The sequence below is a fragment of the Nocardia carnea NBRC 14403 genome (assembly GCF_000308515.1).
Lineage (GTDB): Bacteria > Actinomycetota > Actinomycetes > Mycobacteriales > Mycobacteriaceae > Nocardia > Nocardia carnea.
Genome location: NZ_BAFV01000068.1, coordinates 1 through 44,987 on the forward strand (window position 1 = coordinate 1; position 44,987 = coordinate 44,987).

Below are 44,987 nucleotides of genomic sequence, written 5' to 3' on the forward strand. Positions count from 1 at the left end.
CCGAGCCCGGCGCAATACGCGACGATCAGCGCGACCCCGCGCGCGGCGGTGGTGCCCTCGGTACCCGCGGCCACCGCCATCACCCCGGACAAGGTCGGCCCCAGGCACGGCGTCCAGCCGAGCGCGAACACCCCACCGAGCAGCGGGGCACCGGCGATCCCGGTGAACCGCCGCGGTGCCATCCGGGTATCGCGTTGCAGCGCCGGGATCAGCCCGATAAAGGCCAGGCCCATCACGATGGTGACCACACCACCCAGCCGCTGCAGCAGCTCACGGTTCACATTCAGCGTTTGGATGAGCCCGAAAACGGTCGCCGTGGCCAGGACGAACACCACGGTGAAACCGGCGACGAACAGCCCGGCCGCACCGGCGACCCGCATCCGGCCGGTATCCGGTACCGGCCCGGTGTCCTTTTTCGCCGCGGTTTCGGTCAGTACGGCCGTCGAACCCGAACCGGCGGCAGCCGCTGCGCGGTCACGACGCGCTTGTTCGACCGTCACCGGCGGCGCCTGGGCGCCCACCAGACCGGCCAGATACGACAGATACCCCGGCACCAACGGCACTACGCACGGCGAGGCGAACGACACCAGGCCGGCCAATAGGCAGGCGCCGAGGGCCAACAGCAACGGCCCCGTGGCCGCTGTCTGCTGAAATGACTCCCCCACTCCTGCCAGCACAATCAACTCGAACTACGCTCCGGTTCCGTTTCGGGATTGTTCGCCCGCCGGTCGCCGGCCCGGCCGGCCGGCGCGGTCGAACCACGCGCACCCGACGGGCGCGAATTCGCCACCTTCCGGTCGCTACCGGTGGTTTCGGCCGGCTGTAGCTCCCAGGAACCCAGCGACGATTTCACCAGTACCTCGGCACGGACGCCGCGCGGCGGGCGGGTCGCCCCGTACCGGCGTACGCCTCGAGACCGCAAACTCCTCATGATGCTCCCTCCGCGGCGATGCGCTGCACCACCGGCATAAGATCCTCGGCAAGTAGGGCGCGCAAGAACACCGCCGCTACCCGGTGGTCCCGATCCAGCACCACCGTGGTGGGAACAACGCTGGTCGGGATGCCACCGAGCGCCAGCAATGTGCGCATCGGCGGGTCGTAGATCGACGGATAACCGATCTGGTTATCGATAACGAAATCGCGAGCCTTGTCCCGATGGTGGTCGCGGACATTGATCCCGAGGAAAGCAACCCCGAGATCCTTGGTCTGCTCGTAGACCTGTTCGAGCGCGGGTGCCTCGGCACGGCACGGGCCGCACCATTGCCCCCAAATATTGATCACGACGACCTGTCCGGGGAAATCATCCACCGAAATCTTCTCGTCCTCGTCGGACATCAGGTCCGGCCCGGAAAGGTCGCCGATGGTGCCGCGGGCAGCCGGCGGATCGTAGAAGATCTCGGTCTGCCCACCGGGTGAAACGAATTCGAACGTGCCGCCGCCCGTGGCGACCGCGTCGGTTCCGGTCGAACAGGCCGGGACCATCGCGAGACACACCAGCGCGGCGAGGGCCGGCAGCAGCCGGCCCCGGAGCGCCGAAGCGATCTTGCTCATACGCCCGGCCCGCTCATGCGCCGTGCACCGTCGGATCCGAGCCACCGGCGGGCTCGGAGTAGACGATATCGACCAGGGTGTCACCCCGGTAGACCAGCGATGTCAGCGACGCCAGACCGCACTGCCGACTGCGTGGATCGTGCCACAGCCGCTGCCCCTGCAGGAACCGGCGCAGCGTCCACACCGGGAGCTGATGCGATACCAGCACTACTTCGCGGCCGGTCGACTCCACCCGTGCCTTGTTCACCGCGGCGAGCATCCGGTGCGCGATCTGCAGATACGGTTCGCCCCAGGACGGGGTGAACGGATCGCGCAGCTTCCACCAGTGCCGGGGTTTACGCAGGGCGCCGTCGCCCACCGAAACCCGCAAACCCTCGAAGGTGTTGCCGGCTTCGATGAGGTTCTCGTCGGTACGCACAGTGAGCCCGTGCCGGCCCGCGATCGGTTCCGCGGTCTCCTGCGCGCGCTGCAGCGGGGACGCGATGACCAGGGCGATATCGTGATCTGCCAGGGATCGCGCCACCGCGCCGGCCTGGGCACGCCCGGCCACCGACAGCCCGAATCCCGGCAGCCGCCCGTACAGGATGCCCCGCGGATTGTGCACTTCGCCGTGGCGCAGCACATGCACGATGGTTTCCACCGATTCGGCGTCGTCGGCGCCGGAAGTGGGTGGTTCGGCGGCGATCCCGCTGCCGGTCGCGGTAGCGGGGGTCGCGGAGTCGATACGGTCGGGCGAATCCGCCGCTTCGACGGGGCCGGCGGAGACGCGCTCGGAATCGGATCGGCTCACGCTGACGTTCCTTGTCCATCGTGCATGAGCGAGGGCCCTGCGTGGTTACGCTGCGCTACCGCCTCCGGGCCTGACTCGCTCATGCGGTCAGGTGTGGCAGCGGCGGCCGCTGCCGCGGCGGCGGGCAGCGCGGCGGCTATCCGATCGAAAGCATCGTCGTCGAGGGCCGCGGAGACGAACCAGGCCTCGAAGTTGCTGGGTGGGGCATACACCCCGCCGTCCAGCAATCCGTGGAAGAAGGCCGGATACCGCCAAGTCTGGCTCGCCTTGGCGGCGGCATAGTCGAGGACCGGAGTTTCGGCGAAGAACACGCTCACCATATTGCCTGCGAACTGCACCTGGTGCGTGACCCCCGCGCCGGTGAGGGCCTCGGTGAGCAGAATGCCGAGCCGTTCGCTGTTGCGGTCCAGGGCCGCATACACCTGCTCGTCGGCGGCGCGCAGCGTGGCCAGGCCGGCGGCCACCGCCACCGGATTCCCGGACAGGGTGCCGGCCTGGTACACCGGGCCGAGCGGGGCGAGCCGGTCCATCACCTCGGCCCGGCCACCGAACGCCGCGGCGGGTAGCCCACCGCTCATCACCTTCCCGTAGGTGTAGAGATCGGCGGCCACGGATTCGATCCCGTACCAGCCCGCACTGCTCACGCGGAAGCCGGTCATCACCTCGTCCATGATGAGCAGCGCGCCGTTGTCGGCGGTGAGCCGGCGCAGTCCGGCATTGAAATCGGGCAGCGGCGCCACCGCGCCCATATTCCCGGCGGCGGCCTCGGTGATCACGGCGGCGATCTCACCGGGATACTGCTCGAAGGCCGTGCGCACGGCGTCCAGATCGTTGTAGGGCAGCACGATGGTATCCGCGGCTTGGGCGCCGGTGACGCCGGGCGAAGTCGGCAGCCCGAACGTCGCGACCCCGGATCCCGCGTCCGCGAGCAGCGCGTCGACATGACCGTGATAGCACCCGGCGAACTTGATGATCTTCGACCGGCCGGTGTAGCCGCGGGCCAGGCGCACCGCGCTCATGGTCGCCTCGGTCCCGGAGTTCACCAGGCGCAGCTTCTGCACCGGGGCGACCCGTTCCACGATGAGTTCGGCGAGTTCCACCTCGCCGGCCGTGGGCGCTCCGAACGACAACCCGTCGCCGGCGACCGTGCGCACCGCCTCGACCACCGCGGGATGCGCATGCCCGAGGATCATCGGCCCCCAGGAGCACACCAGGTCGACATACTCGTTATCGTCCGCGTCGACCAGTAGGCAACCGCGGGCCGACGAGATGAACCTCGGCGTACCGCCCACCGAGCCGAAGGCCCGCACCGGGGAATTCACACCACCGGGGACAACCGCTTCGGCTCGCTGGAAAAGCTGACTGGAGGCCGGCACCGCCGTACCGGCCACGCGCAGAGAACTCACGGCCTCCAGTTTGGCAGCCCACCCCCGCGGCGTCGACGACAGGGTGCACCATAGGTGACCCACACCGCCGCCCCGACACTTGCCACACCAAATACACCGGGGGTTCGCCCGGAGTGCGTACTGTTCTGTTCCGTCGTAACAACTCCGTGAATCACCGGCCGGGGAGGTCGTTTTGCGAATTGCCATCAGAGGGTCGGCGCTGGCCGCGGTCTCGGTCGCCTGTGGTGTCCTGGCAACCGGATTCGGCGCGGGAACGGCCGCGGCGGCCGAACCGGTTGTGGATCCCGACAACGCGCGCGCCGGCCTACGGCTCGATCAGGCCGAAACCGCGGCACTGGCCGGTGGTCCGGTCCCGGCGCTGGTCGATCAGATCGTGCCTGCCTCTCGGATCGGCGCCGGTCTGCACAGCGGAACCCGCCTGTACCGCGACGAAGACGGCGGCGTGCACGCCTCGCTCCGGCAGGTGATGCTGGAATCGGTCGACAACGGCGGTTCGGTGCTCGTGTTCCTCCACGCCCCGGGCGCCCCGCACGGCCGCGTTTTCGATATCTACCAGCAGTGGGACTGACCCGATCTACCAGCCGCTGGGACCGACCCGGTCCGCGCGAGCCCGCACGGGGCGCAGGATCCGGGCGGCGGCGTCGATGACGGCCAGTCCGGCGCCGGTCACCAGCACCCCCGCGAGGAAAAGCCACGGCGCGACGTAACGGGTCGCGGTGTAAGCCGGATAGTCGGCCGTGGCGGGGAGGTCGGTGGTCTGCAGGCCCTGCGCCCAGCACAGAACGGCCAACCCGATCGCGAGAACCGCTACCGCGAGATCGACGGCCGGTACGATATGCGAACGGTTCACGGGTCTCCTCATCCAGTGCGACTTCTCGGTCCCGGACGACTCCCCCCGCTACCGGAGAGCGCCGATCGGCAGGCCACGGACATTGCGCGATATCGCCCGGCCGTAACAACCGATGCTGCCCGTGCGCGGTTCGATAATCAATCGTCGCGAGCTGTGTCGGCCGTCGAACCGCTTCCGGAGCGGGCGATCGCCTCGGTCAGCGCGATACGCAGGGCCCGGTGGTCCTTCGCCCAGGTGCGAACCAATTCGCCATCCGTGCGCCGCAGGCCCACGGCGGTGCGCCGACGCGGCACACCGGTCAATTCCCCCAGTGCCCGGCCACCCTCCCAGGGGTCATCCGAATCGGGCGGAAGTACCTCGGCGATGGACCGGATGGGGGTCGTCTCCGCACCATTGCGCAGGAAACCGTCGGTTACTTCCACACTCACGTGCGTACGGGCCGCATAGATCTGCAGAACCGCGAACGCGGTGATCAGCGCGGCGCAGAACAGTAATGCGAACCAGTGGGGAGTGACACCTGCGGCGAGTTCGGCGGCCAGCAGGAGCGCACAGATCAACGGGCCGTAGGCCACCGCACGCCACCGGGCGCCCGGTTCGGTGAAGAGCACCTCTCCGGTATCGGCGGCGGTGCCGGATCGTTCAGACATACCGGCGCGAACCGAGAACCGGGAACACGCGAATCAGCCGACGATGCTGGGAATCAGCAACACCGCGACGGTGAGAACACCGAACAGGATCAGAAGAGTCAGGACGAGCATATCCCGCCGAATACTCTGCGGCTGCTGGATCACCACTCGCATCGTTGCCTCCGATCCCCGGAAAACCGACCCCGGGATTCCGTCCTACTGGACGGGTACCCGCGACCACCGGTTCGCATGTCGTCTGTGACAGCCCTCACCATACATGCCGGAATACCGGGAACAAACTCGACGTTCGTTATGTGGATGCGCCGCCTACCCGAAGACGGTATCGAACCGCTGGTCAGGAAGCCGGTCGGGAGATTTCACAACTTTCCGGGCGCCCCCGGACCGGGCGGCATGAACCACTTCACGGACTCCGGACGCTGACACAGATAGATCGCTCCGCCCGCCAGCACGGCCTGCAGGATGGACACTGCCCCGGACAGCACCTGACCGGCGCTCTCCACCACGCCGATGGAGAACAGGGCGGCAACGCCCATGATCACCAGCCAGATCCCGACGAACGTCAGCAGCGTCCGCGCCCACATCTTGCCCTTGCCGAGCTGATGGACGACCACGACGCCCAGTGCGGCGATCAGCGCCCCGAACACCACGCCGAGCACGGCCCCCATCGTGACGAACAGATCGATCGTCGCCGGCGCGAACTGCTGATCCGCCGCCTGCATCCGCTCCTGGAACTCGGCGGTGAACCGCTCGCGGTTCAGCAATGTATCGGCCAGCGAAACGAAAAGCTGGACCAGCCCCAAACCTATGACGCCCCACCACAATTGCCGCGCGGTGACAATATCCGCGGGCGGATTCACAGCCGTCACAGCCACCGCGCCGCCTCGGTCGCCCAATAGGTGAGCACGATATCGGCGCCGGCGCGGCGAATACCGGTGAGCGATTCCAGTATCGCGGCGCGCCGATCGATCCAGCCGCGTTCGGCGGCCGCCGTGATCATCGAATACTCGCCGGAGATCTGATATGCCGCGACAGGCACGGGCGAACGATCCGCCACATCCCGCAGAATATCCAGATAGGCCATGGCCGGTTTCACCATGACGATATCCGCGCCCTGTTCCAGATCCAGTTCCAGCTCGTGGATGGATTCGCGCCGGTTCGCGGCATCCTGCTGGTAGGTGCGCCGGTCGCCCTGCAACGAGGAGGCCACCGCTTCCCGAAACGGGCCGTAGAACGCCGAAGCATACTTCGCCGCATACGCCAGAATCGCGGTATCGGTGCGCCCGGACTCGTCCAGTGCCTCCCGGATGGCACCGACCTGTCCGTCCATCATCCCGCTCGTCCCGAGCAGATCGGCCCCGGCCTCGGCCTGCGCGAGCGCCATCTCCACATAGCGCAGCAGGGTGGCGTCGTTGTCGACCGCACCCGCCGGGTCGAGCACACCGCAATGCCCGTGATCGGTGAATTCGTCCAGGCAGGTATCAGCCATCACTACGGTCGCATCGCCCACCTCGGCGGCCAGCGCCCGCAATCCGCGGTTGAGAATGCCCGCCGGCGCGGATGCCTGACTGCCTTCCGGATCCTTGTCCTCGGGCTTGGGTACCCCGAACAACATCAACCCGCCGACGCCGGCTTCCACCGCTTCCATCGCGGCCTTGCGCAGCGAATCCAGCGAATGCTGGAAAACACCCGGCATCGAACCGATTTCCCGCGGTTCGGACAACCCGTCCGCGACGAACATCGGCAATACGAGATGCCGCGGCTCCAGACTTGTCTCGGCCACCAGCCGCCGCAGCGCGGGGGTGCGCCGCAGCCGCCGCGGACGCTCGATTCCGCTCATGAGCAGAGTCTATTTGCGCGCCTTCGGCGCGCGGGTTTCGGCCCCCTGGGCCCTTGCTGTCAGCACTCGACACTCGCGGCTGCGCCGCATCGCACCGAGCACTGACAGCAGGGACGGGCCGAAACCTCTCAGGGCCTCGCTGAACTCGGCGCCGCCCTTGGTGACGTCAGGTTCGGGCCGAAAGCTTTCAGGGCCTCGCTGAGCTCAGCACCACGGTCGTGAACCTTCGCTGAGGATCGGCCCGAAGGAGGTGTTCTGTACCGCACGCCATCGCAGAATCGGTCGGCTGGGCCGGCAGGCCCGGCCGGTCGACCTCGGCGGGGTAGAACCGGGCCCCGCGGAGCATTCCGGGAACGGAACCGCGCGCGCCCAGCGGATCACCTGCTGCGGCGGCTCTTCTTGCGCGGGGGCGGCAACAGCCCCTCGGCACGGAGGCGGGCGGCGTGTTCGGCGAGGGCTTCCACCAGCGGGCCCACCTGGGCGACCTCGGGCTGCACGTCGACACGCAGCCCGAATTCGACCGCGGTCTCCGCAGTTTTCGGGCCGATGCAGGCCACGATCGTGCGAGCGTGCGGTTTACCGGCGATACCCACCAGGTTCCGGACCGTGGAGCTCGAGGTGAACAGGACCGCGTCGAAACCGCCGGTCTTGATCATCTCGCGGGTCTCCGCGGGCGGCGGGGAGGCGCGCACCGTGCGGTAGGCCGTCACATCGTCGATCTCCCAGCCGCGTTCACGCAGACCCTCCGCGAGGGTTTCGGTCGCGATATCGGCGCGCGGCAACAGCACGCGATTCACCGGATCGAACACATCGTCGTAGGGCGGGAAATCGGCGAGCAGGCCGAGCGAGGACTGCTCACCGCTGGGCAGCATTTCCGGGTTGATACCGAAGGAACGCACCTTGTCGGCGGTGGCCTCGCCCACGCAGGCGATCTTCACACCGGAGAACGCCCGGGCGTCCAGGCCGAATTCGGCGAACTTCTCCCAGACCGCGCGCACCGCATTGGTGGAGGTGAACACGACCCACTGGTACCGGCCGTCCACCAGGCCCTTGACCGCGCGTTCCATCTGCGCGGGGCTGCGCGGCGGTTCCACCGCGATGGTGGGTACTTCCTTCGGGATGGCGCCGTGGGTGACCAGCCGTTCGCTCATCTCCCCGGCCTGATCCTTGGTACGCGGCACCAGGACCGTCCAGCCGTAGAGCGCCCGCGATTCCCACCACGACATCTTCGACCGCTGCGCCACCGCCTTGCCGATGGTGACGACCAGCGGACCGACCAGTTCGGAGGCGGTGCTGTTCAGCGTGGCCAGGGTGGCCTCGATGGTGCGCTGCTGACGGGTGGTGCCGCGTACCGTCACCGCGACCGGGGTCTGCGGTGCCATACCGTGCTCCACCAGCGCGCTCGCGGTCTCGGCGAGATGGCCGGAGGTCGCGTGCAGCACCAGCGGGCCGGGGGCCGCGGCCAGCGCCGGCCAGTCCACCTCACCGCGCACATCGGCCTCGGTATGCCCGGAGCCGAGCGCGATACCCGCATAACTGGGCACCGCCGAACCGGACGGCAGACCGGGTAGCACCTCGAAAACGATATGCGACCTGGTGACCGTGGTGACCTCGGCGATCACCGCGTCGGTGGTCAGCGGATCACCGGAGACCACGCGCACCACATCGTGGCCGGCCTTCGCCTCGGCGATCAAGGTCTTGGCGACCTCGGCGGGGTCGCCGAGGGCGGGCCGTACGTCCACGGGGCGCTGCCCCTCGGCGTCGGCTTCCACCTCGGTGCCGATCAGGGCGAGTACTCCGGCGTCCACATCGGGATCGGTGAACGCAAGGGTGGCCCGGCACAGCACTTCGCGGGATCGGGTGGTCAGCAATGCCGGGTCCCCCGGGCCCGACCCTACGAACAGGATCCGCCCCGGATGCTTCTTGCTGGCTCGACTCATCGGTTGTTCTCCATTGGACTGGGTTCGGTGAAGTCCGTGGCGGTGCTCGTTCCCGCTGCGGCGGTGCCGCCTGGTGGCGCTGCGGCAGTGCCGCCTGGTGACGCTGCGGCGGTGCTCGTTCCCACCGGGGTGGTGTTGTTCCCGGTCGACGCGGCGGGTGATTCCGCGGTGCCGGGTTCGGCGGCGAGTAGCTCGCGTGCGCCCAGCTCCAGCAGTTCGCGGGCCAGTGCGCGGCCGAGTTCCGCGGCCTGCGCCGGTGCTCCCACCGTCGAGGCCCTTATCACATCGGAACCGTCGACCGCGGCGGCGCAGCCGCGCAGTGACAGTTCCTCGACGATGCGTCCGTCGTCATCCAACGATTCGACGAGTTCGGCAATCGCTCCGACGGGCGCTGTACAGCCCGCCTCGAGTTCGGCGAGCAGGGCACGTTCGGCGGTCACGACGGTCCTGCTGCCGTGATCGTCGAGCGCGGCCAGCAGCTCGATCAGTTCGGTATCCGCGGCCCGGCATTCGACGGCCAGCGCACCCTGCGCGGGCGCGGGCAGCATCTGCACGGGTTCCAGCGCTTCGGTGACGGCGTCGAGCCGGCCGATCCGGGCGAGTCCGGCGCGGGCCACGACCACCGCGTCCAGTTCGCCTCCGGTGACCTTGCCCAGCCGGGTGTCCAGGTTGCCGCGCAACGGCTGGATGTCCAGGCCCAGGCCCAGGGCGCGCAGTTGCGCGATCCGGCGCGGCGCCGAGGTTCCGACCACCGCACCCGGCGGAAGTTCACCGAGCACCATGCCGTCCCGGGCGACCAGCGCGTCGCGCGGGTCCTGGCGGGGCGGTACCGCGGCGAGTACGAAACGCTCATCGGCGGCGGTGGGCAGGTCCTTGTACGAATGGACCGCGATATCGATATTTCCGGCGGCCAGTTCGGCGCGCAGTGCGCTGGTGAAAACCCCGACGCCGATCTCTTCGACCGGCCCGGTGGACAGATCACCCGGCGTTTCGATCAGCACCAGTTCGGCCGGCTGCCCGGCGGCGACGAGTGCATCGCGCACATCACCGGCCTGGGTGCGGGCGAGCAGGCTGGCGCGGGTACCGATCCGCCATGCCGGCCGGCCACCGGCGCCGGGGCCCGCGGCCGGGGCGCCTTCGCCGTGCAGGACTGTCATGTCGACCGCTCCTGTTCGTCGTCGTGGCTGCCGGGGGTGAAATCGTCGGCCAGGGCGACGTCGCCGTCCAGGCTCATCCAGCCGGCGCCGTTGTGTTCGGGACGGCTGATCTCCATGGGCGCCGCCACGGCCTGTGCCGCACCGGGTTTCAGTTCGAACAGCTCGCGCAGTGCCTCGGCATAGCTGTCGCCACCCGGTGTGGTGGCCAACTGCTTGACCCGCACCGTCGGCGCGTGCAGCAGTTTGTCCACCACCCGGCGCACCGTGCGGGCCACTTCGTCGCGGTCCGGATCGGCGAGCCCGGGCAGGCGGGAATCCAGTCGCAGCAGTTCGGCCTCCACCACTTCCGCGGCCCGCTGCCGCAGCGCGGCGACGGTCGGAGTGACCTCGGCCATCCGCTGGCCGGCCAGGTATTTGGCGAGTTCGTCGGCGACGATGGTCCGGGCGGCGGCCGTATCGTCGGCCGCGGCACCCGCGGCCGGGTCGCGCTGGAGGGTTTCGATATCGATCACCGTGACACCGGGCAGCCCGGCCACAGCGTGATCGACATCGCGGGGTAGCCCGAGATCGCAGAAGACCAGCGGCCGGCCGGTACGGCGTTCGGCGTGCGAGAGCGCGTTGTGCGCATCGGCCAGGGTCACCACCGAACCCACCGCACCCGTGCAGGTGATCACCACATCGGCGGCCACCAGCGCCTCGGCCAGCCGGGACAGTTCGTAGGCGCGGGCCGTCACACCGTGTGATTCGGCGGTCGCGGCGAGGCGCTCGGCTCGTTCGATGGTGCGGTTGACCACCAGGATCTCGTCGATTCCGGCGCGGGACAGATGCGCCACCGACAGCCCGCCCATCGCGCCGGCGCCGACCACCGCCGCCGTCCGGCCGGCCAGCGGCCCGAGCACGGTGGACGCACGGTCCAGCGCCACCGACACCACCGAGGCACCGGCGCGGTCGATCCCGGTTTCCGAATGCACCCGCTTACCGACCCGCAGCGCCTGCTGCGACAGTTCGTGCAGGGTGCGCCCGATGGCCTGCTGGGCGTCGGCGGTGGTGTAGGCGCTGCGGATCTGGCTGAGCACCTGCTGTTCGCCGACCACCATGGAATCCAGTCCGCTGGCCACCGCGAACAGATGTTCGGCGGCGGCCTCGCTGTAGCGGACGTAGGCGTGGCGGGTGAGTTCGGGCATCGGCAACCCGGAATGGGCCGTCAGCAATTCACCGACGTCGGCGAGACCACCGTGGAACGCATCGACGACGGCGTAGATCTCCACCCGGTTACAGGTCGACACGATCATCGCTTCGGAGATATGGCTCGAAGCCAGCATGCGATCGATCAGTTTCGGTCGATCGGCATCGGTGATGGCCACCTTCTCCAGCATCGCAACAGGTGCGCTGCGATGGGAGATCCCGACGAGAAGAACGCTCATGGTGTGACCACCGATCCCTTGCTGGTTGGCTCCGTTGCCGTATGCGAGGTCGTCTGGGCGGCCTGCGCCGCGCAATGGGACAGTCCGGCGGGGCCCGGCGTCGGGTGCGTGGGCACCCGGCGGGCGATCCGGCCGGAACCGGTCAGTGGACGGGCGGCCGGTACGGCACTGTTCGGTACAACGCCGGCGGCACCGGTTTCATTCGCCGGACCGGTGGCGGTCTCCGCCACATTTGCGGTGGTCGAGCCCTCGGACGGCTCGTCGGGGTCGGCGTTGCGAACCCGCTCGAACGAGAGCATCTGCATTTCCACGGCGAGATCCACCCGCCGCAATTCGACCCCTGCCGGTGCGGTCAGCTGGCACAACGCGAAGCTCAGGATCGACTGCATTCCGGCCGCCACGAGTTCGTCGCATACCTGCTGGGCACTGTCGTCGGGCACCGCGATCACCGCGATGGTCGGGCGCAGCATCGCGATCTCGTCGGCCAGGTCGGCGGCGTCGCGTACCCGCAGCCCCTCGACCTCCAGGCCGATCACCTCGGGATCGTTGTCGAAAATGCCCACGACGGAAAACCCGCGGCGCCGGAAACCGCGATAACCGACCAGCGCACGGCCCAGATTGCCGGCACCGACCAGCACCACCCGATGGCCACCGGACAGGCCCAGAACATCTTCGATCCGGGCCCGCAACCTGGCCACGTCGTAGCCCACACCACGCACCCCGTTCGGCCCCAGGAACGACAGATCCTTACGGAGTTTCGCCGAATTGACACCCGCCGCGACAGCCAGCTCTTCACTGGATACGATGGCGACACCGTCATCGGTCAACAGGGCGAGCACCCGGAGGTAGGTCGCGAGCCGGGCCACCGTAGCCTGGGGGATGTCCTTCTGCGGTGTTCGAGTGGTGACGTTGGGAGCATCGCCGGAGACGCCGCGCGTCTCATGGTGCTCACTCACGTCCTCGGCTCCTCGTCCGGACCGTAAGACGGCCCGGGATGCTCGGCGACCTCGGCCATGATGGATGTGCCTGGGGTCGAATATCGGGTTGATTCACCTGCTACCGGCGGCCGGATACTCGCCCCGGCCTGCGGTTCGCGTGCCACCACCGTAACTGCTTGTGAACCCATGCACAAAGTCGGTGAAATTCGCCTCATTTTGTGTCGAGGCCGAGCCTTGTACGATCTGCGCCCACAATTCGCGGAAGGTCAACGACCGAGGTCGCTGCGTAAACGTGTCTCGTCCACATCGAAATAGCTGTGTTCCCGGCCGTCGAGCAGCACGACCGGGAGCCGGTCACCGTATTCCGCGCGCAGCGCCGGATCGGTACCGGCAGCGACATCCACATCGACGACACCGGGGCTGAGACCGAATTCCGCGCATATCGTCTGCAGCTGCTCCAGCGCCCGGTCGCACAACGCGCAACCGGCGCGGGTCAACAGTGTCACCTCATGAGTCCTCGGGTTGGTCATAACCGCCATTCAACCCGCCCGGCGGCACCGTTCGCGCCACTGCGGTGCGTCCGGGAGAGCGCGTCCGGTTAGTGTGGACGTGATTCGCGCGAACAGGCGGAGGTACTGGTGCCGGAACGATCGAAGGTGGGGAAAACCGGGTTCATCGCGGGCCGGTTCGGGGAACTTCCGGTGCGCTGGAATCTGGGGCCGCTCGGACAGGGCCTCTCCGAGCAGCTCGCGCGTATCTCGCGCAGCCCGTTCGGGCCCAGCGAGGAAGAGGTCCGCGCCAACGTCGCCGGTGAGGCCAGTGCCGACGCCGCGCTGGCGCTCCAGGACGCCGAACGCGCCGGCGCCGGCGATACCGGTATCCCCGAGGTACCGCGCGATCTCACCGCCGCCGCATTCTTCGACGTCGACAACACGATGGTGCAGGGCGCCTCGATCGTGCATTTCGCTCGCGGTCTGGCGGCGCGCAAATATTTCCGCAGCGCCGATCTGGCGGATATCGCGTGGAAGCAGGTGAAGTTCCGGGTCACCGGCAAAGAGAACAGCACCGATATGGCCACCGGCAAAGAGAAAGCACTGGAATTCATCGCCGGCCGCTCCACCGCCGAACTCGCGGCGCTGGGCGAAGAAATCTACGACGAGATCATCGCCGACAAGATCTGGCCCGGCACCCGCGCCCTGGCCCAGATGCATCTGGACGCCGGCCAGCAGGTCTGGCTGGTCACCGCGACCCCGGTCGAACTCGCCCAGGTGATCGCCAAACGACTCGGCTTGACCGGCGCCCTCGGCACAGTCGCCGAAAGTGTCGACGGGAAATTCACCGGCCGCCTGGTCGGCGATATCCTGCACGGTCTCGGTAAGGCGCATGCCGTGCGCGCGCTCGCCATCCGCGAAGGCCTCAATCTCAAACGTTGTACGGCCTATTCGGACAGCCACAACGATGTGCCGATGCTCTCGCTCACCGGCACCGCGGTCGCCATCAACCCCGATTCCGATCTCCGTGAGGTCGCCAAGGCCCGCGGCTGGGAGATCCGTGATTTCCGTACGGGACGCAAAGCCGCAAAGATCGGCGTCCCCACAGCTCTCGCCCTGGGCGCCGCCGGCGGTGCCGTTGCCGCCGCCGTAACCCGCCGGCGCCGGTAGTCAGCCCAGGAAGGTGTTGCGGCGTTTGATCAGCAGTTTGTAGAGGGTCTGCTGGATGGTTTCGCGGACCTGGTCGGTGACCTCGAACATGAGCATCGGGTCGTCGGCGTCCTCGGTTTCGTATTCGGTGGTGCTGATGGGGGTGCCGAATTCGATGTACCACTTGGAGGGCAGCGGGACGGCGCCCAACGGGCCGAGATGCGGGAAGGTCGGGGTCACCGGGAAGTACGGCAGCCCCAGCAGCCGGGCGAGCGGTTTGATATCGGCGAGTTTCGGATAGATCTCCTCCGACCCGACGATGGAGCACGGGATGATCGGCATCCCGGTGCGCACCGCGGCCGCTACGAAACCGCCGCGGCCGAAGCGCTGGAGCTTGTAGCGGTCGGCGTACTGCTTACCGACACCTTTGAACCCTTCCGGGAAGACCCCGGTGATCTCGCCGGACCGCAGCAGCCGTTCGGCATCCGGACGGCAGGCCAGGGTGTGCCCCGCTTTGCGGGCGAGCGAGCCCACCATCGGCATCTCGAAGACCAGATCGGCCGCCAGCAGGCGCAGGGCCCGCTGTTTGGGGTGGTGGTCGTGCACCGCGAGCTGCAGCATGAGCCCGTCGAGCGGGACGGTACCGGCGTGGTTGGCCACGATCAGGGCGCCGCCGGCCTCCGGAATGTTCTCCATACCGTTCACCTGGACCCGGAACCAGTTCTCGGCGAGCGGGCGCATGGCGGGTAGGAGCACCGATTCGAGCAGATGCTCGTCGAAGCCGAACTCGTCGACCTGGTAATCGCCGGTGAGCCGGCGACGGGCGAACTCGGCGGTACGCCCGATCTGTTTGCCGACGGCGTCGCGCAGCAGATCTCCGAACGACCGCGGCGGCGGCGGGGTGGGCGGGGTCAGCCGGTCGGTCAGCGACGTCACCGAGCGGTCGGCGGAATCGGCCCACTCCCGCGCGGGCGGCCGTGGCCGCGGCACGGTGGAAAGATCTTGTAAGTGAATAACTTTGGCGACGTCGTTCATGTATGTGCTCCCGTACCGGCCCTCAGCAGGCCGAGCAGTTTGTTTTCTGCGGCGTCGATCCACATCGGATCGACTACGGGCCGCAACGCTGCGCCCCCGGTGAAGTCGTCGAACGCCTGTACCGTCGTCCAGCGCGGCTCGAACCCGAGTTCGGCGCGCATACGCGTCGTGTCCAGACCACAACCGAAAAGGAAATAATCGAGCTGCTCGGAACTGAAATCACGCATCACCGGACCCATCAGAGTCCGGCCGACGGTGCGGAACACCGACCACGGTACCGGCATCGCGACCCGGCCCGCACGGCGTACCGCCTGAGAAAGTGCCAAGGCTCCGTCACCGGCGATATTGAAGGTACCGCCCGGCCCCGCCGCGGTGGCGTGGACCAGTGCCGCTACAGCGTCTTCCTCGTGCAGGAACTGCATCCGCGCATCGCGGCCGAGCACGGTCGGCGTGATCGGCGAACGCAGCAGTTGCGCGGCCCGCCGGCCCAGCCCGGGGCCGATGATCGGCGCGAGGCGCAAGGTGGTGGCGGTGATATCCGGACGGCGCCGGGCCAGGCCGCGGGCGAAACCCTCGACCTCGATCATGTCCCGGGCGAACCAGCCGCCCGGTGGTGTGCGCGCGCTCATTTCTTCGGTGAATTTCGCGGGGTCCTTCGCACTCCCGCCGTATACCCCGGAACTCGAGCGCAACACCACCCGGCGCACAGTCGGTGATTTCTGGCAGACCGCGAACAACTGCATCGCGCCGAGCACGTTCATATCTTTCATCGCCGCCCGGCCGCCGCCACCCGACGGCGGTTGCGACAAAATCGCGGTATGTACCACGGTATCGACCCGATAACGTTCGATAACCTTACGAATCAACGGGTTCCGAATATCGGCGCGGACGAATTCGGCGCGGCCCATCCGGCGGCGCAGCGGCGGGCCGGGAGTGAGTACATCGACCGCGACAACGCGTTCGATATCGGGGTCGGCGGCGAGCCGACAGACGACATTTCCGCCGAAATAACGGCTGGCGCCGGTCACCAGCACCACCCTGGGCCTGTAGTTGCCGTTCACATCAGCGTCCACCTGCACCGGACCGTCCCACCTCGAGCATCGGATCCCCCGCTCAATGTTGCACGTACCAGACTAGCGGCCGTGACCGCGAACCCCGCCGCCCTTAACGAGGATCTAACCCCAACTTCAGCCCACCGAAACGCAATGAAAAACCCGCCACCGAATGGTAGCGGGTTTTTCCGGATACGAGGCGCGCTCGCGCTTACTTGCCGAGTTTGCGCCGCTGCACGCGGGTACGACGAAGCAGCTTGCGATGCTTCTTCTTCGACATGCGCTTGCGGCGCTTCTTGATCACAGAACCCATAGGGTGTCCTCGCGTTCTCTCCTCGGCGCGTCACGCGCTCGCTTACGTCAACTATCCGGCCGTACGCCCGGTTGCTCGCGGCTGAACTCTCAGCCCTGGAGGCGGCGGCCGGCCACGACCGCCCGAAGGCAGGCCGACAGCAGCCACCGATCCAACACAGCGAGGGTTGATGTTACCGGCCCACCGGACGGGGCCGGTAACCGCCTTCACCCGGCATCGAAGTAGGACGTCTCCAGATATTCGTGCACCGCCTTCGCATGCACCCGGAACGATCTACCGACACGTACCGCCGGTAACTCGCCCGAGTGCACCAGCCGGTACACCGTCATCTTCGATACTCGCATCAGATCTGCCACCTCGGCGACGGTGAGAAATTGCGTCCCACCACCGAGTATTGATTGTCCTGGCGACGAACCACCGCCGCCACCAGCGGACATCTTGTTAGAAGACATCATCGCACCACTGACCTCCGGCACGTCCGCGCCGCCGGCTTCCCCACCGGCGGAACAGACACGCACGTGCTCCTTGAAGCTTAGCGGGACCAGTGGGATTACTGCGACGGGAGTGAGAAAACAGGTTCATACGCTGGGGGTCAACCGGTCATTCGGAGGACCCTCCCTGTTCCGATGAGCGCCGCTTTGCCGCATGCAGGGCCTCCAGGAAGGCCGACCGCAGCCCCGACCGCTCCAGTTCGCGCAGGGCCGCCGCGGTCGTTCCCGCCGGCGAGGTGACCGCCGCCCGCAGATCCACGGCGCTCTGCCCCGACTCCGCCAGCATGGCCGCCGAACCGAGCATTGTCTGGGTGACCAGCTGGGTGGCGATATCCCGGGTGAGCCCCAGCCCGACGCCCGCCTCGACCATCGCCTCCACGACGAGGAAGAAGTAGGCCGGCCCCGAACCCGAGACCGCAGTCACCGCGTCCATCTGCGATTCGGGCACCACACAGACCTGCCCCACGGTGCTCAGCAGTTCGGTCACCAGTTCCAGCTGCTCGCGTTTGGCATACCGTCCGGCGGCGAGCACGCTCATCCCCTCACCGACCAGCATCGGGGTGTTCGGCATCACCCGGACCACGGGGAAGCCTGCCGGTAGTTTGTTCTCCAGCCGGACCGTCGGCACCCCCGCCGCCAGCGACACCAGGATCTGATCCCGTTCACCACCGAGATCGGCCTTTCCGAGTTCGGTGAGCACCGCGTCCACATCGATCGGTTTCACCGCGACAACCAGCAGATCGGCACCGACGGCCGCGTCGGCGACCGCGTCGGTCACCCGCACCCCGAATCGTCCCGCCAGCAGTTCCGCCCGGTCGGCATGGGTTTCGACGACCACCAGGTCTTTGACGGCTCGCCCGGCCTCCAGCAAGCCGGCAATCAAGGCCTCACCGATCCGGCCACCGCCGATCACCGCAATACGTGTCATGAGGACAGTGTCCAATGCCGCGCCTCCGCAAGCACGAACGGGCCCCGAACCGCGAGCGTCGTCCCGCGTAGAGCCGGGATGCCCTGCAGGCGGTGAGGTGTGCGCCGGAAGCCCGGTTACCGCTTCGGAGAGGGCAGCAGCGCCAGCTGGCGGCTCTGCGCCACCAACTGGCCGGTGGAGTCGACGACTATCTGATCGGAGTCGAACATGCCCCCGCTCACCTCATGGGTGGTCGCGATGATCCGCAACCACCCCGGCGCCGGGCGCCGCCGCAGATAGGTTGTCATCTGCACGGTCGGTGACCAGCCGAAATAGCCCAAATTGGTGGGGACCGGCGGACACATATCGGCGGCCATCATCGCGATATAGGACGCAGTCTCCGGATCGGCCTGATCCTGCGGCCGCGGGCGCAACCACATCCGCAACCGGGGTTCGCCCTGCTCGTTGTCGATAAACCGCGCCCAGTCACGGTCGAGGAACGCATCCATACCGCGGGCGACGTGCACGATCCGGCCCATCGAGGAACCCGGTTCGTAACCGATTGCGTTCGCGGCCGGTTCGACCGGCAGATCGGTATGGGTGGGGGTGTACAGGGGAGCCCGCTCCGGGCCGTCGAGATGACCGAACGTGAACGCCGTACGCACCAGCGGTCGCCCCCGCTGGTTCAGCGTCACATCCACCAGGCAGATCTGCCGGCCCACCTTACGGATGGACACCTCGTAGAGAACCTCCCCGGGCTCGGGCGCACCCAGGAAATCGGTACTGCCCGACAGCGGCGCCATGGCCGCCCGATCCGGTTCCACGGTCCGCAACCAGCGGGTCGCCGCCGCGGCCGAACCCGCGACCATCGTGCCGCCGTGTACCTTCGGCCCGATCGTCCAGATCTCGTCGACGACGCCGCGATAGCGGCCGGCGCCCGGTTCGTCGGCGGCGAGTTCGGTCAGAGCACAGACCCGGCTGAACGGCGCCTCCGCTTGCACCAGGTCGATATCGGTGCCGGGCTCCGTTTCCGTCGTCATCAATACTCCTGTGTTTATTTGCGGCGCCTGCGGCGCCGCGGGGTTGAGGCCCCTAGGCGTCGTGCTTCCGCCCTCGACACTCGCGGCTGCGCCGCATCGCATCGAGGGCGGAAGCACGACGCGGCCTCAACCCTTCGAGGGCCTCGCTGGACTCGGCGCCGCGGTGGTGCCGTTCCCGAGGGAACAGCCTACGGGTGATTCCAAGGGACCTATGAGAGGTGTAGGCCTTCCTGCCCGTTGGACCGCCCGTTGTATGACATGTCTCACGGTGACCGAACTCCGCGGGAGGCCGCCGGGTTTTCGGAGCGCGGATCAACACAGCTGTTCGCGAGCGAAGTCCAGGGTGCGGGTCAGCATGGCCGCGCGGGCCGCAGTCGTGCGCGCTTCCTGGGTGTTGATCTCGGCAACCACGTGCCCGGTGAAACCGTTGCCGACCAGCGCGGCGCACACCTCCGCACAGGGCTGCGTCCCCTCGCCGGGGATCAGATGTTCGTCGTGGGCGGCCCCGCGGCCGTCGGCCAGGTGCAGGTGGACCAGGCCTTCACCCATACGTTCGACCAGGACCAGTGGGTCGGTACCCGCGGTCGCGGTATGCGAGAGATCCAGGGTGTAGTGCTGGAACCCGATCTCGGTGGGGTCGTAGCCGGGGCTGAACGCGGTCAGCGCCAGGCCGGGACCGCCGCGGCGTTCGAGGCGCCGGATGTCGCCGGACCGGCGGCCGAACAATTTATCGGCCCGCATCGGGAACATATTCTCCACGGCGACGGCCACCGAGCTCTGCCGCTCCAGATCGGCCACCTGTTCGGCGAAACCCTCGGCATAGCGGCGCTGCCACCGGAACGGTGGATGCACGACCACGGTATCGGCGCCGAGAACTTCGGCGGTGCGCACGCTTCGAGCGAGTTTGGCCACCGGGTCGGCACCCCACACCCGCTGCGAGATGAGCAGGCACGGCGCGTGCACTGCGAGGACGGGCACCGAGTATTTACGTGAGTACCCACGCACGATATCGATACTCTGGCTGGCCGGTTCGGCCCACACCATCAGTTCGATGCCGTCGTAACCCAATTCGGCCGCATAACGGAAGGCGGCCTCGGTGTTCTGCGGATAGACCGAGGCGGTCGACAGACCGACCTTGATCCCCCCGTCCCGCGGCCGGGCCGCGGGAGTGTTGCCTGCCATCGTCGCCCTCGCTCAGCCGGTACTGAGTAGAAATGCCAACGGCCCCAATGTCACGAACACACCGACGACCACGGCGATCACGGTACTGAAGATATCGTCGGTGCGGCGCAGGATCCGCACCAGGGCCACGAGACCGAGGATCACCACGACCGCCAGCGCGAGCGCCATCAGTGGCTGCATCTCCCACAGCATTTCGAAACCCTTGAACATCAGCATCCCGGCCAGCGCCGCGCCGACGCTCTGGGCACCCAGCATGATCCATTGCTTCCGGGGATCCACCGCTTCCGCGCTGTCCCGTTCCCGGCCGCCGGAGGCCAATCGCGAGCGGGCGGCAGCGAGTTTGCCGCTCGCCCCACCGAATTTCGTGCTCGCCGCACCCGGTTTGCCGGAACGGGAGAGCCGGTTGCGCCCCTTGCGGGGCCCATCGTCGATCTCGTCCTCGGGGACAGCGTAGAAATCGGAATCCGGCTCGAAATCGCCGGTGTCGGTGCCGTGCTCACGCGGCATGGGGCCCGGTGCCGGCGGCATGGGCCCGTGCACATCCGTGGCATACATATCGGTATTGCGGAAACCGTCGTCGGCCGGGAAATCCGGGGGCGGCGGGCCGGGCTCGGGGAAATTCGGCGCCGGGGGGCCGGGGTGATCGTTGCGTTTCCCGCGGCGCCGGCCCCGGTCCGTCTTCTCGAGCGGCGGGGCGCCGAGAACCGGTGGGCCCGACGGCGCCCCCTGGTTCGGTTCGGCCAGTGACCACACCGCGGTCGCCTGATCCGCGTTCGCCGGCTCGCCGGATTGCCCCGGCGCAGGTTCCGGCCAGGGGGCGGGATCGGGCAGGGGGCGCGCACCACGGCGGCGGCGTTCGAGCTTGGGCCGCGGATCGTCGCCGGGTGCGGGCGCCGGCCATGCCTCGGTAGCGGGTGCGGGTGCGGGCCATGCCTCGGTGGCGGGTGCCGGCGGCCCCAGCCGCGGGGGTCCGCTCTCCGGCGCCTGCCAGGACGGTCCCCTATCGGGATGCCCGAACTCCGGCGGCGCGGCCGGTGCGGGCGCGGGGAAGGGACCGAAACCACCGGTGGCCGGGGGAAGACCGTATCCCGCGGGGCTCTCCGCCGCAGGGGGCGGCGAATCCTCCACCACCGACGCGGCCTCGGCGGCTTCCGCCGCCCGTCTGCGCGCCGCCCGGCCGCCACTGGGCAGCGGCGGGCCGGTCTCCCAGGGTTGATCCGGATCGGTGCCCGGGTACGCGTCGGCCGGAGGCTCGTCGTCGTCCGGTTCGGGCCGCCGGCGCCGGCCGCCGCGCGACGGTGCGGCCTCGCCGGCCGGGTACGGGCTCGGCTCACCCAGGCGTGCGGGCGGGGCGTCGTCCGGGGGCGGGGCCAGCGGGTTGTACACCGTGATCGGCCCGGACATCGGCGACTGGCTCGGCTCTCCGCCCGAAACCTGTTCACCCGCATAGCCGTGCGGCGCGTATCCGTTGCCGGCAGGCGGGTAATCCGCGGGCGAACCGGCCGGGTCCTCGTCCTCGTCGGCGGCCGCGTGCGCGGTACCGCCGTCGACGACCGGAAGATCGCCGGTCAGCTCGGAGACCGAGACACCGCGGCCTCCGCGCCGTCTGCGTCCGCCGCCGCCGGAGCTCGGCTGCTGGCCGTTACGGGCCAGGAGTTCGGCGACCGACAGCTGATTGGAGTTCCTGCTCATGAAGGCACCGTTTCGACCGGGCCCGCCGACGTACTGCCACCGGGCGCCCAACCGTTGCCGGCCGCCGCGTTCGGAGCGTTCGTTGTCAGTGGTCCACCATCCATATCGGTATCCAGTTTGCGCAGGATCAGCCCTTCGCGCAGCGCCCACGGACAAATTTCCAGCGTATCGAGGGAAAGTGCGCGCATGGCGGCCTCGGCGACAAGGGCCCCGGCGACCAATTGCTGCGAACGATCGGCGCTGACCCCTTCCAACTCGGCGCGATCGGCCGCGGTCATCCGGGAGATGAACGCGATCAGTTGCCGCAGTCCCGAACTGGTGAGCGTCCGCCGTACCCGCGGCCCCGCACCGGAGGGGGCGGCACCGGTGAGCCGGGCCAGCGACCGGAAGGTTTTGGAAGTGCCCACTGCCAGATCGGGTTTACCGGGCACCAGCAGCTGTTTGGCGGGATCGACCAGTTCGGCGGCGAGCCAGTCCCGCAGGATGCCGATCCGCCGTTTACTCGGCGGGTCCTCGGGCAGCCATTTGCGGGTCAACCGGCCGGCCCCCAGCTGCAGCGACAGCGCCACATCGGCTTCCTCGTCGACACCGCTGCTCACCTCGAGCGAACCGCCACCGATATCGAGATTGAGGATCCGGCCCGCGCTCCAGCCGTACCAGCGGCGAACGGCGAGGAACGTCAGCCGTGCCTCGTCCACCCCGGCCAGCACCCGCAGATCCACGCCGGTCTCCGAACGGATCCGCTCGAGTACCTCGTCGGAATTGGTCGCCTCGCGTACCGCCGAGGTGGCGAACGCCATCAGTTCCGCACAGCCGGAGGTGATCGCCAGATTGGCCAGATCGGCCACCGTATCGACGAGTCGCTGCGCCCCCTCGGCGGTGATCCGCCCGGCGTCGTCCATGCTCTCCGAGAGCCGCAGCGACTCCTTCGTCGAGCTCATCGGCATGGGATGACCACCCCTGTGTGCGTCCACCACCAGTAGGTGAACGGTGTTGCTGCCGACATCGAGGACACCTAGACGCACACGAACACGGTACTTGGTCCACCTGAACAGCAATCGACCTGGTCGTGGTGTTAGCGTTAGGGGTTGTGACGTCTGGCGCAGCCACGAACGACTCGGTGCCCACCCCCACTGGGCACACCTCGGCCGATCTTCCGATGCCGAAGATGCGGCCGAGCCGGGAAGTGCCACTCGACTTCCCGCGAGAGTGGCTGGAGTTCGTGGATCCGGCCGACGACCAACATCTGATCGCCGCCGATCTGACGTGGCTGCTCTCCCATTGGACCTGTGTTTTCGGCACCCCCGCCTGCCAGGGGATCATCGCCGAACAACCCGACGCCGGCTGCTGTACACACGGCGCGTTCCTCTCCGACGACGACGATCGCAAACGGCTGCGCAAAGCGGTGAAGATGCTGACCGCCGACGATTGGCAGCTGATGGAGAAGGCTCGCAACGACAAGGGCAAGATCAGCCGCAAGTCCTATCTGGAAACCGACGAACTCGACGGCGAACCCGCCGAGCGGACTCGGCGCCACAACGATGCCTGCATCTTCCACAACGGGCCGGATTTCCCGGGCGGTGCCGGGTGCGCCCTGCACATCATGGCCGTACGCCGGGGCCTGGAACCGCATACCGTCAAACCCGACGTCTGCTGGCAGCTCCCCATCCGCCGGACCCAGGAGTGGGTGACCCGGCCGGACGGTGTGGAGATCCTGCGGACGGTACTCACCGAATACGATCGGCGCGGCTGGGGTCCCGGGGGGATCGATCTCGACTGGTATTGCTCCGGCTCCCCCGATGCGCATATCGGCGAGCGGCCGGTCTGGCAGGCCTACCGCGCCGAACTCATCGAATTGCTGGGCGAGCCCGCCTACCGGGAGCTCGAGCGGCAGCTGCGCCGGCGCGAGGGCACCCCGATCATCGCGGAACACCCCGCGACCACCGAGGCCCGCCGCCAGGCCCGGGCGCGTCACAACGGTTTACCGCCGGCGCCCGATAAAATCCGGGGACTCTAGCTGCGATAACCCCCACCCACCGGAGGCCGCGCCATGAAAGTCGGGCGATTCGCTGCACTCCACATCACGTCCGTTCGGCCCGCTGGAAAGTTCCCGCCCCACCCCGGCGGACGCCGTCCACATACCGCCGCGGTTGCCGTCAGGACACCTCTATCGGCTCGCCGTAGCCCAGGAAACCGCCCATCGGTACCGCAGGAACGTGCGGTGGCGCGACCAGCGTGGCCCCCCGCGACGCTACGTCCGGCCGACCGCGGGGCACACACCGTGCGGGCTGCCGCCGCAACCCGCGCCCTGTTCACTGTCGTCCTCATCGGGGCCGGTATGACCGCGGCTGCGGCCGGGGCATACGCGCAACCGGCCACGGACCCGCATCAGTTCTCCGACCACACCGCCGAATTCATTCCGCTCGGCGCCCCCGACGCGCTGGCCGCCCGCGATACGGGCAAACAGCTGGTACTCAGCCCGCACGGAACCCGGCGCAGTATCGTCTGCCGCGGCAACGGCACCACCGTGCCCCTCTACGACTGCAGCCAGGAGGACGGCCTGGGCTGGGCACCGTTGCACCGGAACGACACACCCGTGGGCGAGGTCTGGATCTACTTCCCCTGAAGGTTACCGGCGGCCGGCGGCGGGCCCGCTCGCTCAGGCTGTGTCCCTCGGCCTGAGGACGCCCCGCCTGGCGAGGCCGCCTTCGGGTCCTGTCGGCTCAGGCATTGTCCGCGGGCCGAGGAGATACTTCGTGACGAGGGGCCCCTGCCGCTGTCGGCTCCGACGCACTCGGGTTATGCCCCTCGGTCCGAGCGAGAGCCTTCCGTGGTGACGCGCCGCCGGCCACATGGAAGTGACTCGCTCAAGCCTCGAGCTTGTACCCCAGGCCGCGCACGGTCACCAGGTGCTCGGGGCGGGCCGGGTCGGCTTCGATCTTCGACCGCAGTCGTTTGACGTGCACATCGAGGGTTTTCGTATCGCCGACATAGTCCGCGCCCCACACCCGGTCGATCAGCTGGCCGCGGGTGAGGACCCGGCCGGAGTTGCGGAGCAGGTATTCGAGCAGGTCGAATTCCTTCAGCGGCAGGGTTACCGGGTTGCCGTTCACCAGCACCGTGTGCCGGTCCACATCCATCCGCACCGGACCGGCTTCCAGTACACCGTTCTCGCTACCGGCATCCAGTTCGTCACCGGCACCGCGGCGCAGCACCGCCCGGATGCGGGCGATCAGTTCGCGCGCCGAATACGGTTTGGTGACGTAGTCGTCGGCACCGAGTTCCAGTCCGACCACCTTGTCGATCTCGCTGTCGCGCGCGGTGACCATGATCACCGGGACCCCGCTGCGGGTGCGCAGCTGTTTGCAGACATCGGTACCACTCATCCCGGGCAGCATCAGATCCAGCAGGACGATATCGGCGCCGGAACGGTCGAACTCGGCGAGCGCCGAGGGGCCGTCACCGACGACCGTGACCTCGAAACCTTCCTTGCGCAGCAAGAAGGCGAGCGGATCGGCCAGCGATTCCTCATCCTCGACGATCAACACACTCGTCATCTGCGTGCCTCCACACCATTCGATCGGCCCGGGCCGGACGGCCGCGGGCTGGGTTCTCTCTTCGTCAACACGGGCAGACCGGCGGCGCCGTTACCGTCGGTCTCCTGGTGCGCGGGTATGCGCAGGGTGAATGTCGAGCCGGTGCCGAGCTTGCTCCACAGCGTGATCTCACCGTTGTGGTTGGCAGCCACATGTTTCACGATAGCCAGGCCCAGACCGGTTCCTCCGGTCGCGCGCGAGCGCGCTTTATCGGACCGGAAGAACCGTTCGAAAACGCGTTCCTGGTCGTCCTTGGCGATCCCGATCCCCCGGTCGGTGACGGCCATCGCGACATAGTTTCCGCGGACCGAACGGCTGACCGAAACATGTGAGCCGCGCGGTGAGTAGGCGATGGCGTTCTCCACCAGGTTCGACAGGGCGGTGATGAGCAGCGTTTCGTCGCCGCGGACCTCGAGCCCGCTGGGCCGATCGGTACTGACCGTTATCCCGGCGGCTTCGGCGGCCGTGCGCGAACGGTCCACGGCCTGGCTGACCACCGTATCGACATCCACGACCTCGAGTTCGGGCAGTTTCTCCGCCCCCTGCAGGCGCGACAACGCGATCAGCTCGGTAACCATCTTCCCGAGCCGGTTGGATTCGCCCAGGACACGTTCCCCGAAATGCCGGACCGCCTCGGGATCGTCGGCCGATTCCAGCAGTGCTTCGGCCAGCAGGCTCATCGCGCCGACGGGGGTTTTCAGCTCGTGGCTCACATTGGCGACGAAATCGCGGCGGGTGGCTTCCATCCGGGCCTGTTCGGAATCGTCGTCGGCGAACAGAACGGTGAAGCTGGTTTCTTCCGGGGACAGCGGCCGGGCCAGACCGCGCACCGCGATCCGGCCCCGGCCCGGTGTGGGTTTCTCCGCGGTGAGATCGAATTCCGCCGATTCGGCGGTGGACAGTACCTTCTCCACCGCTTCCCACGCGCGTTCGTCGAGCAACCGGTTGCGCACCAGGCCGAGCTCCTCGGCACGCGGGTTGACGAGCACGACATCGCGGTACTCGTCCACGACCGCGATACCGCTTTCCGAGGCGAGCACGATCAGGTCGAGAACTTGGGACATGGTGAGCCCGGAGTCGGCCTGGCGGCGCTGCGCCGTCCGGGCGTTCACATACGGGATCACCAATCCACCGACGGCCAGTCCGACGACAGCCGCCAGGACTGCCAGTAGTACGGCCTGGGGAACGCTCACACCAAGAATCGTACGGTCGACGACGCGTAAACAAACCCGGGGTCGGTGAAGTTTCACGCAGGTCACGGGCGATTACGGCGGTGTTCGCCGGGCGTTTACGCATTGTTGGGCATGGACCTGGTTTGGAATCGCTCCGGGCGTGTTCCACCTCCCGACAACAACGAACCCCGTTGCGTCTGGGACGCAACGGGGTTCGCATCGTTCAGAGCCGGCGGGTGTTCACCAACCGGGGTTTCCGCGCACCGGCACGTTCACGAAACTCGGCCGGTTCGGGTCGAGCTGCACATGCTGCGGTTTGAACCCGGTGTCGAGGAGCATCGGCAGCGGCGGCACCCCCTTCGGCGGATTACCGGCATAGACATCCACCCGCAGCCGATGCCCCGGTTCCAGCCGCGCCTCGATCGCGGGTACCGCGATATCCAGTGTGGTGACCTCGCCCGGCACGGTGAGCCGCCGGTTTTCGATCGTGACGAACGGCCGCGGATCGGTGTAGTCGCCGTTGGCCGACCGGCTGCTGCGGGATTCATCGATCTCCCGCAGGGAAGCCATCAGCTGCCCCGACGACAACACCCGCGACTGCCCGTCCGGCGCCACATCGTTGACCGTCACCGACCAGTAGCCGTCGGCCGCGTCGTGCACGGTCTCCAGATGCACCGCGATCGGTCCGGAAATATCCACGGCTTCGGTAACCGGGGCACTGGTGAAGGTCAGCCCGTTCGATTCCTGGATCCGCGAATCCGCACCACAGGCATTGATGATCGCGATAACGCCCGCGGTGGCCTGGCCGGCGTCGTTGGAGCACAAACCGGTGAGGCCCGGCGCGACGGTCAGCCGCGCGGCACTGTCGGCGACGGTGGTGAGCGATCCGTCGTGCGCACTGTGGCCGCCGGTCCCGCTGGGTGCCGCGGACAGATACATTCGGCGGTGTTCGGCCTGCTGATCGGCCGGGGCGCTCTCGCCGAAACCGTCCCGGGTGACCCAGCCTCCGCCCTGCTGCCGCAGGGTCACCGGCCCATAGCGATCGATCCCGTTGTCGATACCTTTCAACCACCTGTCGAACCAGGCGCGCTGCAGCACGTCCAACCGCGGCGGCAATCCGGGTTTACCCGATTCGCTACCCGAATTGATGTGGTACGTATCGCCCATGAGCAGCTGTTTCTGCCCGGGCGCGAGCGACATCTGGTTGTAGATCTGCGATTCGGAGTAGGTGAACAGATCGTGCCAGCCACCGGTGACGAAGGTCGGCACCTCGATTTTCGACGGGTCCCCCAGCCAGGCCTGCCGGTCGGGGCTGTCGCCGCGGATCATCTCCTGCAACCGCGGATCCAGATCCTCTACCCGCGGGGTGGTGTAGGCGTTGAGGAAAACGTCCAGGTAGGTGAACGGCGAAGACAGCCGATCGTGCAACCACCGCGGATCGAAGGTGCCGTTGACCATGGACTCCACATTCGGCATCCATTTGGTCGCGTTGATCAGCGTCATCCAGAGTGGGATGAAGTTGAAGCCGAACCCGCCGCCGGGCATGAGTACATCCTGGGCGAGATCACTACCCGGCACCACGGGGAACAGCGCCTTCAACGCGGGCGGATGCTTCTCGGCGGCCTGCAGCTGATTGATCCCCGAATACGACATACCGGTCATCCCGACCTGACCGTCGGACCAGGCCTGCCGGGAGGCCCAATCGATCACCTCGACGGTATCGGCCTGTTCCCGCTGCCGCAGCATGTCCCATACGCCCTGGGAGAACCCCGTCCCCCGGACATCCACCACGACCTGCACATAGCCGCTCTTCACCAGCTGCCGGTCCACGGCGAAGTTCCGCATCGCGCCGCCACCGAGCGCCTTGGTGAGATCGGTGAGCCCGGACAGCGGGGTCCCGGTCATATCGATATCGCGGGCCAGTTGACTCACCGCATCCGACAGGCCCGGCACGGACCCCATGTGATCGACGAGGTTGGAGGCCAGCTTGGTGTAGGGCGTCATATTCACCAGCACGGGTGTGCGGGTGTCGATCGGCCGCGATGCGGTATCGGCAGGCCGGTACACATTCGCCTTCAGCACCGTGCCGTCACTCATCGTGATCGGTACATCCCAGGTGATGTGGATATTCGGGTACTGCTGCGGCCCGTCGTGGGTGGCCGCCCACTGCGCCCCCGCCGCTCCCCCATCCGGTCCCGTCACCACCGGCGCTGCCGCGGCGCCGCCGCCCAGCAGCGGCACCAGCAGCGCGACGGCGGCCATTGCCACAGTGGCGCGTAACACGAACTTCATAGGTCGTGATCCATCTCTCGAGCTGGTCGAATGATCGAGAGCATACACAGCGTTACCGGCGGGTAACGAGGGTTTCTGGGACAGATTCCGCCCGAAATCGATTTCACCCGAAACAATTCCGTATCCAACCACAAAGAGATTCGCACCCCACCGGGAAAATTCACAAACACCCCGGACCACGGGTGGGCACACCACCACAGCCCCGAAACCAGAAACGCCGCAACCCATCACAGGCTGCGGCGCTTTTCACGATTTCTCAGCGACCACCCTGGCTCGCCACCGCGGCGGCCCCGGCGGCAGCGGCCTCCGGATCCAGGTACTCCCGCGGCCGCACCGGCCGCATATCCTCGTCGAGTTCATAGCGCAACGGAATCCCGGTCGGGATATTCAGCCCCGCGATATCGTCGTCGGAAATCCGGTCCAGATGCTTCACCAGCGCACGCAGTGAATTACCGTGCGCGGCCACCAGCACCGTCTTGCCGGTCTTCAGTTCCTGCGAGATCGTCGATTCCCAGTACGGAACCATCCGGTTGACCACATCGAGCAGGCATTCCGTGCGCGGAACCTCGATATCGGCGTACCGCGGGTCACCGGACTGGCTGTATTCGTCGTCGAGGTCGATCAGCGGCGGCGGGGTGTCGTAACTACGCCGCCACAGCATGAACTGGTCCTCGCCGTATTCGTCACGGATCTGGGCCTTGTTCTTACCCTGCAGCGCGCCGTAGTGCCGCTCGTTGAGCCGCCAGTCCCGGACCACCGGAATCCAGTGCCGATCGGCGGCATCGAGCGCGAAATTCGCGGTCGAGATCGCCCGGCGCAGCAGCGAGGTGTAGGCGATATCGGGCAGGATGCCGTGTTCGGCGAGCAGTTCACCGGCGCGTTTACCCTCGGCGATGCCCTTATCGGTGAGGTGCACGTCCACCCAGCCGGTGAACAGGTTCAGGGCATTCCATTCGCTCTCGCCGTGGCGCAGCAAAACGAGGGTGTAGGTCATATGGGTAATCCTGCCATGTTGCGTATAGGGCAGCGGCGCGGGCCGGGGGCGGTGAACTGCGACACGACGCTCAATTGTCAGTATGTAGGCGACACAATAATGTCAGTGATTCTGCTCTCGTGGCTATCTGATTCGTGATCGAATGTCGCCTGGTAGTCGGCGATAGGTGCTTGTGCTGCTTTGGCGCAGCCTTGCGGATTGGGTGGGTTGGGCCGGTGGTCGAGGAACACGTGCGTGCGCTTCGCCAAGCGGCGATGGATCGGCTGGTCCAGCTCGATGAGCATGGGCAGTTGACCAGTGAGCTGGTGGGGTTGACGGCGCAGGCGCTGGGGGTTGCCGAGCGTACGGTGTGGCGGTGGCTGCGGGCGCGCCGGTCGCAGGCTGTTCCTGTGCGGCGTGAGCGGTTCAGTATCGACGAGCGGTTGCGGGTGCGGTTGGCGTATTGGCGGGGAAACGCCGCGGCGTTGCATCGTGAGCTGGTCGAGGCCGAGAAGGCTGGTGGTTCGGCCGCGCCGGATCTGCGGACGGTGCAGCGCGCGATTAAACGTGATTTGACGGCTGGGGAGCTGGCGGGTCTTCGGGCCGGTGAGCGGGCTCGGCGGCGTTTCGATGTGTTCTTGACTCGGCCGGCGTCGTTCCGGAACGACGCGTGGGAGGCCGATCATGTCGAGGCGTCGGTGCAAGTGGAGGTGGATGGCCGGTTGGTGAAGCCGTGGGTGACGTGGTTCGTCGACGCGGCGCATGACGTGATCTTGGGTACAGCGGTGACGCCGCAGGCGCCGAGCCGGGAGCCGATCCTGGCGGCGTTGCGGGCGGCGGTGCTGCGGTCCGCGCCGTATGGTCCGGCGGGCGGGTTGCCCGGGGCGGTACGCATCGATCAGGGCAAGGATTTCTTGTCGCGGACGGTGTGTGAGGCGTTGGGGGCGTTCGCGGTGCGAGTGGATGACTTGGCGCCGTATACCCCGTTCGGGAAGGGGTCGGTGGAGATGGTGAACGGGGCGGTGAAGAAGATGCTGTTCGCGGGGATGCCGCGCTATACCCACCGCCAGACCCAGGTCAACGGTGTCCCGGTGGATCCTGACCAGCCCGCGTTGACGTTCGAGGCGTTCACCGCCGAGCTGCTGGGCTGGGTGGAGTGGTGGAACGGTGAGCACACGATCCGGGAGCTGGGAGACCGGACTCCGTTGCAGTCGTGGCTGGATGATCCGACACCGGTTCATGACGTGGATGCGGCGAAGTTGTGGATGTTCACCCTCGAAGACGACCGCCGCCAGCGCAAGATCACCACGAAAGGGATCGGGTTCGGACGGGGCCGCCGCTATGTGGCGGACTGGATGGTGGGCCGGGTCGGCACGGCGGTGCGGTTGCGGTATATGCCGCATCACACCCATGAGGTGGAAGTGTTCGACGCGAAATCCGGTGTGCACCTGGGGACCGCGGTGCTGGCTGATCAGGCGCCGCCGGAGACGGTGGCCGCGGTACGCCGGACTCGTAACCGCAAGGCCCGGCAGTTGCGTGCGGACCTGGCCGCGGCGGAGAAGGCCCGCCGTGCCCGGTATGCCGCGACCACGACCCCGCAGCCGGCGAAAAGGTTGGACACGGTGACGGTGGCCGAGGCCGAACGCGAACTCGCCGATGAGCGGGACCAGGATCTGGCGCGCTGGTCGCGCCCGGACCTGATCCCGCTCTCACCGCCGGCGCCGGGCTGGGTGCTGCCGGTCGATCTGGACCGCGACAACGACGAGGGAAGGACCCGCACCCGGTGAGTGCACGCAACCCCGGCCTGGACGTCGGTGATGAACAGGCCGATCATTTCCTCGGTCTTCCGCGAGCGAATATCGTGGCCACCGACTCGCTGCTACTCACCCAGGACAATCTCGCCGATGTGATCGCGGCGAAGGCGATGATGTGTGTGCACGGGGATGCGGGGCTGGGCAAGACACTGTCGGTGAATGCGTCGCTGCGGCGGCTGGCGCCGGGGATGGTGTGCCGGGTGCAGTTCCGTGCGCGGCCGACGCCACGCGATATCCGGCATGTGTTGTTCGACGCGCTGGCCATCAGTGGTTGTCCGCCGGGCAAGCCGATCGAGTTCGACCACGTCCTCAAAGACGTGCTGTCCGAACGGTTCCGGGTGCTGGTGTGTGATGAGGCGCAGTGGCTGTCGCGGGAGTGTTTCGAGTATTGGCGGCATTTGTGGGATGACCGGCGCACCGATATCGCGATCGTGTTCGTCGGCGGCGGGGACTGTTATCAGGTGCTGCGGCGTGAACCGATGCTGTCGTCGAGGGTGTATGTGGGGCAGGAGTTCCGGCGGATGACCCGAGAGCAGGTGGTGCGGGTGATTCCGGCGTATCACCCGATCTGGGAGAACGCGGATCCGGAGGTGATCGAGTTCGCCGACGCACACGCCGGACATGGCAATTTCCGGTCGTGGGCCAAGATCACCGCGCATGCGGACCGGGCGTTGGGACGGCTGGAGCGTGACACCGTCGACCATGATGTGCTCGGTTGGGTGTTCACCAAGCTCAGCGGACGCACCGGATGACCGGCGCCTCGGATGCGGACGCGGGTGTGCCGGTCGACGATTGGGACGACCCTCCGGTGGGATATACGGCCGACCGGCTGGTGCCGCCGGTGATGATCGTGTCCGACCACGACGACGATGCCGCGGTCACCCAGGTCCTGCTGGAGTTCAGTGACCCGGTGGCGGGCCGGATCACGGTGCATCCGACCCCGGCCACCACCGGTGCCGCGCCGCTGGCCCATGATCTGCTGGCAGCGCTGGGGTGTGCGGTGGCGCGGCCGTCGCAGGAGCGGGTTTCCGGAGTGATTCCGTCGTGGCAGGCGGTCAAAGCCTGGGTCACCGCGCTGCATATCGATCAGGTGATCGTGCTGCGCGCGTACCGGCTCTCGGCGGCGGGCCTGGAGCGCCTGGTCGATCTGCGACTCTACGCGGGAATCCGGCTGGTGCTGGTCATTCACGGTGAGGGTCCGTATCGGCTGGTCCGGCGGTTGCCGGCCGGGACCGCGCATCAGGTGATCAGAGACGTCGGTGAAGTGATCGGTTCCACGAGCCGCATCAAGCCTGCGCGGGCGGCGCCGGATTCGCCGACCGAGCTCCCGCCGATTCCTGATGGTGAGGTCACAGGCTTCCGGGCCGAGGCGTATCGGAGTCTGGCGGCCGCGGAGTTCGCCCGCGTGGATGCGGTCTATACGACCGGGATGGCTGCCGCGTGCCGGTGGATGCACGCGATGCCCGATCCCGGGCCGATCACCGCGGACGAGGAACCGGCGGAGTATCTGCGGTCGCTGCTGCCCATCGGATTGTCCGCGAACGAAACCAAGCTGGGTACACAGCTGCTGGTCAACGGCTACTCCGCTCATGACCTGCGCACGCTGGCCGCTGGGCTGCTGTGCGTGGGCCGCCGGCGAGACCAGGTAAGACTACCGCAACGGTTCGACGACACCTTCGAATTGCAGCGGTTTCTCACCGAACTGGTGAGCGACAGCCCCACCCGCCGCCACACCATCACGCTACTGCGCGGAGCCCAAGCCGGATGCCTACTGCACGGACTGCTGATCGAATTACCCCGCGACCTGTTCACCGCCGCCGGTCCTGGGCTCACCGGCGCCCCGGTCACGCAATCGGTCATCGCCCGCATTCGGTCGGGCACTGCCAGCCCGGTCCATGCTGCCGCACTGGCAACCGCCTTGTTCACCGGGTTTCCGGCCGCCTATCTGTCCCAGATCCCGACCGGTGCCCTGTCCGATGACGGCGCACTACTTGCCCTGGGTACGGATAGCGCACCACGGAAGTGGGGTGACAGCGCCCGCACACGCCATGCTTTCGCCGTCCCCGAGCCGGCCCGGGCGCTGCTGGTCGCGGCCCGCACCTTTCTCCAGCTGCGCGGTGGCGCACCGGATCGTGCTCTGCTCAGCGCCGGTGTCGGCGCGGCGGCGCGGCATCTGAACGGAACCGCGGCGGCATGTGGGACCGCGCTGCCGCCACCGGCGCCGGCCGACCGCCACTGGCACATCACAATTCAAGGCTGGTGGGTCGGGCCGAGCCTGCACCGCGAGACCGACTGGACCGTGAAGACCCGTTGGCCGCAGCCATGGGTGAACCCGCAGTGACCCGCCCGGACCGGTCACCGACTGCACCTGGCCAGCACCGTGTTCCGGCAAGCGGGCCACGGCTGCACTACGACGCCATCCGCAGCAAGGCCGCGCACCTGGGACTGACCGCGAAAGAACTCGACACCGCCCTCGGAGTCCGACTCGACACACTCGAAGAAGACCGCGATCAGCGCGGGGTGAGCCTGACCGTTCTCGACCGGCTGCGCCGGATACTGGACATGCCGCTGGACGACCTGGTCATCGACGGCGACCCAACCAATGTTCGGCTCCCGCCCGACAGCGGTTGCGGTGAAGCCGATGACGCGGGGTGCGTGCTGGCGCTGCTGGTGATCCATGACGGGCTCGGCATCGCGGATTTCCTGGCTCGCAGCGGCTGGTCCCGGCGGCGCCTCGATCAGGCGCTGACCGTTCTCGCCCGCCAGCTCGAACCGACCGCGTTGCGGGTTGTGGCCACCGACGACCGGCTCACCGTGCTCATCCGCACCGCAGTGTTGCCCGACGACCTGCGCGCGGCCTTCACCGACCAGCGCGTGCGCCGGGTGCCCCTGGGCCCGCACGAGGCGGTCGAGCTGGTCAAACTCGTCCGCAACAAAGTCCTGGAACCCTTCCCGGATTCCATCGGCCTGCACGAGGAATCCACCAACGCCTACACCGTCGACCCCACCGGCATGCTGGCCCGACAGCGCATCGCGATCCATCGCACTGGCCCCACCCACCGCGGTACCGGTGTGAATGAGCTGGAGGTGCATCCCGACGTGATGTTCGCGCTCGGCCTCGCCGCCCGCCCGGCATCGACGGAGCCACCACCGCGCCCCGATTCCTCGACGGCAGCGTGACCGTGACACTCACCGACGGTGCTCGTGTGCCTGGCGCAGTAGCTCGGCGGCGTTGGCCTCGACCCGCACTATGTGCCGCGGCCGGTGATCATCGCCAAACCGGCCACCCACCTCCACGCCATCGGTCAGCTGGGAGGAGAGGAAGGACATGGAGTCGAACCTGATCAAACCCAGGCTGTTCGAGCCGGTCTCCGATCATCTACCGAAATCTAGGGCGTAGGTCACTTCGGGGCCGGGTGATCCGGGCAGACCACCCCGGCGGCGGTGCTTCGCCACCGGCGGACCGCGAGCCATCGGCGTACCAGCATCGGTAGTTCCCCGGTGTCGAGGAGTTCGGTGGCGTAGGGCCCGGTCAGCAGGGGGCCGCCGCAGTCGCAGGCTGCGCATTCGATGTCGGTGATCGGCACGTCGCGAGGACGGCACCGTTGGCAGTGGCGCCGTTCGACCAGGCCGCCGTCGTCGGCCGGTTCGAGCCAGACGACCTGGATGTCTTCGAGCATCCGCCCCCGCTCGGAGGTGTCGCTGCTGGTGTAGCCGCACATCGGGTTCGGGCACACCGCCGGAGCCTCGGGCAGGTTGCGGTGCGCGGTCTGCTTGAGCCGCCACGCCAGATTCGGCCGCCGGCGAACGAGACCGGATGCGGTGTCGCTGGTTTCGTACCGCTCATCGTCGTCGTTGTCGGCGGCCGTGACGGCAGCAGGTTTTGGGTGGGCCGGCGCCGGTTCGGGATCGGCCGGGGCGATATCGAACAGGTCGTCCGGATCGCCGATGGCCCTTCGGGTTTCCCGTTCGGAGATCACCGATACCGAGGCCGCAGCGTCAGCGAGGACCGGCACGGCATCGGCCGTCTGCCCTGCGGGGCTCACCGCCACCGCAGCAGCAGCTGGTGTTTTGGTTGCGGGGCCGGAGTGGGGCCGGGTACCGATACGGGTTTTGTCGAGGTGGCCGTAGAGGGTTCCGCGTTTGACGCCGAGGATGTCGGCGATCTGCTGCACGGTGTGGCGGCCCTCGTCGTAGAGCCGTTGGGCCTGTTCGACCTGGTGGGCGGTGAGTTTCGGACGGCGGCCGCCTGTGCGGCCTCGTGCGCGGGCAGCTTCGAGGCCGTCGCGGGTGTTGGCGAGGATCAGTTCCCGCTGCAACTCCGCCAGCACGCTGAGCATGCCGAACATGGCGCGGCCTTCGGCGGTGTCGGTGTCGATGCCCTGCTCGACGACCTTCAACCCGATCCCGCGCTCGCGTAGCTGTGCGCCGAGGGTGATCAGGTGCAGCACCGACCGGCCGAGGCGGTCGAGGCGGGTGATGACGATGGTGTCGCCGCGGCGCGCCAGGGTGAGCACGAGATCGAGTTTCGGTCGCGATGCCTTCGCGCCACTGGCAGTATCGATATGGACATCGGCGGGTTCGACGCCGGCGCGGCGCAGGGCGTCGATCTGGTGGGCGGGGTTCTGTTCGGCGGTCGACACCCGCCCGTAGCCGATCAACATGGTGTCGAAAATAGCCGAAATGTGGTTTGCCGACATTGTTTTCCGACACGGGTTTCCGACACTCACGTCCTGGGGTTTCTCCCGCTCACATCAGGTTGTCGACAAACGATTGTTTTCCGACAACCTCCGAATCCGGCACACTGGCCACGCAACCGGGTTCCCGGCGACGTGCCACCGTCAATACGAATCCGACTATCGCACTGCGTAATCACCGCTTGAAACCTGAGTGACAACGATGCACGCTGGTTCTTATCATACCGGAACGTATCAAGGAGTGGGTGCATGGCAGTCCGGTTCAAGCTTGGATACTTCTCACCAGTGACTGACGATCCACTAGGGCGAGAGCATGTCGGTTACTTTCCGAGAATGACCGAAGGGGAGGCATGGGTCTCTGGCCGGGGAGCATGGAAGGCCAACAAAGAACGTCTATCCCGGGAGCAATTTGCGTTGATCATCGGTGATGGCCGGGTATGCGCCGTAGGCGAGATCACCGGGGTCGCCGTCCACGGTGATCGGGTCGCTGTCGACGGCGACGTGCTCGCCGAGGGCCACCCGGTACGGGATGCATGGATCGGGCAATCCGATCCCGTGATGAATGCCTCGAACCATCCCGTCGGCTACTGCGATCTCCCCGAAGAAGCGCAATTCCGGGAACGGCCCTGCGGCTGCGGGTGCGGCGAGATATCCACGCGTGATTTCCTGCCCGGCCACGATGTACGCGCCTTCCAGGACCGGGTCCGGCGGATGTTCGCCGGCTCTGCACTCGAATTCATCCGCTGGGTCGACCGGATGGGCGCCGAACACGGCCTCCCGCTCCTGGATATCCGCAGCAACCCCGAGATCCGCATCGACGACGACCGGCAGCCGCCCTCGCTCGAACCCTATGACCAGCTCCTGAGCAGAACCGCCACCCCGGAGCCGAGCCAGTAACTGTGCCCTGGGGGCTATCTGATGAAACGGCCGGAAGCCCTGCTGGTCACAGGTTGCGGTCGATGTCCATGCGCTGGTGCAGGATTCGCACGACATCGATCACGTCCCCGTTGATCCGGTAGTAGAGGGTGTGTGATCCAGCGGGAAGTGCACGGTAGCCGGGGCGGATCTCATCACACGCCCGGCCGATGCCGGGGTTCGCCACGGCGCGCTCGATGGCGTACTGGAGTTCGCGTACATACTTCTCGGCCTGCTCGAATCCCCATTGCTCGCAGGTGAATTCGAAGATGTTATCGATATCGGCCTGCGCGGCGGGGGAGAGAAGATACCGGCTCACCGGCTGCCCGCGCCGCCGTCGGCCCGTTTGCGGGCAATGAAGGCGTCGAAGTCGAAGGGTGTCGACTTTCCGCTGTTCTCCCCGTCGATCAGCGCGGTGCGCAGGGCACGCAACTGAGTCTCGCGATCTTCCAGCAGCCGCAGTGCTGTACGGACGACGTCGCTGGCCGAGCGGTAGCGGCCCGAGGCGACCTCGCCGTCGATGAACGAGCTGTAGTGCTCGTCGAGGCTGAAGGAGGTGTTCTTGCCCACGAACCGATAATACCAATTTTTGGTATAGCGGGTCGGTGATTCTTTTCCCCTGGTCAGAGGCGGTCGGTGGCGGGTTCGACGGTGTGGTCGTAGCCGTAGAACTGGGCGACTTCCGGTGACCATTCCCAGCGTTGGTCAGCAAACCAGAACCGGAAGCTTCCCATCTGTTGTGGTGTTGCGGTGATCGCCTCCAGTGGGGCGGTGGCGGTCGGTTCGTCGATGCCGCTCATGCTCTGATTGTGCTGTATGTCCTCGCCGCGAGTACCGCGGTGGGTGGGCCGGGCAACGCTGTTGTCCAGGATGTGAGATGCGCCTCGCGTGAGGGCGGATGAGCCATCGCCAGGTTTTCTGTTTGTTAATGTGTGCAAGTAGCGTGGTTATGTGCGGTTGGGTGCGTCGACGGAAGGCGGAAACGGTGCCGGGTTCGAGCAGACCCTTGTATCAGATGAAGGCGGAGTTCTTCAAGACGTTGGGGCATCCGGTGCGGATCCGGGTCCTGGAGTTGCTCAGCCAGCGCGAGCATGCGGTCTCGGAGATGCTCAACGATATCGATATCGAGCCGGCGAATCTGTCTCAGCAGTTGGCGGTGCTGCGGCGGGCCGGGTTGATCACCAGTCGTCGTGAGGGTTTGTCGGTGACTTATGAGCTCACCTCACCGCAGGTGGCGCAGCTGCTGACCGCGGCGCGCGCCATCTTGACCGGGGTCGTGGCGGGACAGGCGGAGGCTTTGGAAGAACAGCCCGCCTGAAGTCCGGATCGCTGGCGGCCTCCTGTTCTCGTCTATCAGGTCGTGGTGATTCCGCGCAGCTGTTTGCATGTTTTCCTACATAGTCATCTAGTTGTTGATGGAGGAGATGTTGGTGGAGGCCGATCACATGGCGGCGGTGGAGTCGATGGCCGCGCCTACCGGTCATGCACAGATCCTGGCCTGGGTGGCCGAGATCGCTGATCTGACCGCACCCGAGGATGTCGTGTGGTGCGACGGGTCGCGCCAGGAGTGGGACCGGTTGACCGCCCGCCTGGTGGACAAGGGCACCTTTGTCGAGTTGTCGGGAAAGCCGAATTCGTTCTGGTGCGCCTCCGATCCCGAGGACGTGGCGCGAGTGGAAGACCGCACCTTCATCTGCTCATGCGACAAGCGAGATGCGGGGCCGACGAACAACTGGGTGGATCCGGTCGATATGCGCACGGTGATGACCGAGCACTATCGCGGCGCGATGGCCGGGCGCACCATGTATGTGATCGCGTTCTGCATGGGCCCACTCGACGCCGAGGACCCGAAATACGGTGTGCAGATCACCGATTCGGAGTACGTGGCGGTATCGATGCAGATCATGACCCGCTCCGGAGCCGCAGTGTGGAACCAGCTCGGCAACGACGCCGAATTCGTCCGATGCCTGCACTCGGTCGGCGCACCGCTGAGCCCAGGACAACAGGATGTGGCGTGGCCATGTGACCACACGAAATACATTGCGCATTTCCCCGAAGACCGCACCATCTGGAGTTACGGCTCCGGCTACGGCGGCAACGCCCTGCTGGGCAAGAAGTGCTTCGCCCTGCGGATCGCCTCGGTTCTGGCCCGCGACGAGGGGTGGCTGGCCGAACACATGCTGATCCTCAAACTCACCTCACCCCAGGGCCGCACCCATTATGTGGCGGCGGCGTTCCCGTCCTCCTGCGGCAAAACCAACCTCGCCATGCTCGAACCCGCCCTGGAGGGATGGAAGGCCGAAACCGTCGGCGACGATATCGCCTGGCTGCGGTTCGGTCCCGACGGCCGGTTGTATGCGGTGAACCCGGAAGCCGGGTTCTTCGGAGTCGCCCCGGGCACCAGCGCGAAGACCAACCCGAACGCGATCGCCACCATCGAGCACGGCAACTCGATCTTCACCAACACCGCCCTCACCGATGATGGAGACGTGTGGTGGGAAGGACTCACCGATACGCCGCCCGCACATCTGACCGATTGGCGCGGCAACGACTGGACCCCAGAGTCCGCAACCGGCCCGGCGGCGCACCCGAACTCGCGGTATTGCACCCCGATCGAGCAGTGCCCGTCGGTGGCCCCGGAATGGGACGACCCGGCCGGGGTCCCGCTTTCGGCGATCTTCTTCGGCGGCCGCCGCGCCACCACGATCCCGTTGATCGCCGAATCCTTCGACTGGACCCACGGGGTGTTCACTGCCTCGGTGCTGTCCTCGGAAACCACCGCCGCCGCCGCGGGGAAGGTCGGTGTGGTGCGCCGGGACCCGATGGCGATGCTGCCGTTCCTGGGTTATCACGTCGGTGACTACTTCGCCCATTGGCTGCGCCTTGGCAGCGCAGCGGACCCGGCCGAGCTGCCGAAGATCTTCCAGGTCAACTGGTTCCGCCGCGACACCGACGGACGGTTCCTGTGGCCCGGATTCGGCGACAACGTCCGCGTCCTGAAATGGGCGCTGGAGCGGATCGAGGGCACCGCGGCAGCAGATACCACCGCGATCGGCTACGTCCCCGTGCCGCACACACTGGACCTGTCCGGATTCTCCGACACCGACAAACGCTCCGTACGGGCCGCGCTCGAAGTCGACCACGACGAATGGGCCGCCGAGGTCGCCTCCATCGAGGACTGGTATGCCAGCATCGGTGCCGACACGCTCCCCGGACCGCTGTGTGATCAGCTCGCTGCGCTGAAGAACCGCCTGGCGCACACTCCGGCCCGGCCCGCCGACACCACTGCCGGGGCGTCGTGACCCTGCGCGCGCTACTGCCCACCCGGGCGGACTGGACGCCGGGGCTGCGCCGCCCGGGACCGGACCTGCTCGCCGGTGTCATCGTCGCGCTGGTGGCGTTGCCGTTGGCGCTCGGTTTCGGGATCAGCTCGGGTCTCGGCGCCGCTGCGGGTCTGGCCACCGCGATCATCGCCGGTGTGGTGGCCGCGGTGTTCGGTGGCTCCCGGTTCCAGGTGTCAGGTCCTACCGGCGCCATGACCGTGGTGTTGCTGCCGATCGTGGCCGAACACGGCGGCCCCGGCGTCCTGGCTGTCGGGTTGATGGCCGGTGTGGTGCTGGTCGTTCTCGCTGCGGCTGGTGTCGGGCGTGCGGTCCGCTATATGCCGGCGCCGGTGATCGAGGGATTCACCGCGGGTATCGCCGTGGTGATCGCGTTGCAGCAGTTCCCGTCTGCCCTCGGCGTCGGCGAGGCCGAGGGTGAGAAGATGTGGCAGCTGGCTTCCGACGCTGTCGGCCGTTACCTCGACCATCCCGACCCTGCCCCGCCGGTCACTGCACTGCTGGTCGCTGCCGCGGTGCTGATCGGCGGCCGGTACCTGCCCAAACTGCCTTTCGCGCTCGTCGCGGTCGCCGTGGCTACCGCTGTGGCCGGGCTCGCCGGTCTGGACCTCACTCGCATCGGGGCCCTGCCCGCGGGGCTGCCCGCCCCCTCCCTCGGGTTCCTCGACCCCGGCCAGCTCGGATCACTGATCGCGCCCGCGCTGGCCGTGGCCGCGCTCGCTGCGTTGGAATCACTGCTGTCGGCCACCGCCGCGGACTCGATGTCGGTGGGCACCCGCCACAACCCCGACCGCGAACTGTTCGGCCAGGGCCTGGCCAATATCGCCGCACCCTTGTTCGGTGGCGTCCCCGCCACCGGCGCGATCGCCCGCACCGCCGTCAGCGTCCGCTCCGGCGCCCGCACCCGCCTCGCTTCCCTCACCCACGCGGTCGTGCTGGCCGCCCTGCTCTACCTCGCCGCGCCCCTGGTCACCCAGATACCGCTGGCCGCCCTCGCCGGTGTGCTGCTGGCCACCACGGTGCGAATGGTCGAAACCGCGTCCCTGGCCGCGATCGCCCGCGCCTCTCGCGGTGATACCGCGATCATGGTGATCACCTTCGCCGCCACTGTCGCCTTCGACCTGGTCACCGCCGTCGCTATCGGTGTCGGTATCGCGGTCCTGCTGGCCCTGCGCTCGGTGGCCCGCGAAGCCCGCTTGGACCAGGTTCCCCTCGATGAGGGCGACCACCTCACCGAAGAACACGACCTGCTGCGCGACCACATCGTCGCCTACCGCATCGAGGGCCCGCTGTTCTTCGCTGCCGCGCATCGATTCCTGCTCGAACTGGCCGATGTCTCCGACGTGAAAGTCGTCATCCTGCGCATGTCCCGCGTCACCGCCCTCGACACGACCGGCGCGCTCGTGCTCAAAGACGCCATCTGCAAGCTCGAACACCACCACATCACCGTGCTCATGTCCGGGCTCCGCGCCGATCACCTCCGCCGCCTCACCGCAATCGGTGCGCTGCCCGCTGCCGGTGAGGAGGCAATCTTCGCGAACACGGTCGACGCGATCGCCCACGCTCGCGGCGACCTTCCCGAACCGGTCGGAGGAATTCGATGAGCGGCGAAGCAACCACGCCGACCTTGACCCAGCGTGTGCGCTACATCGGCGGCGCGACGCTGCCGCCGTCGATGCACCGGTGGGTGATCGACGATCTCACAGGCCCCGGCGCGGCCCGCCGATACCATCTGCGGATCCTGCTGCCGATCATTGCGCCGCTGTGCGTGTTCCTGCTCATTCCGGGACCGCTGTGGATGGGGCTGGCGATGATGGCGCTGCTGTACCTGCCACTGATCTACTTCACAACCGCGCTCATGTACGTCTACCGCCGCCACCGCCTCGCCAAGCACGGACTCGACCCGGCACTGGCCGATGTGCGAGAGCGCCAGAAACACGCCGCGGAACGCGATGCCTACGAACGACGCCACGGGCGCTGAAACGATGTCGGCGCCTTCTGGCAAGGTCCCGGGCGGAGCTGGCCGTGGGGTCCAGCCCGTGAGGAAGGTGAACGATGAATGGTGGTCAGGAGCGTGAGCGGGCGTGGCAACCGGAGGACTTGAGCCGGCTCGTGGTGGAGCGTCTGAACGCGGGTGACGTCGAGGGGCTGGTGGCCTTGTATGAGTCGGATGCGGTCTTGGCACTACCCGACGGCGGTGTTGCCACCGGCAGCAGTGAGATCCGCACGGCCTACGCGCATATCGTCGCCGACGCGCCGGCGTTCACGCCCGGGAGACAGTTACCGACAGTCCGCAATGGAGATGTGGCACTGACCTCGGTCCGATTGGGCGACAGCGGCGTCACCGTCGAAATCGCTCGATGCCAGGCCGATGGCACGTGGCTGTGGATGATCGATCAGCCCAGCCTGCCCGGGTAGATCCAATCAGAAAGCGCCGGTGATCAACTGTTCTCGATGGCCGGTGGCGCGTGCCACTTACAGTGGATGTGACCACACGCCACCGGACTCGATACCGCATAGCTTCGGCGCCGGTCGTCGATCAGAGCTTCTTCACCACGCTGGATTTCAGCTGCATCGGCCCGATGCCGTCGACCTTGCAATCGATGTCGTGATCGCCCACCCCGGCGACCAGGCGAATATTGCGGACCTTGGTGCCTGCCTTGATGCCGGTGGGGCTGCCTTTGACCTTGAGGGATTTGATCACGGTGACGGTGTCACCGTCGGTGAGCACATTGCCGACGGCATCACGAATCACGTCGCTATCGTCGCCGGTAACCTCGGCTGGTTCCCATTCATGGGCGCATTCCGGGCACACCAGCAGAGCCCCGAGTTCGTAGGTGTACACCGACGCGCACGCGGGGCAGGGCGGCAGCGTATGACTCATCGAGTGTCTCGTTTCGGTGGAAGGTCAGGGGGTGGTGAGGAAGTCGATCAGGACGCGGTTCACTTCCTCGGGGCGCTCGAGATATCCGTAATGCCCGCAGCGCTCGATTTCGTGGTACCGCGCGGCGGGGATCGCCTCGGCGACTTCGCGACAGAAACGCGGGGGCACCATCCGGTCATCGGCGAATCCGACGACCAGGCTCGGCACCCGAATCGCGGCGTAGGCGGCGCGGCGGTCCTGGCTGCGGTCCATGCCAAGTTGGGCGCGGGTGCCGGGAGTGCCCTTGCCCGAGGTGAATTCGAAGATATCGAGCCACTCCTGCGCCGTGCCCGGGTCCTCCAGGGTGTGTGGGGAGAGGTTGAGCATGGCTTTGATCGCGGCGGCATACTCCGGCGGGAGCTCAATGCCCTTGTCGTAGAGGGCCTGCTCACCGCGGTTGAGCGTGCCGGCCACCGGATGCGGCCGGGCTGTGGCGGCGAACATAACTGCCTTGCCGAGCAATTCGGGTCGGGCCAGGCAGAGTTCGGCCACCACGCGCGATCCCATCGAGGTGCCGACTACATGCGCAGGTGTACCCAGGTGCTCGATCAGTGCGGCGGTATCGTCGACGAGATCGGGCATCGTGATCCCGGCTGCCGATTCCGACGATGGCGCGATACCGCGGTTGTCGACCGTGGCGACACGGAACCCGGCCTTCACCAGCGCGGGCGCCTGATGGGTACGCCAGACCCGGCCAGGGCTGCCGTTGCCCATGATCAGCAGGACCAGCGAACCCGAGCCGGTGACCTCGTAACTGATCTGGACGCCGTTGAGTGCGGTGAGAGGCATTCTTCTCCAGGTGTCTGATTGCTAAAGTTAGCAACTACTTTAGCTAGGGTGAGGTCGGCGTCCTCCACCGGCACCCGGCTTCTGCTGGGCCGGTCCGCACCTCGCAGTGACCAGCACCGTGGATCCAGAGGCTTGCGCTGCGCGTCGAACATCGCCGAGCAGCAAGGAGCCGAACCTGGATGATCCCGATGTCGGCGGTGGCTCAGAAGTGACAGCCAGCCGGGATCCGGCGCTAAGGAGCTACCGCAGGTAACTGATGATTATCTGCGGTAGCTCTTGTGCCGACCTGGGCAAATGTTTCCGCCAGGTGAGCCGAGATCCGCACAGAGTCTGCTTGCAGGCAGTCACTGTGGATTCGGGCATCGGCAGGCCGGGACGCCGATCCACAGGAGAGCACCCATCCGGGCCAACAACGAGACGGGCGCTCATACCCGGGGAGAGGTAAGACAATGCTCGATCTACGAACGCTGCGCCCGCGGAAGCTGACCGCACCGAAGATGGTGTGGGCGCGAGTGGTGATCTTCATGATCGTCGTGGCGGCTGTGATCATCTTGATCGCATGCCACGTCGCTCCGGACGTTGC

47 protein-coding genes are annotated in these 44,987 nt (G+C 67.3%); 14 read left to right on the forward strand and 33 right to left on the reverse strand.

Features of this window, described 5'->3' with window-relative positions:
* The 5 genes from ON22_RS23620 to hemL all read right to left on the reverse strand — a co-directional run.
* The coding region (locus ON22_RS23620) for a cytochrome c biogenesis CcdA family protein (protein ID WP_043740553.1) at positions 1–683 on the reverse strand (683 nt) is incomplete at its 3' end.
* A complete protein-coding gene (locus ON22_RS23625) occupies positions 680–931 on the reverse strand; it encodes a hypothetical protein (protein ID WP_033246998.1) in 252 nt (83 codons plus the stop codon). The genes ON22_RS23620 and ON22_RS23625, both read right to left, overlap by 4 nt.
* Positions 928–1,551, reverse strand: a complete 624-nt coding sequence (locus ON22_RS23630) for a TlpA disulfide reductase family protein (protein ID WP_033246999.1) — start codon at positions 1,549–1,551, stop codon at positions 928–930. Before ON22_RS23630 ends, ON22_RS23625 begins: the two co-directional genes overlap by 4 nt.
* A 13-nt stretch (positions 1,552–1,564) precedes the next feature.
* Positions 1,565–2,191 (reverse strand): histidine phosphatase family protein, encoded by a 627-nt coding sequence (locus tag ON22_RS23635; protein ID WP_033247048.1) that lies wholly within the window; start codon positions 2,189–2,191, stop codon positions 1,565–1,567.
* A 146-nt stretch (positions 2,192–2,337) separates the two neighbouring features.
* Complete coding sequence (gene hemL / locus ON22_RS23640; RefSeq protein WP_373280888.1) at positions 2,338–3,747, reverse strand: glutamate-1-semialdehyde 2,1-aminomutase; 1,410 nt, start codon at positions 3,745–3,747, stop codon at positions 2,338–2,340.
* Positions 3,748–3,919: 172 nt separating this feature from the next.
* On the opposite strand from hemL, the gene ON22_RS23645 reads away from it, so the two are divergent.
* Positions 3,920–4,315, forward strand: coding sequence for a hypothetical protein (locus tag ON22_RS23645; protein ID WP_033247000.1), 396 nt, complete (start codon positions 3,920–3,922; stop codon positions 4,313–4,315).
* A 6-nt stretch (positions 4,316–4,321) separates the two neighbouring features.
* Here the strand turns inward: ON22_RS23645 and ON22_RS23650 are convergent, their stop codons facing one another.
* The 9 genes from ON22_RS23650 to ON22_RS23690 form a co-directional block, all read right to left on the reverse strand.
* The gene (locus ON22_RS23650) at positions 4,322–4,597 is read right to left on the reverse strand and encodes a hypothetical protein (RefSeq protein ID WP_051157996.1); all 276 of its coding nucleotides are present in this window, start codon (positions 4,595–4,597) and stop codon (positions 4,322–4,324) included.
* 137 nt (positions 4,598–4,734) lie between these two features.
* Positions 4,735–5,244: a transport-regulating membrane protein Mce1N gene (gene mce1N, locus ON22_RS23655; RefSeq protein ID WP_051157997.1), complete on the reverse strand. Its 510-nt coding sequence runs from the start codon at positions 5,242–5,244 to the stop codon at positions 4,735–4,737.
* 356 nt (positions 5,245–5,600) lie between these two features.
* Positions 5,601–6,116, reverse strand: a complete 516-nt coding sequence (locus ON22_RS23660) for a hypothetical protein (protein ID WP_033247052.1) — start codon at positions 6,114–6,116, stop codon at positions 5,601–5,603.
* Positions 6,107–7,081: a porphobilinogen synthase gene (hemB, locus tag ON22_RS23665; RefSeq protein WP_033247001.1), complete on the reverse strand. Its 975-nt coding sequence runs from the start codon at positions 7,079–7,081 to the stop codon at positions 6,107–6,109. Before hemB ends, ON22_RS23660 begins: the two co-directional genes overlap by 10 nt.
* Positions 7,082–7,458: 377 nt before the next feature.
* Positions 7,459–9,021, reverse strand: coding sequence for a bifunctional uroporphyrinogen-III C-methyltransferase/uroporphyrinogen-III synthase (locus ON22_RS23670; protein ID WP_033247002.1), 1,563 nt, complete (start codon positions 9,019–9,021; stop codon positions 7,459–7,461).
* Positions 9,018–10,178, reverse strand: a complete 1,161-nt coding sequence (gene hemC / locus ON22_RS23675; protein WP_081595791.1) for a hydroxymethylbilane synthase — start codon at positions 10,176–10,178, stop codon at positions 9,018–9,020. The genes ON22_RS23670 and hemC overlap by 4 nt, the downstream gene beginning before the upstream one ends.
* A complete protein-coding gene (locus ON22_RS23680; protein WP_033247003.1) occupies positions 10,175–11,602 on the reverse strand; it encodes a glutamyl-tRNA reductase in 1,428 nt (475 codons plus the stop codon). Before ON22_RS23680 ends, hemC begins: the two co-directional genes overlap by 4 nt.
* A complete protein-coding gene (locus ON22_RS23685) occupies positions 11,599–12,558 on the reverse strand; it encodes a redox-sensing transcriptional repressor Rex (RefSeq protein ID WP_033247004.1) in 960 nt (319 codons plus the stop codon). Before ON22_RS23685 ends, ON22_RS23680 begins: the two co-directional genes overlap by 4 nt.
* Positions 12,559–12,806: 248 nt before the next feature.
* Positions 12,807–13,070, reverse strand: coding sequence for a glutaredoxin family protein (locus ON22_RS23690; RefSeq protein WP_086007796.1), 264 nt, complete (start codon positions 13,068–13,070; stop codon positions 12,807–12,809).
* Positions 13,071–13,241: 171 nt separating this feature from the next.
* On the opposite strand from ON22_RS23690, the gene ON22_RS23695 reads away from it, so the two are divergent.
* Positions 13,242–14,201: an HAD family hydrolase gene (locus ON22_RS23695; protein WP_033247054.1), complete on the forward strand. Its 960-nt coding sequence runs from the start codon at positions 13,242–13,244 to the stop codon at positions 14,199–14,201.
* Here ON22_RS23695 and ON22_RS23700 read toward each other — a convergent pair whose 3' ends face one another.
* The 9 genes from ON22_RS23700 to ON22_RS23735 form a co-directional block, all read right to left on the reverse strand.
* Entirely contained in the window at positions 14,202–15,215 is a 1,014-nt protein-coding gene (locus ON22_RS23700) for a lysophospholipid acyltransferase family protein (RefSeq protein WP_033247006.1), read from the reverse strand.
* Complete coding sequence (locus ON22_RS23705; RefSeq protein WP_231508755.1) at positions 15,212–16,294, reverse strand: NAD-dependent epimerase/dehydratase family protein; 1,083 nt, start codon at positions 16,292–16,294, stop codon at positions 15,212–15,214. Before ON22_RS23705 ends, ON22_RS23700 begins: the two co-directional genes overlap by 4 nt.
* A gap of 184 nt (positions 16,295–16,478) precedes the next feature.
* Positions 16,479–16,580 carry a 30S ribosomal protein bS22 gene (locus tag ON22_RS35925; protein ID WP_003402602.1) on the reverse strand — a complete coding sequence of 34 codons (102 nt, stop codon included), beginning with the start codon at positions 16,578–16,580 and terminating at the stop codon, positions 16,479–16,481.
* Positions 16,581–16,786: 206 nt separating this feature from the next.
* Complete coding sequence (locus tag ON22_RS23710) at positions 16,787–17,017, reverse strand: helix-turn-helix domain-containing protein (RefSeq protein ID WP_086007797.1); 231 nt, start codon at positions 17,015–17,017, stop codon at positions 16,787–16,789.
* Positions 17,018–17,180: 163 nt separating this feature from the next.
* Entirely contained in the window at positions 17,181–17,999 is an 819-nt protein-coding gene (gene proC, locus ON22_RS23715; RefSeq protein WP_033247007.1) for a pyrroline-5-carboxylate reductase, read from the reverse strand.
* 116 nt (positions 18,000–18,115) lie between these two features.
* Positions 18,116–19,018 carry a thioesterase family protein gene (locus ON22_RS23720; protein WP_051157999.1) on the reverse strand — a complete coding sequence of 301 codons (903 nt, stop codon included), beginning with the start codon at positions 19,016–19,018 and terminating at the stop codon, positions 18,116–18,118.
* A gap of 312 nt (positions 19,019–19,330) precedes the next feature.
* A complete protein-coding gene (locus ON22_RS23725; RefSeq protein ID WP_051158000.1) occupies positions 19,331–20,200 on the reverse strand; it encodes a sugar phosphate isomerase/epimerase family protein in 870 nt (289 codons plus the stop codon).
* Between the two features lie 12 nt (positions 20,201–20,212).
* Positions 20,213–21,892: an Rv0497 family membrane protein gene (locus tag ON22_RS38125; protein WP_051158001.1), complete on the reverse strand. Its 1,680-nt coding sequence runs from the start codon at positions 21,890–21,892 to the stop codon at positions 20,213–20,215.
* Complete coding sequence (locus ON22_RS23735) at positions 21,889–22,917, reverse strand: Ppx/GppA family phosphatase (RefSeq protein WP_033247008.1); 1,029 nt, start codon at positions 22,915–22,917, stop codon at positions 21,889–21,891. Before ON22_RS23735 ends, ON22_RS38125 begins: the two co-directional genes overlap by 4 nt.
* A gap of 143 nt (positions 22,918–23,060) precedes the next feature.
* On the opposite strand from ON22_RS23735, the gene ON22_RS23740 reads away from it, so the two are divergent.
* Positions 23,061–23,909, forward strand: a complete 849-nt coding sequence (locus ON22_RS23740; protein WP_063820649.1) for a DUF3109 family protein — start codon at positions 23,061–23,063, stop codon at positions 23,907–23,909.
* 204 nt (positions 23,910–24,113) lie between these two features.
* Positions 24,114–24,518, forward strand: coding sequence for a hypothetical protein (locus tag ON22_RS23745; protein WP_156052409.1), 405 nt, complete (start codon positions 24,114–24,116; stop codon positions 24,516–24,518).
* Positions 24,519–24,759: 241 nt separating this feature from the next.
* On the opposite strand, the gene ON22_RS23750 is transcribed toward ON22_RS23745, so the two are convergent.
* From ON22_RS23750 to ON22_RS23765, 4 genes are all read right to left on the reverse strand, one after another.
* A complete protein-coding gene (locus ON22_RS23750; protein WP_033247009.1) occupies positions 24,760–25,449 on the reverse strand; it encodes a response regulator in 690 nt (229 codons plus the stop codon).
* Positions 25,446–26,681, reverse strand: a complete 1,236-nt coding sequence (locus ON22_RS23755; RefSeq protein ID WP_033247010.1) for a sensor histidine kinase — start codon at positions 26,679–26,681, stop codon at positions 25,446–25,448. The genes ON22_RS23750 and ON22_RS23755 overlap by 4 nt, the downstream gene beginning before the upstream one ends.
* Before the next feature lie 219 nt (positions 26,682–26,900).
* Entirely contained in the window at positions 26,901–28,952 is a 2,052-nt protein-coding gene (locus ON22_RS23760; RefSeq protein ID WP_033247011.1) for a CocE/NonD family hydrolase, read from the reverse strand.
* Between the two features lie 256 nt (positions 28,953–29,208).
* Positions 29,209–29,946 carry a phosphoglyceromutase gene (locus ON22_RS23765; protein ID WP_033247012.1) on the reverse strand — a complete coding sequence of 246 codons (738 nt, stop codon included), beginning with the start codon at positions 29,944–29,946 and terminating at the stop codon, positions 29,209–29,211.
* A 254-nt stretch (positions 29,947–30,200) separates the two neighbouring features.
* Between ON22_RS23765 and ON22_RS23770 the strand changes: the two genes are divergently transcribed.
* Genes ON22_RS23770 through ON22_RS23785 form a run of 4 tightly spaced genes read left to right on the forward strand, consistent with a single transcriptional unit; the run spans position 30,201 to position 34,919 of the window.
* The gene (locus tag ON22_RS23770) at positions 30,201–31,712 is read left to right on the forward strand and encodes a TnsB C-terminal domain-containing protein (RefSeq protein ID WP_051158004.1); all 1,512 of its coding nucleotides are present in this window, start codon (positions 30,201–30,203) and stop codon (positions 31,710–31,712) included.
* Entirely contained in the window at positions 31,709–32,491 is a 783-nt protein-coding gene (locus tag ON22_RS23775; protein ID WP_081595792.1) for an AAA family ATPase, read from the forward strand. The genes ON22_RS23770 and ON22_RS23775 overlap by 4 nt, the downstream gene beginning before the upstream one ends.
* Complete coding sequence (locus tag ON22_RS34895) at positions 32,488–34,080, forward strand: hypothetical protein (protein ID WP_051158005.1); 1,593 nt, start codon at positions 32,488–32,490, stop codon at positions 34,078–34,080. Before ON22_RS23775 ends, ON22_RS34895 begins: the two co-directional genes overlap by 4 nt.
* Entirely contained in the window at positions 34,062–34,919 is an 858-nt protein-coding gene (locus ON22_RS23785) for a hypothetical protein (RefSeq protein ID WP_033247013.1), read from the forward strand. The genes ON22_RS34895 and ON22_RS23785 overlap by 19 nt, the downstream gene beginning before the upstream one ends.
* Before the next feature lie 221 nt (positions 34,920–35,140).
* Here the strand turns inward: ON22_RS23785 and ON22_RS35930 are convergent, their stop codons facing one another.
* On the reverse strand, positions 35,141–36,403 hold the full coding sequence (locus ON22_RS35930) for a recombinase family protein (RefSeq protein ID WP_081595794.1): 1,263 nt from the start codon (positions 36,401–36,403) through the stop codon (positions 35,141–35,143).
* A gap of 366 nt (positions 36,404–36,769) precedes the next feature.
* Between ON22_RS35930 and ON22_RS23795 the strand changes: the two genes are divergently transcribed.
* Entirely contained in the window at positions 36,770–37,333 is a 564-nt protein-coding gene (locus ON22_RS23795; protein WP_228802551.1) for a hypothetical protein, read from the forward strand.
* Positions 37,334–37,379: 46 nt separating this feature from the next.
* Here the strand turns inward: ON22_RS23795 and ON22_RS23800 are convergent, their stop codons facing one another.
* The 3 genes from ON22_RS23800 to ON22_RS37425 are packed head-to-tail and all read right to left on the reverse strand — an operon-like array spanning position 37,380 to position 38,151.
* Positions 37,380–37,670, reverse strand: a complete 291-nt coding sequence (locus ON22_RS23800; RefSeq protein WP_033247014.1) for a type II toxin-antitoxin system RelE/ParE family toxin — start codon at positions 37,668–37,670, stop codon at positions 37,380–37,382.
* Complete coding sequence (locus ON22_RS23805) at positions 37,667–37,921, reverse strand: type II toxin-antitoxin system ParD family antitoxin (RefSeq protein ID WP_033247015.1); 255 nt, start codon at positions 37,919–37,921, stop codon at positions 37,667–37,669. The genes ON22_RS23800 and ON22_RS23805 overlap by 4 nt, the downstream gene beginning before the upstream one ends.
* A 53-nt stretch (positions 37,922–37,974) precedes the next feature.
* Positions 37,975–38,151 (reverse strand): hypothetical protein, encoded by a 177-nt coding sequence (locus ON22_RS37425; RefSeq protein ID WP_174375626.1) that lies wholly within the window; start codon positions 38,149–38,151, stop codon positions 37,975–37,977.
* Positions 38,152–38,366: 215 nt separating this feature from the next.
* On the opposite strand from ON22_RS37425, the gene ON22_RS23810 reads away from it, so the two are divergent.
* From ON22_RS23810 to ON22_RS23830, 5 genes are all read left to right on the forward strand, one after another.
* Positions 38,367–38,669: an ArsR/SmtB family transcription factor gene (locus ON22_RS23810; RefSeq protein WP_033247016.1), complete on the forward strand. Its 303-nt coding sequence runs from the start codon at positions 38,367–38,369 to the stop codon at positions 38,667–38,669.
* Positions 38,670–38,766: 97 nt separating this feature from the next.
* Positions 38,767–40,653, forward strand: coding sequence for a phosphoenolpyruvate carboxykinase (GTP) (locus ON22_RS23815; protein WP_051158008.1), 1,887 nt, complete (start codon positions 38,767–38,769; stop codon positions 40,651–40,653).
* A 2-nt stretch (positions 40,654–40,655) separates the two neighbouring features.
* Complete coding sequence (locus ON22_RS23820; RefSeq protein ID WP_051158012.1) at positions 40,656–42,296, forward strand: SulP family inorganic anion transporter; 1,641 nt, start codon at positions 40,656–40,658, stop codon at positions 42,294–42,296.
* Positions 42,293–42,673: a DUF5313 family protein gene (locus ON22_RS23825; protein WP_033247017.1), complete on the forward strand. Its 381-nt coding sequence runs from the start codon at positions 42,293–42,295 to the stop codon at positions 42,671–42,673. Before ON22_RS23820 ends, ON22_RS23825 begins: the two co-directional genes overlap by 4 nt.
* 74 nt (positions 42,674–42,747) lie before the next feature.
* Positions 42,748–43,110 (forward strand): YybH family protein, encoded by a 363-nt coding sequence (locus ON22_RS23830; protein WP_033247018.1) that lies wholly within the window; start codon positions 42,748–42,750, stop codon positions 43,108–43,110.
* A gap of 121 nt (positions 43,111–43,231) precedes the next feature.
* On the opposite strand, the gene ON22_RS23835 is transcribed toward ON22_RS23830, so the two are convergent.
* Positions 43,232–43,576 carry a zinc ribbon domain-containing protein YjdM gene (locus ON22_RS23835; protein WP_043740550.1) on the reverse strand — a complete coding sequence of 115 codons (345 nt, stop codon included), beginning with the start codon at positions 43,574–43,576 and terminating at the stop codon, positions 43,232–43,234.
* Positions 43,577–43,600: 24 nt separating this feature from the next.
* Entirely contained in the window at positions 43,601–44,404 is an 804-nt protein-coding gene (locus tag ON22_RS23840) for an alpha/beta fold hydrolase (RefSeq protein WP_033247019.1), read from the reverse strand.
* Positions 44,405–44,987: the final 583 nt, after the last annotated feature.

Coding starts and splice junctions, on each gene's coding strand:
- ON22_RS23625 (WP_033246998.1), bottom strand. CDS start 931: ATGAGGAGTTTGCGGTCTCGAGGCGTACGCCGGTACGGGGCGACCCGC.
- ON22_RS23630 (WP_033246999.1), bottom strand. CDS start 1,551: ATGAGCAAGATCGCTTCGGCGCTCCGGGGCCGGCTGCTGCCGGCCCTC.
- mce1N (WP_051157997.1), bottom strand. CDS start 5,244: ATGTCTGAACGATCCGGCACCGCCGCCGATACCGGAGAGGTGCTCTTC.
- hemB (WP_033247001.1), bottom strand. CDS start 7,081: ATGAGCGGAATCGAGCGTCCGCGGCGGCTGCGGCGCACCCCCGCGCTG.
- ON22_RS23670 (WP_033247002.1), bottom strand. CDS start 9,021: ATGAGTCGAGCCAGCAAGAAGCATCCGGGGCGGATCCTGTTCGTAGGG.
- hemC (WP_081595791.1), bottom strand. CDS start 10,178: ATGACAGTCCTGCACGGCGAAGGCGCCCCGGCCGCGGGCCCCGGCGCC.
- ON22_RS23680 (WP_033247003.1), bottom strand. CDS start 11,602: ATGAGCGTTCTTCTCGTCGGGATCTCCCATCGCAGCGCACCTGTTGCG.
- ON22_RS23690 (WP_086007796.1), bottom strand. CDS start 13,070: ATGACCAACCCGAGGACTCATGAGGTGACACTGTTGACCCGCGCCGGT.
- ON22_RS23700 (WP_033247006.1), bottom strand. CDS start 15,215: ATGAACGACGTCGCCAAAGTTATTCACTTACAAGATCTTTCCACCGTG.
- ON22_RS35925 (WP_003402602.1), bottom strand. CDS start 16,580: ATGGGTTCTGTGATCAAGAAGCGCCGCAAGCGCATGTCGAAGAAGAAG.
- ON22_RS23710 (WP_086007797.1), bottom strand. CDS start 17,017: ATGTCCGCTGGTGGCGGCGGTGGTTCGTCGCCAGGACAATCAATACTC.
- proC (WP_033247007.1), bottom strand. CDS start 17,999: ATGACACGTATTGCGGTGATCGGCGGTGGCCGGATCGGTGAGGCCTTG.
- ON22_RS23720 (WP_051157999.1), bottom strand. CDS start 19,018: ATGACGACGGAAACGGAGCCCGGCACCGATATCGACCTGGTGCAAGCG.
- ON22_RS23725 (WP_051158000.1), bottom strand. CDS start 20,200: ATGGCAGGCAACACTCCCGCGGCCCGGCCGCGGGACGGGGGGATCAAG.
- ON22_RS38125 (WP_051158001.1), bottom strand. CDS start 21,892: ATGAGCAGGAACTCCAATCAGCTGTCGGTCGCCGAACTCCTGGCCCGT.
- ON22_RS23740 (WP_063820649.1), top strand. CDS start 23,061: ATGCGGCCGAGCCGGGAAGTGCCACTCGACTTCCCGCGAGAGTGGCTG.
- ON22_RS23750 (WP_033247009.1), bottom strand. CDS start 25,449: ATGACGAGTGTGTTGATCGTCGAGGATGAGGAATCGCTGGCCGATCCG.
- ON22_RS23760 (WP_033247011.1), bottom strand. CDS start 28,952: ATGAAGTTCGTGTTACGCGCCACTGTGGCAATGGCCGCCGTCGCGCTG.
- ON22_RS23765 (WP_033247012.1), bottom strand. CDS start 29,946: ATGACCTACACCCTCGTTTTGCTGCGCCACGGCGAGAGCGAATGGAAT.
- ON22_RS23770 (WP_051158004.1), top strand. CDS start 30,201: ATGGATCGGCTGGTCCAGCTCGATGAGCATGGGCAGTTGACCAGTGAG.
- ON22_RS34895 (WP_051158005.1), top strand. CDS start 32,488: ATGACCGGCGCCTCGGATGCGGACGCGGGTGTGCCGGTCGACGATTGG.
- ON22_RS23785 (WP_033247013.1), top strand. CDS start 34,062: ATGGGTGAACCCGCAGTGACCCGCCCGGACCGGTCACCGACTGCACCT.
- ON22_RS35930 (WP_081595794.1), bottom strand. CDS start 36,403: ATGTTGATCGGCTACGGGCGGGTGTCGACCGCCGAACAGAACCCCGCC.
- ON22_RS23795 (WP_228802551.1), top strand. CDS start 36,770: ATGACCGAAGGGGAGGCATGGGTCTCTGGCCGGGGAGCATGGAAGGCC.
- ON22_RS37425 (WP_174375626.1), bottom strand. CDS start 38,151: ATGAGCGGCATCGACGAACCGACCGCCACCGCCCCACTGGAGGCGATC.
- ON22_RS23810 (WP_033247016.1), top strand. CDS start 38,367: ATGAAGGCGGAGTTCTTCAAGACGTTGGGGCATCCGGTGCGGATCCGG.
- ON22_RS23815 (WP_051158008.1), top strand. CDS start 38,767: ATGGAGGAGATGTTGGTGGAGGCCGATCACATGGCGGCGGTGGAGTCG.
- ON22_RS23825 (WP_033247017.1), top strand. CDS start 42,293: ATGAGCGGCGAAGCAACCACGCCGACCTTGACCCAGCGTGTGCGCTAC.
- ON22_RS23830 (WP_033247018.1), top strand. CDS start 42,748: ATGAATGGTGGTCAGGAGCGTGAGCGGGCGTGGCAACCGGAGGACTTG.
- ON22_RS23835 (WP_043740550.1), bottom strand. CDS start 43,576: ATGAGTCATACGCTGCCGCCCTGCCCCGCGTGCGCGTCGGTGTACACC.
- ON22_RS23840 (WP_033247019.1), bottom strand. CDS start 44,404: ATGCCTCTCACCGCACTCAACGGCGTCCAGATCAGTTACGAGGTCACC.